This is a genomic window from Burkholderia sp. AU45388 (genome assembly GCF_030481585.1).
In the GTDB taxonomy this organism is placed as follows: Bacteria; Pseudomonadota; Gammaproteobacteria; order Burkholderiales; family Burkholderiaceae; genus Burkholderia; species Burkholderia sola.
This window is the reverse complement of record NZ_JAUJPV010000001.1, coordinates 739,567-794,939: the sequence shown is the minus strand read 5'-3', so window position 1 is coordinate 794,939 and position 55,373 is coordinate 739,567. Positions and strand designations below refer to the sequence as shown.

Here is a 55,373-nt window from a genome sequence, read left to right as displayed (position 1 = left end):
TCCTCGATGTGTTCGAAGAGATTGCCGTGCCCGGCGTCGAACAGGTCGCGCAGCGCGTGTTCGAGCGCCGCCTGTGCATCGGCGGACGAATCGGCCACGGGTGCGGAAACGGCCGGCAGACACGGTGGCGCGATGGGCAGGTCGGTGTCCTGCAGCGCGTCGTGGCGGCTCAAGAGCAGCGCGTGATGGATCACGTTTTCCAGTTCGCGGATATTGCCGGGCCAGCCGTGCGCCTCGAGCCGGCGCTCGGCGCGCGGATCGATGCGGCTCGGCCCGCCGCCGAGCCGGTCGCGGTACATGTCGAAGAAGTGATGCGCGAGCGGCAGGATGTCGCCCGGGCGGTCGCGCAGCGGCGGGACCGCGAGCTGCACGACGTTGAGCCGGTAGAACAGGTCGCCGCGAAAATGCCCGGCCGCGACGGCCTGCTGCAAGTCGACGTTGGTCGCCGCGACCACGCGCACGTCGACCGGAATGCCCGTGCGCGAACCGAGACGCACGACCTCGCGCTCCTGCAGCACGCGCAGCAGCTTGACTTGCATCGCAAGCGGCAGGTCGCCGATTTCGTCGAGAAACAGCGTGCCGCCGTGCGCGGCCTCGAACCAGCCCGGCTTCGCGCTGAATGCGCCGGTAAACGCGCCCTTCTCATGGCCGAACAGCTCGCTGTCGACGAGCGTTTCGGAGAGCGCGCCGCAGTTCACCGCGACGAACGGTCCGTCGCGGCGGGCGGCGAGCTCGTGAACGTGGCGTGCGATCAGCTCCTTGCCGGTGCCCGTCTCGCCGACGATCAGCACGTTCGCGTCGCTTGGCGCGACGCGGCGAACCTGTTCGAGCAGCGCGAGCGAACGCGGATCGGCGAACACCTGCGCATGCGCGCGGGACGGCGCGTGACGTTCGGGCTGCGTGAGCACGGGCGCCGCGGCCTGAAGCCCGGCCGGGTCGCGGGAAGCGGTGACGACACGAAGATTGAGCGGGCGCGGCGATGCGGAAAGGGAAGTCATGGCGATGAACCGTTGGATGGCCGGGCAATGCGGGCCGGCGGCTGCGTGATCAGCAAAGTGTTGAACGTTTCGTCGCGCGGGAAAAGCATCGATTTCTGATAACCAAAGCGCGATTGCTGCGGAACCCGCAATGGCGCGGAAGAGGGGCGGGGCAGTGATGTCGCGGCATCAAATTCAGCGCTATCGCGTGCGATGCGCTGCTGCCTGACCAGCAGCGCATCAGCAGACCCGCTGCCCCGGATTCATCGCGTGACGGAATATCGATGTGACGCGCGAACGGGAACGCTTGTCGTTGTCGCGCATTAGGCCGAGCGCCCTTTCCGGCGGGCGATGGCGAAAAGATTCGTGATGCAGAAGACTGTTCCGACACGCCCCCGCACCAATGGCACGCTCCTTGCTGACCCGAACCGGTATCGCCGCACCGCACGCGGCTCCACCACGGGAACGCATTGCATGAGCCACACCCTCAACGTCGTCGCGATATCGGGCAGCCTGCAGCGGCCGTCGCGCACGCTGGCGCTGACCGACGCGATCGTCACGGCGCTCGGCGCCGCGCTGCCGATCGATACGCGGCTGATCGAACTCGGCGAGATCGGCAGCCGGCTGGCCGGCGCACTCACGCGCGCACAGGTGCCGGCCGATCTCGATGCGCTGATCCGCGCGATCGAGACGGCAGACGCGCTCGTCGTCGCGAGCCCGGTGTATCGCGCGTCGTACACGGGCCTCTTCAAGCACCTGTTCGACCTCGTGCGCCACGACGCGCTCGTCGACGTGCCCGTGCTGCTCGCGGCCACCGGCGGCAGTGAGCGTCATGCGCTCGTGATCGATCATCAGCTGCGCCCGCTGTTCAGCTTCTTCCAGGCGCGCACGCTGCCGATCGGCGTGTATGCGTCCGAAAGCGATTTCGATCGGTACCGGATCGCGAACCCGGCGTTGCGCGAGCGCATCGCGCGCGCCGTGGAGCGTGCGGTGCCGCAACTGCGCCCGCACGCGCTTTCCGCCGCGGCCGCCTAAGCCGCTTTTTCATTTCCCCTTCGACCAGGACACCTTCATGAGCCTTCCCGACCCTTCCGCCGACGGCGTCAAATTCGCGTACTGGGTGCCGAACGTCAGCGGCGGCCTCGTCGTCAGCACGATCGAGCAACGCACCGACTGGAGCCTCGAATACAACCAGAAGCTCGCGCGCACGGCCGAGGCGGCCGGCTTCGACTACGCGCTGAGCCAGATTCGCTTCACGGCCGGCTATGGCGCCGAATACCAGCACGAGTCGGTGTCGTTCAGCCAGGCGCTGCTGCATGCGACGACGAAACTCAAGGTGCTCGCCGCGATCCTGCCGGGACCGTGGCATCCGGCCGTGGTCGCGAAGCAGCTCGCGACGATCGACCACATCTCGAACGGGCGCATCGCGATCAACGTCGTGAGCGGCTGGTTCAAGGGCGAATTCACCGCGATCGGCGAGCCGTGGCTCGAGCACGACGAACGCTATCGGCGCTCGAAGGAATTCATCCAGGCGCTCAAGGGCATCTGGACGCAGGACAACTTCACGTTCAAGGGCGACTTCTACCGCTTCAACGATTACACGCTGAGCCCGAAGCCGGTGCAGAAGCCGCATCCGGAAATCTTCCAGGGCGGCAGTTCGCGGGCGGCGCGCGACAACGCGGCGAGCGTGTCGGACTGGTATTTCACGAACGGCAACACGCCGGAGAACCTGAAGGCGCAGATCGACGACATCCGCGCGAAGGCGGCCGCGAACGACCATCGCGTGCGGATCGGCGTCAATGCGTTCGTGATCGCGCGCGACACCGAGGAAGAAGCGAAGGCCGTGCTCGACGACATCATCCGGCACGCGCACGTCGAGGCCGTGCACGCGTTCGGCGATGCGGTGAAGCAGGCCGGCAACGCGTCGCCCGAAGGCGAGGGCAATTGGGCGAAATCGACGTTCGAGGATCTCGTGCAGTACAACGACGGCTTCCGCACGAACCTGATCGGCACGCCGCAGCAGATCGCCGAGCGGATCGTCGCGCTGAAGGCGATCGGCGTCGACCTCGTGCTGGCCGGATTCCTGCATTTCATCGAGGAAGTCGAGTACTTCGGCAAGCGCGTGCTGCCGCTCGTGCGCGAACTCGAGGCGCAGCGGCAGGCCATTGCCGCGTGACGTCGACCCGCCGCCCGCGCGCGGCCCGCGATCGTGCGGGCCCGCGCGGCGGCACGACGCTTACGCGATGCCCGCCATTTTCGATGCGTCGATCATCATCTCCACGCCGAGGCCGCCGAGCACCGCGCCCATGGCCCAGCGCTGCGCGAGCAGCAGCGTCGGACGGCCGTGCAGGAACGTCGCGAGGCTACTCGAACAGATCGCCACCATCCCGTTGGCCGACGCGAACGCGGCAATCAGCAGCGAGCCGAGAAACAGCGACTGGCCGAACACGCTGCCTTGCCCGTAGTCGATGAACTGCGGCAGCAGCGACACGAACAACATCGCGAGCTTCGGGTTCAGCACGCTGGTCGTCGCGCCCATCGCGAGCAGCCGCAGCGGCTGCTCGTTCGGCAGCGTCTTCACCTCGAACGGCGAGCGGCCGCCCGGCCGCACCGCCTGCCAGGCGAGGTACAGCAGATAGGTCGCGCCGACCGCGCCCAGCACGCTGCCCGCGTAGGGCACGCTCATGAACAGCGTCGTGATGCCGAACGCCGCGGCGAACATGTAGAACAGGTAGCCGAGCATCACGCCGGCGAGCGAAACGAGCCCGGCCGCCCGCCCTTGCGCGATCGAGCGCGACATCACGTAGACCATGTTCGGCCCCGGCGTGACCGCGAGCATGCCGCCGATGACGAGAAACCCGTAGAGCGATCCGGACGTGTGCATGTTTTCCGCTTCCTGCGTCGAATGAGTGCTGACGGCGTTCATTGTCCGGCGCTGGAGGGGAACAGTAAAACGGGATAAACTGAATCGATTGATCAGTTTTTCTGAATAGAAATGAAGAAGCTCGACCTCGATGTGCTCGCGATGGTGGTGGCCGTCGCGGAATCCGGATCGTTCGCGCAGGGCGCGCAGATCGTGCACCGGTCGCCGTCGGCGGTGAGCATGCAGATCAAGACGCTGGAAGACGCGCTCGGCAAGCCGCTGTTCATTCGCGACACGCGCAACGTGACGGCGACCGACGACGGCAGGAGGCTGGCTGACTACGGCCGCCGGATGCTCGCGATGCGCGACGAGGCGTGGGCGTCGGTCGTGCGTCCTGAGATCCGCGGCCGCGTGACGATCGGCGTGCCCGACGATTACATCTCGTCGCTGCTGCCGCAGGTGCTCGGCAAGTTCGCCGCGATGCATCCGCGCGTGGAAGTGCGCGTGATCGGCCAGCCGAGCAACGCGCTCGTGCCGATGCTCAAGGACAACACGGTCGACCTCGCCTGCCTGACCCGCGTCAAGGGCGTGTCCGGCGAGCTGATCCGGCTCGAGCCGATCGTCTGGACGGGATCGCCGAAACGGAACGTGTGGGAGGAGCGGCCGCTGCCGGTTGCGCTGTTCTCGCACGGCAGCACGGCGCGCGATCATGCGATCAAGGCGCTGAACCGGCGGAAGATCCCGTACCGGATGTCATACGAAAGCCCGAGCTTTCTCGGGCTGCTCAGCATGGTCGAGGCCGGCCTCGCCATCGCGCCGCTCGCGCGCTGCTGCGTGCCCGATCACCTGCTGCAGTTGTCGGAGAGCCACGGGTTGCCGTCGCTCGGTGAACTCGAAGTCGTGCTCGCGCGCAGCGCGCAGTCGGCGCGGCCGCCGTGCGACTACCTCGCCGAGCAGATTCTCGGCCAATGGCGTGCGTGAAGCCCGCCTGCTCGCAGCGCGTCAGCACGACGCCAGCAGCCATTCGCGGAAGGCGACCAGCGATGGCAGCGTGTCGTTGCCCGGCGGGTAGACGAGGTAATAGCTGCGCTGGCTGGTAATCGCTTCGCCGATCGACACGAGCTCGCCGCGGCTCAATTCGTCCTCCACGAGCATCTTCGGCACCAGCCCGATTCCCATTCCCGCGCGCACGGCCTGGATCAGGTGCGACGTCAATTCGAAGCTCGGGCCGACGCGCATCTGGCGATGGTCGAGCCGATAGTGCGAGAACCACTCGGCCCAGGCCTGCTGATTGCTCGTCACGCCCAGCAGCGTCTGCTTCGCGGCCCAGGCCGGCCTGCGCGCGTCGGCCTTGCGGCCACGGCCGGTATTGGGCGGGGCGATCGCGACCAGGAACTCGTTGTACAGCCGATGCGCGTGCAGGCCCGGCCAGTCGCCCGCGCCGACGGTGATCGCCGCGTCGAGATCGTCGTTGAGGAAATCGATCGCGCCGATCCGTGAATGCAGGTGGACGGTCATGCCCGGATGCGCGGCGTAGAACCCGTGCAGGTGCGGCAGCAGCCATTTCGAGCCGAAGGTCGGCAGGGTCGCCAGCCGCAGCGAGCCGGCGCCCGCCTGATGCGACATCGCCTGCAGCGTCGCGCCGCGAATGCGCCCCAGCGCGCCGCTCAGCTCGGCGAAGTAACGACGGCCGACTTCGGTCAGCTTGACCGAGCGGCCCTCGCGCCGGAACAGCGGCACGCCGAGCTGATCCTCGAGCGTCTGCACCTGCCGGCTGATCGCACTCTGGCTCAGCGACAGCTCGTCGGCCGCGCGTGTGTAGCTTTCATGCCGCGCGGCGGCCTCGAATACGAGCAGCAGCGACATCGACGGGGTGAGGCGGCGGTAATTCATGAGTTTTATGCAAGTTTCGCCGGTCGAGAATTCGTTTGTTTCTGGTGGAATATCGAAAGATACTGGAAATCCCGGTTGCGCGGAAACTTGCCAAAAAATCATGTTTTGGCGCGCGAACCGGCCGGCTCCACCCCATTGCGTTTTTGCCCCATGTCGATCGTCCCGTTGCCTCGTCCAGCCAGCCCGTCCGCGAACGTTTATCGCGATTTTCTCGCCGCGCTGCAGGCGGCCGGCTTTGCCGGGGAAATCCATGCGGACCACGCGAACCGGACCGTGCAGGCCACCGACAACTCGATCTACCAGCGCCTGCCGCAGGCGGTGGTCTGCCCCGCGCATGCGGAAGACGTCCAGCTGCTGGCCCGGCTGCTCGCCGAGCCCGCGCATCGCGACGTCGCGGTCGCCGCGCGCGGCGGCGGCACCGGCACCAACGGGCAGTCGCTGACCGACGGCATCGTCGTCGACCTGTCGCGGAACATGAACCGGATCCTCGACATCGACGTCGCGCAGCGCCGGGTGCGTGTCGAGGCGGGCGTCGTCAAGGATCAGCTCAATGCGGCGCTGAAGCCGCACGGGCTGTTCTTCGCGCCGGAGCTGTCCACGTCGAACCGGGCGACCATCGGCGGGATGATCAACACCGATGCGAGCGGGCAGGGCAGCTGTACCTACGGCAAGACGCGCGACCACGTGCTCGAACTCGATGTCGTGCTGATGGGCGGCGAGCGGCTGCACAGCGACGCGCTCGACGATGAAGAACTGGAACGCCGCTGCGCGCGGCAGGACCGCGTCGGCAAGGTCTATCGCACCGCGCGGCGCATCAGCGACGACAAGGCCGCGCTGATCGACGCGAAGTTTCCGAAGCTCAACCGCTGCGTGACCGGCTACGACCTCGCGCACCTGCGCGAAGCGGACGGCCGCTTCAACCTGAACAGCGTGCTGTGCGGCGCGGAAGGCTCGCTCGGCTTCGTCGTCGAGGCGACGCTCAACGTGCTGCCGATCCCGACGTTTTCGGTGCTGGTCAACGTGCGTTACGCGGGCTTCATGGACGCGCTGCGCGACGCGCGCGCGCTGCTCGAACTCAAGCCGCTGTCGATCGAGACGGTCGACTCGAAGGTGCTGATGCTCGCGATGAAGGACTTCGTGTGGAGCAGCGTGGCCGAGTATTTCCCGCAGGACGACGCGCGTCCGACGCTCGGCATCAACCTGATCGAATTCAGCGGCGACGACGAACGCGACGTCGATGCGCGCGTGCGCGCGTTCGTCGAGCATCTGCGCACCGATACGAGCGTGGAGCGCCTCGGCCACACGCTTGCCGCCGGCGACGAGGCGGTGAAGCGCGTGTATGCGATGCGCAAGCGGGCGGTCGGGCTACTCGGCAACGTGCGGGGCGAGGCGCGTCCGCAGCCGTTCGTCGAGGACACCGCGGTGCCGCCCGAGAATCTCGCCGCGTACATCGCCGAATTCCGCGCACTGCTCGACGGCCACGGGCTGCAGTACGGGATGTTCGGCCACGTCGACGCGGGCGTGCTGCACGTGCGCCCGGCGCTCGACATGAAGGACCCGAAGCAGGCGGCGCTGGTGCGGCCCGTGTCGGACGCGGTGGCCGAACTCACGCGGCGGCATGGTGGCCTTTTATGGGGCGAGCACGGCAAGGGCGTGCGCTCCGAATATGCGCCGGCGTTTTTCGGCGAGCTGTATCCGTCGCTGCAGCAACTGAAGGCCGCGTTCGATCCGCACAACCAGTTCAACCCGGGCAAGATCGCGACGCCGCCAGACTCGACGCTGCGGCTGCTGAAGATCGACGAGGTGCCCACGCGCGGCGACCACGACCGTCAGATCGACGAGCGCGTGTGGCAAAGCTACGGCACCGCGATGCATTGCAACGGCAACGGTGCGTGCTACAACTTCGATCCGGACGACGCGATGTGCCCGTCGTGGAAGGCGACGCGCGAACGCCTGCAGTCGCCGAAGGGGCGCGCGTCGCTGCTGCGCGAATGGTTGCGTCTGCAAGGGCTGGCCGGCGTCGACGTCGTCGCGGCGGCGCGTGCGCGGCAACCGTTGCTGCGCGGGCTGGTCGAGCGCTGGCGCAACAGCCGCAACGCGCGTCGTGGCGGCGCGGATTTCTCGCACGAGGTGTACGACGCGATGGCCGGCTGCCTCGCATGCAAGTCCTGCGCCGGACAGTGCCCGGTCAAGGTGAACGTGCCCGAGTTCCGCTCGCGCTTTCTCGAGCTGTATCACCAGCGTTATATGCGGCCGCTGCGCGACTACCTGATCGGTTCGCTCGAATTCACGATGCCGTGGATGGCGCGCGTACCCGCGCTGTACAACGGGCTGATGGGTGCCCGCTGGGTGCGGACGCTGCTCGAGCGTCGGGTCGGCATGGTCGACAGCCCGCTGCTGAGCCGCTTCGATCTCGCGGCCGTGATCCGCGCGTGGCGCGTGAAGCCGGCCGACCCGCACGCGCTTGCCGCGCTGAGCGATGCGCGGCGCGCGCGCAGTGTCGTCATCGTGCAGGACACGTTCACGCGCTATTTCGATACCGAGCAGCTCGCGACGCTGATCGAGCTGGCGGCGCGGCTGGGCTTTCAGGTGTGGCTTGCGCCGCTTGCGCCCAACGGCAAGGCGCTGCACGTGCAGGGGTTTCTTCGCGCATTCGAACAGGCCGCGATCCGCAACGCGACGCAACTGGCCGCGCTGGCGCGCTCGGGTGTCGCGCTGGTCGGCCTCGATCCGGCGATGACGCTCACGTATCGGCAGGAATACCTGAAGGTGACGGGGCTCGCCGACGTGCCGAAAGTCGCGCTGCCGCAGGAATGGCTGCTGGATGCGCTGCCGGAAGCCGGAGCGGGCGGGCCGACGGTTTCGTATCGGTTGCTGCCGCACTGCACCGAGAAAACCAACGCGCCGGACAGCGGCAGGCAATGGGCGCAGGTGTTCGCGCGTCGCGGGCTGCGCTTGCAGGTTCAGGCGACCGGGTGCTGCGGGATGTCGGGCACGTACGGGCACGAGGCGCGCAATCTCGCGACGTCGAAGACGATCTATGCGCAGTCGTGGGCCGCGCACGTCGACGGGGCGCACGCGGAAGGCGAGGCGCTGGCGACCGGGTATTCGTGTCGCAGCCAGGTGAAGCGCCTGTCGGCGAAGCAGGTGCGCCATCCGTTGCAGGCGCTGCTCGATCACGTGCGGGCGGTGGGGTAAGAACAGGGCGGTGCAGAGCGCACGGCCGGCAACGGGGCGTCGATCGCGTGTCGGGCGGCCATCCCCGTGCCGCTGTCGACCTTCGCCGGCGCGGGTCAGGCGTCGGCTTTCGCCGCTTTCCGCGCGCGCGGTTTTTCGGCCGCGGGAAACACGCCGACACCGCGCGGCCGTTTCGGCTCGATCCGCATTTGCCGGATCACGCGCCGGAAGTCGATCTCGTGCGCGGCCAGCGTGCCGATCAGTTTCGCGATGACCGCGAGATGGGAAGGGACGGTGCCCTTGCTCGAATAGTTGGTAATCGAACTTTCGTTCATCCGGATCAGACGGGCGAACTCGCGCGCCGTCAACTGCGCCTTCTTCAACTCCTGTTGGAATTCCGCATACGCCATTGCACACATGATGCTTCGTCTCCGTGAATCTGAAATCGGCCCGCGCGGCGCCGGCGCCGACGAGTGGCGTTCCCGTCGTGCCGGCGCCGCGTCGGGTTACATCTTCACCTGGTCGAGGAAGGTCTTCTTGCCGCTCTTGTAGCCGTAGATCGAGATGATCCCGTGCGTCAGGTCGCCCTTCGCGTCGAACGTCGTCGTGCCGATCACGCCGTCGTACTTCGTCGCGGGCATCGCCGCGAGGATCTTCGCCGGGTCGGTGGAGTTCGCGCGCTTCATCGCGTCGACCGCGATGTAGACCGCGTCATACGCGAACGGCGCGTCGAACTTGATGCCCTGGTTGAAACGCTTCTGGTACTTCGCGAGGAAGTCCGCACCGCCCGGCATCTTCTCGAGCGCAGCGCCTGCCTGCGAGCACAGCACGTTGTCGGCCGCCGGGCCGGCCAGTTGGGCCAGCGAGTCGGTGCACACGCCGTCGCCGGACAGGATCCTCGCGCGCAGGCCGAGCTGCTTCGCCTGCTTCGCGAGCGGGCCGCCGGTGGCGTCCATGCCGCCGTACATGATCGCGTCGGGGTTCTCGCCCTTGATCTTCGTCAGGATCGCGCGGAAGTCGACCGCCTTGTCGTTGGTCGCGTCATGCGACAGCACCTTCAGGCCGAGCGCCTTCGCCTTCTTCTCGAACTCGTTCGCGAGGCCCTGGCCGTACGCGGTCGAATCGTCGATCACCGCGACGCTTTTCACGCCCTTCGACTGCGCATAGCTCGCGAGCGCCGGGCCCTGCTGCGCGTCGGTCGCGACCACGCGGTAGGTCGTCTTGAAGCCTTGCTGCGTGTAGGTCGGGTTGGTCGCCGACGGCGAGATCTGCACGATGCCCGCGTCGCTGTAGATCTTCGACGCCGGAATCGACGTGCCCGAGTTCAGATGGCCGATGACCGCGACGACCTTGTCGTCGACCAGCTTCTGCGCAACCTGCGTCGCCTGGCGCGGGTCGGCCGCGTCATCCTGCGCGTCGAGTTGCAGCGTGATCTTCTTGCCGCCGATCGTCAGGCCCTTCGCGTTGATTTCCTCGACCGCGAGGCGCGCGCCGTTTTCATTGTCCTTGCCGAGGTGCGAGATGCCACCCGTCGTCGGTTCGACGCTGCCGATCTTCACGACCCGGTCGGCCATTGCGCTCGACGCGGCCGCGAACGCGGCGGCAGCCAGTGCAACGGTGATCAGGGGTTTGCAGCGCATGCCGACAGTGCTTCGTTCCATCTGCCATCTCCGAATTGAATGTCTTTCTATTGGCGTCTCAGCCGGCCGGCTGGGGCCGGGGCGGTCGGACGATTTTTACTACCCGCCATGGGCGTCGCTTGCAGGGCGTCCGGATACAGGAAATCGTGCGCGGCGGCGGCCCGCGGATTGCGGTTCGCTGTCGTCGGCCTTACGGCCGCATCCATTATTCGGCCGGTCGACACGGCGAAGCCATGGACACTGACTGGCGGTCAATCCGGAAGTGTTTGGTCGATTTGTCTGCACAGTTTGGTCGATTGCGCATCGTGTATCCGGTTTCATGGCCGCGCTTCATCGAGCGTGATTGAGGTTGTTATGCAACTAACGGTCAAGTTCGGCAGCGCCAATGAAGGGGTGCCGATCGCACGGGCCGGATCGCGCATCCGGATCGGCAAAGACCGGCGGCGTTGCGGGACCGGCGTCGGTTCTGCTTTCGGATCGTCGCGTCGGCCACGCAATTCGCCGCCGTCTCGACCTACGACCGTCCGCGCAACGCGACGACGATCACCCCTGCAATCGCCAGCAGGCCGCCGCACGCCGTCGCGATGCCGGGCCGCTCGCCCGTCAGCATCACCGACAGCAGCGTCGCGACTGCCGGCGTCAGGTAGAGAAAGCTGGCCGCACGCGCCGCGCCGAAGTAGCCGAGCGCGAAGGTCCAGGTCGCGTACCCGAGCGCGGCCGGAAAGACGCCGAGCACCACGACGGCCAACGTCGTGTCGCGCGACCCGCCGCCGAGCGACACGAGCGCGCCGGGCAGCCACGGCGAGAGCAGCACCGCGCCGGCCAGCAGCGTGTACGCGGTGCACGGCAGCGCGCCGTACACGGGAATCAGCCGCCGCTGCAACACGAAATAGCTGGCCGAACACAGCGCCGCGCCGAGGATCAGCGTGCTCCCCGAGCCGAGGACGAGGCCGCCGGGCTGACCTCGTGCGATCACCGCGATGCCGGCCAGGCTGACCAGCGACCCGAGCCAGCCCCAGCGATTGAAGCGCTCGCGCAGAAACACGGCGGCCAGCAACGCGGTGAAGATCGGCAGCGTGTTCACGATGAAGCTCGCCGCGCCGGCCGACACGGTCTGTTCGCCGGTATTGAGCAGCGCATTGTAGAGCGCGATGCCGAGCAGGCCGCATGCGAGAAAGCGCCACGCGTCGGTTTTCGTCGGCAGCGGCGGTCGCCGCCATGCGAGCCACGCGATCACGAGCAACGCGGCGGTCGCGAAGCGTGCGGCCGCGAGCTGCAGCGGCGCGAGGCCGTGCAGGCCGATCCGGATGAACGGGAACGCGGACGCCCACGAGACGATCGTGAACGCGACCGCCGCTGCCGCGACGAGCGGTTGTCGCGCGCGGCGCGACGTCGATGACGAAAGTGTATTCATGCAGCCATGGTGCGGCGTCGCAAGATGCTAAGCTAGCGCACAGATCAACACCCGGATATGAAAATGGCTCACAGCTCGGGGGCGCAACAGGCCGACGGTCCGGCGCATGTGCGCCCGGTAGCCGCCGCGCCAATGCCGGCCCCGCGGCCGCCGCTCGCGAGCCTGGAGACGGTCTGCACGGTGGCGCGCGAGGGTTCGTTTCTCGCGGCCGCCGACGTCTCCGGCGTCACGCACGGCGCGATCAGCCGACGGGTGGCCGCCGTGGAAAACTGGCTCGGGATGGCGCTGTTCGAACGGCATGCGCGCGGCGTGCGCCTGACGCCGGACGGGCAGCGCTTCGTCGGCCGGATCGAGCAGGCGTTCGCGATCATCGACGGCGCGGCCGATCAGTGGCGCTCGCCGCGCACGCCGCGGCTGGTCCGGATGAGCGTGGTGCCCGCGTTCGCGCAGCTGTGGCTGCTGGAGCGGCAGCAGGCGCTGGAGAGCGAAGCGCCCGCGTTGCGCATCGAGCTCGGCATCGAACTGCGCAACGTGGATATCGCCGGCGGAGAAGCCGATCTGTCGATCCGGTACGGCCGCGGCAACTGGCGCCAGCTCGAAACCCGGCCGTTCATGCCGGAACGGCTGTATCCGGTCGCCCATCCGCGGCTCGCCGCGCAACTGGCCAGGATGCGCCGCGCAACGGGCGATGCCGCGCTGCTCGACCTGCCGTTGCTGCACGATTCCGACGTGACCGGCTGGCGCACGTGGTTCGATGCGCTCGGCATTCCGTTCAAGCCGCGTGCGCAGGATCGCCGGTTCGAGGATTACAACCTCGTGCTGGCGGCGGCCGAAGCGGGGCTGGGCGTGGCGCTTGCGCGAACGCCGCTTGCGGATGCATATCTGCAGCGCAGCGCGCTTGTGCGCGTGAGCCGTCACGAGGTCGATTCGCTGCTCAGCTATCACTTCGTGCATGCGAAGGGCGAGAATCGGCCGGAGGTCCTCGCGTTGATGGAGCGGATGGTGAAGGCGCTGGGGTAGCGCGCATCCGGCGGTTCGCGCAGGCGAGCCCGTCGGCACGCGGGTCATGCAGGCAACGGGCCGCCCGTCCCTTCGTCCGGCCTGAGCCGCCGAATCGTTACAATGCAGCCGCGGAATACGGCGAGATCGCCGAAGTGAGGCAGAATCGCGCCTTTGGCCCGCGGATGGGCCACTCTCCAACCATGACAGTACGGGTTCAAATTTGCAGAAAAGGGAACCGATGAACAGACCAGACAAATCGTCGAAAGCGCGTGCGGCGCTGGATCAGCTTTTTTCCGGCCTGGCGCCCACGGATGCGAAGCGCGAATCGCCGCGTCCGGGCAATCCGTTCGCAACGGACGACGAGGTGTCGAGCGCATCCGGCGGTCGCGGCGGGGTGGAAGTCACGCTGTCGACCCGCATCCAGCTGCGCGGTTATCCGAGCGCCGACGCGTTCATGAAGCGCATGGCGCAAGCGTGGGGCCTCGAGTGGGGCACCTACGACAGCGTCCGCGCGGTAGCGACGCTGCCTGCCGGATGGCGCTCGCGCCGGCTTCCGGAAGTCACGCAGATCGTCGACGAACGCGACGTGCTGCGCGCCGAGAGCAGTCTGCAGGGCGGCGAGATGTCGTATCTGAAGGTGCACCCGCGCTACTACATCGACGCGCGCAAGCGTTTCGGGTGGAGCAAGTCGTCGAAGGCGTCCGACGACCCGGATCTCGATGGCCCCGACTGGAACTGCTTCGTGATCGATCGGGAAAAGTCCGTCGAAGTGCACGAACTGACGACGTCGTCGTTGAAGGCCGACATGGACAACGCCCGCGCGACGCTGCTGAAATGGCTGGACGAGCACTATCCGAAACATCGCGACCCGTTTGCGTACTGGTCGGACTGCGAAGGGGCGTAGTACGCCGGTTTGCACGGCGGTTCGCTTGATGCATCGATCGGCCCGCCATGAGGACGAGCATTGAAACGAGCGCATGTGGTGTCGATTCTCTGGGCTGCGTTTGGCGCGGCAGTCGCGTCGACCGTCGTCGAGTTGCTGCTCTGGGCAATCGCCGGCGATGACGCCGTCCAGAATCTGTCCCGCGACGCGCGCCTCACGGCCGCGATCGTAATGGGGCGAAGCGTGCTCGGTGCGTCCGGCGGCTTCGATCCGCGGGTGATGGGCGTGGCGACGCTCGTGCATGCGATGCTTTCGCTCGTCTATGCGGCCGTGCTGGCACGGCTGGTCCGCAGTCTGTCGGGCGCGGCCGCGCTGTTCGCCGGCGGCGCGTTCGGGCTCCTGCTGTACGGCGTGAACCTGTACGGGTTCACGGCGATCTTTCCCTGGTTCATCCCCGTTCGCGGCGCGATCACGCTGGTTGCTCATCTGATCTTCGGGATCACGGCGGCGGCTGTCTATTACGTCGCCCGGCGCGACGCTGACCGCTAACACCCTGTACAGGCACGCACGCGATGCGCGCCTGCCATGACGATCGTCGTGCGGCGTGACGATCAGAACTTGTGGCGAATGCCGACGATCGCGAGTTCCTGCGTATCGGTGCCCGAGTTCACGCCGTACGAGCCGACCGACGCGGCCGCTTTCACGGTCGCCCCGCTCGCGTCGAGCGTGTTGCCGCTCGCCTTCTGATAGCCGAACAGCGCATACAGGTCGGTGCGCTTCGACAGCGCGTAATCCGCGCCGAGGTTGACCTGGTTGTAGTGCGCGGAAGCCGGGCCGGTCAGCGACGTGTAGTTGTAGCCGACACCCGCGCGCAGTGGCGGCGAGAACTGCCAGTTGAAGAACGCGGAGCCGTTGTTGAACTTCGCGTTCCGGTTGAACGCCGACAGCGTGTCCGCGCCGTATTGCGTGTTCGAATACGCGAGGCCGAAGGTCGCCGGCCCGGCCACGTACTGACCGGCCACGCGCACGATCTGGATCGTCTTCGCGCTCGAGAAGCCCTGGTTGATCACGGTGTTGAACGGCGTGTCGGAGCTGCTCGACCACGTGCGCACGCCGTTCGCGTAGAAGTAGCCGGCGCCGAGCGACAGCGGGCCGTTCGCGTAGCTCGCGCCAAAGCTGTACGTGCGGCCGCTGCCGGCCGCGCCCGCGACGCCGCCGAAGCCGTACAGCGCCGCGAACTGGAAGCCCGCAATCAGCGGGCTCGTGTACTTCACCGAGTTGCTCACGCGCAGGCTGTTGTCGTAGTTGTCGAGATCGCCCGGTGTCGCGAACACGCCGCCGAAGTAGTTGTCCTGCGTGAGGCCCTGTACGAGATCGACGACCGGATCGTACTGGCGGCCGAGCGTCACGGTGCCGTAGGTGCTGCTCGCGAGGCCGACGACGGCGTTGCGGCCGAATTCGCGCTGGCCCGTCAAGGAAACCAATAAATTGTCGGATCGTTATGTGGCGGCGCGGTGATGGATGCGTGCGCAACGAATCGACGGCCGCTGCGCGGCTCGCTTCTGCATCGTGGCCGGCGTGCCGTGCGCTTGCGGTATGCCGGTCAGCGGCGGCCGTCGCGCGATGCGAACAGGCGCGGCTGCGCGGCGTTCAATGCGTCGTGCGCTTCCGGCTGCCACGGAAAAATTCCGTTGCGGTCGGGCCACAGCAGCTGCACGCACGGGAAGTCGTCGTTGCCGTAGAACCAGCGGTTCCAGCCGAGATGGGCTTCGTAGTGTTCCTTCTCGACCGGCATCAACAGTGCGTTCGCGTTGCCGTAGACCGCGGCCGTGACTTCCCCCAGCGGCGGCGGCGTGCCGGCCGCAACTTTCCGGTACACATCCCACAGCACGTCATGGACGATGCGCGCAGGCAACGAGAACACGATGATTTCCGGAAAACCGTGGTTGGCCCACAACCCGGTCGTGAACGAGAAGCCCGGTTCGTCGCCTTCCGCGAATATCTCCGTGCGGAACCATCCGTGCTGGCGAATCTGATGTACGAAGCGCTGCTCGTCTTCCTCGAGCACCGAATCGGGCGCGTCGAGTGCGGTGGCGATATCCGGCCGTGTTGTCATGCGGGTTCCTTGATTCCGTGTCGGGCGGCAGGGAGCAGGGCGATGGCGTCCTGCCGGCGGGAAAGCGATCACCGTGCAACGCGCGTGCGATCGCCGTCCGCCATGTTGCCACGACGGTCCCGCTTACTGCGCGATGCTTTCCGCGTCCGCCGTTTCGCCGAGGAACCCGCCGCTCTGGTGCGCCCACAGCGCCGCGTAGATGCCGCCCGCCTGCAGCAACTGCTGGTGCGTGCCTTCCTCGACGATGCGCCCTTCGTCGAGCACGATCAGCCGGTCCATCGCGGCGATCGTCGACAGCCGGTGCGCGATCGCGATCACCGTCTTGCCGGTCATCAGGCTGTCGAGGCTGCGCTGGATCGCGACTTCGACCTCGGAATCGAGCGCGCTGGTCGCCTCATCCAGCACGAGGATCGGCGCGTCCTTGAGCATCACGCGGGCAATCGCGACGCGCTGCCGCTGACCGCCCGACAGCTTCACGCCGCGCTCGCCGACTTCGACGTCGTAGCCGCTGCGGCCGTGGCGGTCGCGCAGCCGGTCGATGAACTCGGCCGCTTCCGCGCGCACGGCCGCGTCCTGCATGTCGCGCTCGGTCGCGTCGGGTCGGCCATACAGCAGGTTCTCGCGCATCGTCCGGTGCAGCAGCGACGTATCCTGCGTCACCATCCCGATCGCGGCGCGCAGGCTGTCCTGCGTCACGTGCGCGATGTCCTGCCCGTCGATCCGGATCGCGCCGCCGCCCACGTCGTAGAAGCGCAGCAGCAAGTTCACGAGCGTCGACTTGCCGGCGCCCGAGCGGCCGATCAGGCCGATCCGCTCGCCCGGCCGGATCGTCAGGTTCAGCCCGTCGAATACCGCGCGATCGTTGTCCTCGTGCGCGAACTGCACGTTGTCGAACACGATTTCGCCGCGCTGCACCGCAAGCGGTTTCGCATCGGGCGCGTCGACCACGCTGCGCACCTTCGTCAGCGTGTTGATGCCGTCCTGGATCGTGCCGACGTTCTCGAACAGCTCGGTCATTTCCCACATGATCCAGTGCGAGTAGCTCGACAGGCGCAGCGCCATCGCGATCACGGCCGCGACGACGCCCGCGCTCGCCTCGCCGTGCATCCACAGATAGAGCGCGAGCCCCGCCGAGCCGACCAGCAGCAGCGTCGACAGCAGGTGGTTGACGATCTCGAACGCGCTGACGAGCCGCATCTGCGCGTCGCCGGTCGCCTTGAACGCTTCCATCGCGCGCCGCGCGTGGTCGGCTTCGCGCCGCGTATGCGAGAACAGCTTGACGGTCGTGATGTTCGAATACGCGTCGGTGATGCGGCCCGTCATCAGCGCGCGCGCGTCGGCCTGCCGGCTGCCGACGGCGCCCAGGCGTGGCACGAAATACGCACACGCCGCGCCGTAGCCGAGCGCCCACAGCACGAGCGGAATCATCAACCGCCAGTCGAAGCTGGCGGCGAGCGCGAGGATGCCGATCAGGTAGGCGGTGACGCCGATCACGACGTCGACCGACATGAACAGCGCGTCGCGCACCGCCAGCGCGGTCTGCATGATCTTGGTCGTCACGCGGCCCGCGAATTCGTTCGCGTAGAACGACAGGCTCTGGTCGAGCATCAGCCGGTGGAATACCCAGCGCAACCGCATCGGGAAGTTGATCGCGAGCACCTGGTGCTTGACCATCGTATGCAGCACGATCAGCAGCGCACTGCCGACGAGGATCGCCGCGAAACCGGCGAGCGTGCCGAAGTGGCGGCCGCCGAATCCGGCCGGCGTCGACGACGACAGCCAGTCGACCACGTGCCCCATCATCGCGAACAGCGCGGCTTCGTACGCGGCCAGCGCGGCCGACGTCAGCGCGATCATCAGGATCCAGCCGCGCGCGCCTTTCGTGCACGCCCAGACGAACGAGAAGAATCCCTTCGGCGGCGTGACGGGATCTTCGAGCGGGAAAGTCGGCAGGCGCCGTTCAAACCACGAATACATCGACTTGTTCTCCTTGTGCGGCCCGACGCGGCGGGCGGGCCGATGATGCCGGGCCGGACGCGATACGGTCATCGTGTGCCGGCCCATCCGTCCAGCCGCTGGACGTTGCGCCGCGGTGCGCTTGGGCCGGCGTGAAGTGTCGCATCGATTCGATCGGGCTGCAGGCCGGTTGTAAGTCGCGCTGGCCGGGCGAATGGCGCGGGGTTTGCGTAGCGGGCTTGCCGACAAGATCATCACGCCCTTAAAAAAACCTCTTGACTATCTATCTATGAGTAGATAAAGTTCGATCCATGGAAACGAAACCGACCGTCCGCGAACAGATTCTCGACCACGCGATCACGCTGATGATGCAGCGCGGTTACAACGGCTTCAGCTATCGAGACCTGTCCGACCTGGTGGGCGTGAAGACGTCGAGCATCCACTACTACTTCCCGTCGAAGGACGATCTCGTGCTGGAAGCGGTGGCGGGCTACAGCGACGAAGTCCTCGCGGCCGTGCGGGCGATCGATCCGGCGTTGCCGGCCGACGTGAAGCTGAGCCTGTACACGAAGATGTTCGGCCGCACGCTCGGCGACGGCAACCTGATCTGCCTGTGCGGGATGCTCGCGGCCGACATCGAAACGCTGCCGGAGAACGTGCGGCAGGCGGTGCAGGCGTTCTTCAAGGCCAACGAAAGCTGGCTTGCGGAATTGCTCGCGCAAGGCGCGAAGGAAGGCACGCTGCAGTTCAGCGGCGCGCCCGAAACCGCGGCGCGCACGTTGTACGCGGCGTTCCAGGGCAGCGTGCTCGCCAGCCGGTTGTTTCACACTCGAGCGCGTCTCGAGGACGTCGAGGCCGTCTGGAAAACACGGTCCTGACGGCCGGCGCAAGCAGTGAGGCGGTTCGCCGCCTTTTTATTGAATCTCCTCATCTATCATGTAGTAGATAGATGTTTTGGCGCAGACGGATCATCTGTCTGCATTTTTTGGGAACGTTTATCTATCTATGAGTAGATAAACCGATGCGGCGCCGATGTGGAAACCGCCGGCCCGCAGTCCCCGGTTCGAAGGTCGTTTCATTCATTTATTGAAAAGGAGTCTGTCATGTCGATCGAAAAAGTGCTGTACCGCGCCCATGCAAAAGCCACCGGCGGCCGCGACGGCCGTGCGACGGTGCCCGAAAGCGGCCTCGACCTGAAGCTGACCACGCCGCGCGAGCTCGGCGGCGCGGGCGGCGCGGGCGCGAACCCCGAGCAACTGTTCGCCGCCGGCTACAGCGCGTGTTTCATCGGCGCGATGAAGTTCGTCGCGGCACGCGACAAGATCGCGATCCCCGCGGACGCCGCGATCGACGGCAGCGTCGGCATCGGCGCGATCCCGAACGGCTTCGGCATCGAAGTCGAACTGAAGATCTCGTTGCCGGGCCTCGATCGCGACGTGGCTCAAACGCTGATCGACCGTGCGCACGTCGTCTGCCCGTACTCCAACGCGACGCGCGGCAACATCGACGTTACGCTCACGCTCGTCTGATCGGTCGCACTGCCAATCATTCATCGCCATTCGAAGATTCGACCAAGGAGTCGCACCATGAAGATCGTCAAGCCGCTGCTGATCGCCGCCGCCGTTGCAGCCGCACTGTCCACCGCACCTGCCGCGTTTGCCGCGGGCGCCGACGTCGTTGGCCCCGATGCGAAGACGAGCGCATTCCTCGCCGCGCTGAACGGCCAGAAGGGCCCGGGCCTCGAAACGCTGAGCCCCGCCAAAGCGCGCCAGGTGCTGGTCGACGCGCAGAACGGCGTGAAGGTCGATCTGTCCGGCATCGACGTGTCGAACCGCACGATCGAACAGGACGGCCTGTCGGTGCCGGTCACGATCGTGCGCCCGCAAGGCGTGACGGGCACGCCGCCGGTATTCGTGTTCATCCACGGCGGCGGCTGGGTGCTCGGCGATTTCCCGACGCACGAGCGCCTCGTGCGCGATCTCGTCGTGCAGTCGGGCGCCGTCGCGGTGTTCGTGAACTACACGCCGTCGCCGGAAGCGCGTTACCCGGTCGCGATCAACCAGGCGTATGCGGCGACGAAGTGGGTCGCCGCGCACGGCGCGGAGATCGGCGTCGACGGCAGCCGCCTCGCGGTGGTCGGCAACAGCGTCGGCGGGAACATGTCGGCTGTCGTCGCGCTGATGGCGAAGGACAAGGGCGGTCCCGCGATCCGCTTCCAGGGGCTGATGTGGCCGGTCACGGACCACAACTTCAACACGGGTTCGTACAACGCGTATCAGCAAGGCCATTTCCTGACGCGGCCGATGATGAAGTGGTTCTGGGACGCCTATACGAAGAACGAAGCGCAACGCAACGAGATCTACGCATCGCCGCTGCGCGCGAGCGTCGCGGAGTTGAAGGGGCTGCCGCCCGCGCTGATCCAGGTCGCGCAGTTCGACGTGCTGCGTGACGAAGGCGAAGCGTACGGACGCAAGCTCGACGCGGCCGGCGTGGACGCGACGACCACGCGCTATGACGGTACGATCCATGATTTCGGGCTGCTGAACGCGCTGGCCGACGATGCGCCGACGAAGGCCGCGACGAAGGCGATGGCCAACGAAATCGCGACGCGGCTGAAGTAACGCGATAGGCAGTCGTTCGACCCGGAACGACAGGACGGCGGGCATCTGCCCGCCGTTTTCGCATGCGGGCATTTCGTTCATGTCCCGGCAGCGTGCCGCGCAAAACGGTTGAAACGGTTGAACGGCCCTCGCGCCGTCGCACGATCGCGCCCGCGCCGGCGGCATTGTTGGTACGATCGGCCGTATCGTTCACGCCGGCGTCGCAAACAGCCGGCTCATCGGCCGCGCGGTTGCACGGTCGCGCGGCCACGTTCGGGAGAAGCGGTTCATGTTGCAGGCGTTCGCGGTCTTGCTGATCTTCCAGTGTCTCGGGGAAGGCGTGTCCTATCTGTTCGGCCTGCCGGTGCCGGGCCCCGTGATCGGCATGCTGCTGCTGTTCGGCTTCGTGATGCTGCGTCCGCAGGCGGCCGATGCGATCGAGCCGACCGCACTCGACCTGCTGCGTCACCTGTCGCTGCTGTTCGTGCCGGCCGGCGTCGGCATCATGGTGTCGGCCGACCGCGTGCGCGGCGACGCGGTCGCGGTCGTCGTCGCGCTGGCCGTCAGCACCACGCTCGCGATCGCGGTGACGGCGCTCGTCACGAGCGCGCTGCTGCGGCGCCAGCGCCGCGCGGGCGGCACCGCGGAGGGCGCGCAATGACGGCCTTCCCGAAGCTCGGCGCGATCTGGGTCTATCTCGCCGCGAGCCCGCTGCTCGGCCTGACCATCACGCTGGTCGCGTATCTGTTCGCGCAAGCTGTCTATGCACGGGCGCGTTTCAATCCGCTCGCGAATCCGGTGCTGATCGCGGTCGCGATGATCGTCGTGCTGCTGACGCTCACGCATACGCCGTATCCGACGTATTTCGAGGGCGCGCAGTTCGTCCACTTCCTGCTCGGCCCCGCGACGGTCGCGCTCGCGCTGCCGCTGTACCGCCAGTGGTCGAAGCTGCGGCGCAGCGCGCTGCCGCTGCTCGCCGGCCTGCTCGCGGGTTCGCTGACCGCGATCGGGTCGGCGGTCGGCATCGCCGTGCTGTTCGGCGCGTCGCACCAGACGATCGCATCGCTCGCGCCGAAATCGGCGACGACGCCGATCGCGATGGCCGTCGCCGCCGAGATCGGCGGCATTCCGTCGCTCACCGCCGTGCTCGTGATTTCGACCGGGGTCTTCGGCGCGGTGTGCGCGCGCGGCATCCTCAATCTGTTGCGGGTCGACGAGGCGGCCGTGCGCGGTTTCGCGCTCGGCGTCGCGTCGCACGGGATCGGCACCGCGCGCGCGTTCCAGGTGAGCGAGGAAGCCGGCGCGTTCGCCGGGCTCGGGATGGGGTTGAACGGCGTGCTGACGGCGTTCGTCGTGCCGGTCCTGCTGCCGGTGCTGTCGCGCTGGATCTGAGCGCCGGCCCGCGCGCCCCGGGTAGCGGTTTCCCTGATGGCGCGCACGGCAGGCCGAAACGACCGCGCCCCCGGCGCACATGTATCGTTGACGTTATCAGGACAATTCAGGAACGCACACGGACATTTGCGCGCCGATCGGCTAACGTTGCATCGGCGCCGTTGTCGCAAGCCGTCGCGTGCACGCCGGTGTCCGACCCACACTCAACAATCGACAAGGAGATCGGCCATGAAGCAGTCTCGCGTGGTTTCGGTGGCAGTAGCAGTAGCGGCGTCGTTCGGTCTGTTGTTGACCGCCGCGCCGGCGGCATACGCGCAGGACGCGGCGTCGTCCGCGCCGACGCAGAAGCCGCTCGACAAGGCGCAGAAGAAGGCGGCGCGCAAGGCGGCCCGCGCGCGGCACGCGTCGGACCTGAAGGCGATCGGCACCGGCAGCGGCTACCGGTTGACCAACGACCAGAGCAACTATCCGCAGAACGCCGTGCAGAAGGCGCCCGCGACGAAGGCGGCGCCGGCCGCGCCGGCGTCGGGCCAGTAACGGTCTAACGTGTGGCAGAGGACGAACGGCGCCGGTCGACCCGGCGCCGTTCGTATCCGCGCAACGGCGGGACAGCGGGCCCGTGGGCCCGGGAAGCCGCCGCGTTACGACGCGAGCTTGCTCGCGAGTTCCGCCACGTGCTTGCCCTGGTAGCGCGCGATGTCGAGCTCGTTCGCGCTCGGCTGGCGGCTGCCGTCCGCACCCGCGAGCGTGGTCGCGCCGTACGGCGTGCCGCCGGTGATTTCGTTCATGTTGACGAGCCCGCTGCACGCATACGGCACGCCCACGATCACCATCCCGTGATGCAGCAGCGTCGTGTGGAACGACGTGATCGTCGTTTCCTGGCCGCCGTGCTGCGTGCCGGTCGACGCGAACACGCTGCCGATCTTGCCGACGAGCGCGCCTTTCATCCACAGGCCGCCGGTCTGGTCGAGGAACGTGCGCATCTGGCCCGCCATGTTGCCGAAGCGGGTCGGCGTGCCGAAGATGATCGCATCGTAGTCGGCGAGTTCGTCCACCGTGGCGACCGGCGCGGCCTGGTCGACCTTCACGCCGATCGCGCGGGCCTGGTCGACGGGGATCGTTTCCGGCACGCGCTTGAGCGTGACCTCGACACCGGGCACCGATTTCGCGCCCTCCACGATATGCTGCGCCATCGTTTCGACGTGCCCGTAGGACGAGTAGTAAAGAACCAGAACCTTGGCCATGTTGAGAATCTCCGATTAAAAGGGCCCCGCTCGGCGGGGCCCGGTTTCCCGAACGGGCGTCACGCCCATTCGGCCGTCACTTCGACCGGACGCAGATCGAACACCAGCACCTCGGCATCCTTGCCGGCGGCGATCGTCAGCGCGTGTTCGCCGCGGATGCGTGCGCCGTCGCCTTCGCCGAGCGTCACGCCGTTGACCGTCACGCTGCCGCGCGCCACGTGCACATAGGCAAAGCGGTTCGGATCAAGTTCCAGCGTCGCGCTTTCGTCGCCGTCGAACAGGCCCGCGTAAATCCGGGTGTCCTGCCGGATCTTCAGCGAACCGGCATCGCCGTTCGGCGACACGACGAGGGCGAGCTTGCCGCGCTTGTCTTCGGCCGCGACGTTCGTCTGCTGATAACGCGGCTCGGCACCCTTTTCGGCCGGCCCGACCCAGATCTGCAGGAAGTGGACCGGCGTATCCGGCGAGTGGTTGAACTCGCTGTGGCGCACGCCCGTACCCGCGCTCATCAGCTGCACGTCGCCCGGCACGATCACCGAACCGGTGCCCATCGAGTCCTTGTGTTCCAGCGCGCCGTCGAGCACGTACGACAGGATTTCCATGTCGCGGTGCGGGTGCGTGCCGAAGCCGCGGCCCGGGGCGACGCGGTCGTCGTTGATCACGAGCAGGTCGGAGAAGCCGACTTGCTTCGGATCGTAGTAATTCGCGAACGAAAACGTATGACGGGAGCTGAGCCAGCCATGCTCCGCACGGCCACGTTGGTTTGCTGCACGGATATCGATCATGATTTTTTGTCCTTGAAGTCGCCGGGCCTCGGAAGTGGGCTCGGCCGTTCGTTGAGATGAATCTTAGGTCAATCGATTTGACAAATAAATCGCTGTAGAGATAATGACTGTCGCTTTGGAGTGGACAATATGGAACTCAACGACCTGAGGATCTTCGTCGCGACCGTCGACGCAGGCAGTTTCACGGCGGCGGCCGATCAACTGATGCTGTCCAAGCAGTTCGTCAGCCGGCGCACGATGGCGCTGGAGGCATCGCTCGGCGTGCGGCTGCTGCACCGCAATACCCGCAATCTCGCGGTGACCGAATCGGGGCAGGAGTTTTATGCGCGCGCACAGCGGATCCTCGCGGAGATCGCCGACGCAGAACAGGCGATGTCGGTGCGCAGCACCGAGCTGCATGGTTCGCTGAAGATCAGCGCGCCGCTGTCGTTCGGGATCACGCACGTGTCGCCGCTGATCGCCGAATTCCTGTCCGCGCACCCCGCCGTGCGGCTGAACCTCGACCTGACCGATCGGCGCGTCGACCTGATCGGCGAGGGCTTCGACCTTGTGCTGCGGATCGGCTCGCTCGAGGATTCGACGCTGATCGCGCGTCCGCTCGGCGCGTGGCGGATGATCGCGTGCGCGAGCCCCGCCTACCTGAAGCGGCACGGCACGCCGCAGACGCCGGCCGATCTCGCCGGCCATACGTGCCTGCTGTACGGGCGCGAGCGGCGGATTGGCTGGGAATTCCGCGTCGACGGCGCGGCGCGCACGTTCGACGTGCAGGGGCCGCTCGTCGCGAACAACGGCGAAGTGGTGCGTGACGCGGCGATCGCGGGGCTCGGCATCGCGCTGCTGCCGCACTTCATCGTCGGCGCGGCGCTCGACAGCGGTGCGCTCGTGCCGGTGCTCGACGCGTACGTGCCGCCGCCGATCACGCTCAACGCGGTGTTTCCGCAGCACCGGGAAGGCTTCGTCACGCTGCGCACGTTCATCGGGTTTCTCGCGGAACGGCTCGGGGAGCCGGCGGGCCGGGTGCGGTAGCCGGCTGTTTGCGGTGAATGAGGCGATTAATCTCCGCATAATTTGCGGAAATTGTTGAGTCATGCGGAGAACGGGCGGATAATCTCCGCATGATGAGCGGAGATTGCATCTTTATCTGGGAATCGGCCGACTGGCCGGCATGGCGCTTCGACCTTCCGGCCCTCGCCGCGCCGCTCGCCGACGTCAGCCGTGCGCAAGGCATGCTGGTCGGCCGGCTGGCGGATGTCGGCCTGACGTTGCGCGACGAGGCGAGCCTGGCCGCGCTGACGGAGGACGTCGTCAAGACCAGCGCGATCGAGGGCGAGAGCCTGAATGTCGCATCGGTACGGTCGTCGATCGCGCGCCGGCTCGGGGTCGACATCGGCGCGCTCGCGCCGGTCGATCGCCACGTCGAAGGCGTCGTCGACATGGTGCTGGATGCGACGACCCATTCGGGCGCACCGGTCACCGAAGCGCGGCTGTTCGGGTGGCATGCCGCGCTGTTCCCGACCGGCTATTCGGGGCTGTCGCGGATCACGGTCGGCGGATGGCGCACGGATGCGAGCGGGCCGATGCAGGTGGTCTCCGGGCCGATCGGCCGGCAGCGCGTGCACTTCGAGGCGCCGCCGGCCCCCCGCCTGACCCACGAGATCGGGCGCTTTCTCGCGTGGCTCAATGCGCCGCCGGCCGAGCCGTTGCTGATCCGGGCCGGCCTCGCCCATCTGTGGTTCGTCACGCTCCACCCATTCGACGACGGCAACGGTCGTATCGCGCGCGCGCTCGGGGATCTGGTTCTGGCGCGCGCCGATCGAAGCCCGCAGCGTTTCTACAGCCTGTCCGCGCAGATCCAGCGCGAGCGCAACGCGTATTACGACGTGCTGGAGCGCACGCAGCGCGGCTCGCTCGACGTCACCGAGTGGCTCGCGTGGTTTCTGAACACGCTGGGCCGGGCCATCGATCATGCGCACACGACGCTCGATGCGGTGCTGATCAAGGCGCGCTTCTGGCAGCGATGCGCGGGCGTCGCGATGAACGCACGCCAGGTCAAGGTCATGAATCGCCTGCTCGACGGCTTCGAAGGGAAGCTGACGACCACCAAGTGGGCCGCCCTCGCGAAATGCTCGCAAGACACGGCGCTGCGCGACATCACGGAGCTCGTCGAACGGGGCATGCTGCGGCGCTCGGCGTCCGGCGGCCGGAGCACGAGTTACGAACTGGTGCCGTTCGACGGCTGACGTCATCGCCGGCTCGGCTCGTCCTGCGCGCGAAAAGCGTCGTGTGCATGGCCGATGCAGCGGGCGCGATTGCCACGCGCGTGTGGCAGGGCGGCGCGCAGTGCATCGGGTTCTCGTCGATGGAAGACGACGGGCCGATCGGGTTTGACGGCGCTCGCGCGATCGTGTTCATCGGGACCATTGGTCGCAGCGACGAACGCTGCGTGACGTGACGGTATCGTGCGCTGTGGCGCGGCCGCCGAGATGGTTGCGATGACATCGAACGTCGATTGATCGGCGTCGCGCAATCGGGTTACGCTTCGGCGGGCGGCGCCATGCGTCGCATGCCAGGCCGGGCGTTTTTGCCTCGAATGTCGCGTGCAGGTAGCTTCTACGGGTGCGCGACCCAGCGACGATCAAGCCGATGACAACGAAAACCCAGAACCGATCGAATGCGCGCGAGCACGCCGCACGTTGCACGAGTGGCAAGCGGAGTACGTACCTGTCATCCGTCACGGCGGCCGTGCTGCTGATGTGGGTGCCGCCCGTCGCGCATGCGGCCGGCTTCGACTGCGCGAAGGCCGCGTCGCCGCCCGAGAAAACGATCTGTGCGGACACCGCGCTGTCGAAGCTCGACGGCGATCTGTCGGCGGCGTGGAAGCGGGCGCTCGCGAAGGGCGGCGATACGGCCGCGCTGAAGGCGGCGCAATTGAAGTGGCTCAGGCAGCGCGACCAGTGCGGCAGCGATGCGTCGTGCCTGGGCGACCGCTACCGCGAACGGCTCGCGAGCCTGAACGGCGCGCCGCTGGCCGCCGATCGCTGGCAGCAGACGTGGTATCTCGACAGCGACAACCCGTCGTTCGGCGGTGTGCTGAGGTTCACCGGCACGGTGCCGCGCCTGCATTTCGAGTTGGGCGCCAACAATGGCGCGAATGATGGCGGGCTCGACGGAGACATCGTGCTGCACGGCGATAGCGGCACCTACCGCAAGGACAAGTGCCGGCTCGATTTCGACCGGAAGGGCGGACGCATCCACGTCACGCAGCAGGGTGCCGATTTCGATTGCGGCGCAGGTATGGGCGTCATGTACGAAGGCGACTACGTGACCGCCGCGCAGTTCCAGGCCAAACCGCCGGCCGATCTGCTGAGCCTCCGGGTCGTCACCGACGCGCAGCAGAACGCGGTCGCGCACAAGCTGCTCGGCGCCGACTATCAGACGCTCGTCGACATGGTCAACTCCAGCGCCGACGAAAAGGATCTCGACGGCCTCAACGCACACGTGACGTCGTACTGGGTGCGCGGCATCGCGACGACGAACGCCGCGATCGTGATGCGTCGCGGCACCGATCTGTGGATCGGGCTACTCGTGTTCGATGCGAAGAACAACGTCCGGATGCGTTACTACTCGAACGTGCCCGCGTGGAGGAAAACGGTGCCGAAGACGATCAACGCGTGGCACGACAATCTCGACAAGACGCTGCCGATCGACGTGATGCAGTAAGCAGGTGCTGCCCCGCTATGTCTTGCTGTTGCGCGCTGGGCGCGCCGGCGCCGCCGCCGATTCCCGTATGCGCAACTCCGGCTGGACCGCATGGCCGGGCCCCGTGGCGCCGTTCTCGAGCGCGTCGAGCAACGCATGCGCGGCCTGACGCCCGATCGCGTCGGTGTCGACCCACATCGTCGTCAGCGGCGGCTGGATCTCGCGCGCAAGCGCGACGTCGTCGAAGCCGGTGATCGACAGCTGCGCGGGCACGTCGATGCCGAGCGCCTGCGCCTCGAGCAACGCGCCGAGCGCGAGCGCGTCGTTGCCGCAGATCACGGCGGTCGGCCGCGTCGCCGCGTCGCCGTCGGCGATCGCACGCAGGCTCGCCCGCCCGAACGCGATCGTGGCCGCGCCTTCGTGCTGATGCACGGGGCGCACCGCGAGCCCGTGCGCGGCAAGCGTGTCGTGAATGCCGCGCAGGCGGGCCTGCACGCGGTCGTTGTCCGTCGACGGCTGCATGATGATCGCGAAATCGCGATGACCGAGGTCGAGCAGGTGCGTGGTGAGCCGTGCGAACGCCGCGCGGTTGTCGAAGCCGATGCAGCAGTGCGGGCTGTCGTCGCGGTACGCATACGTGACGACGTACGGCACGCGATGCATCGCAAGGAGTTCGAACAGTTCCGGCGGATACGCTTCGCCGACCAGCGACACGGCTTCCACGCCGCGCGACAGCATCGCGCGCACCTGCGCGAGCGCCTGCGCGGGATCGTAGTTCGAGCAGCCGAGGAACAACGTGATGCCGTGTTCGGCCATGACCGTCTGCATGCCGGCGACCTGTGATGCAAACACCTGATCGTCGAGGGTCGGGATGATCGCGCCGGTGATATGGGTGCGCGTGGACGCCAGCGCGCGGCCGGCCGCATTCGGGATCCAGTTCAGTGCGCGCGCCGCGTCGCGTACGCGTTGCTGCACGTCGGCCGACACCTTGCCCGGATCGTTGTAGACGCGCGAGACGGTCGCGGTCGACACGCCGGCCAGTTTCGCGACGTCGCCGAGCACCGAGCGGCCGCTGCCGCGGCGGGTCCGCGGGGTGCTCATCGGCCGTCTCCGGGCAGGGCGGCCATGCCGCTGCCGTGTGCCGTCAAAAGCGTCATTGTTTACCCTCGATTGGTGATGCCCCGCTTGCATTCTCCCCCAAGCCTGCGAGAATGTAAGCGCTATCTTTTTGCTGCTTCCCTATTATGTCAGACACTTGCGCGATCCGTATGGTGAAATTTTCCGAGATGATGACCATTCCGGTTATTTTTTCGACCGCAAATGTAAGCGGTTACATCAAGCAGTGAGCGGCCTTATGTCACCGCGTATCGCCGTCGTCGGCAGCGTCAACATCGATCTCGTCACGCGTGCGCCGCGCCTGCCGGTGCCGGGCGAAACGCTGCTCGGCACGACGTTCGAGACCGTTCACGGCGGCAAGGGCGCGAACCAGGCGGTGGCGGCCGCGCGCCTGGGCGCGTCGGTCGCGATGATCGGCTGCGTCGGCGACGACGCGTTCGGTGCGCGCCTGCACGCGGCGCTCGCGGCGGAGCGCATCGACGTGACGCACCTGCACCGGATCGGCGGCACGGCGACCGGGGTCGCGACGATCACGGTCGACGACGCCGGTGCGAACAGCATCGTCGTCGTGCCGGGCGCGAATGCATGCGTCGATGCCGACCGGATCGACGCGGCGTGCGACGCGATCGCCGGGGCCGCGCTGCTCGTGTGCCAGCTCGAAGTGCCGGTCGCCACCGTGGCGCGCGCGATTGCCTGTGCCAGCGCGCACCGCACGCCGGTGCTGCTCAATCCCGCACCCGCGCAACCGCTCTTCGATGCGTTGCTGGCGCGGGTCGACTATCTCGTCGTCAACGAAACCGAGGCCGAGTCGCTGACCGGCATCGCCGTCGGCGACGACGCGTCGGCCGTGCGCGCCGCCGATGCGCTGTGCGCGAAGGGCGCCGGCAACGTGCTGGTCACGCTCGGCGCGCGCGGCGTCTGCTGGCGCGGCAGCGCGGGGAGCGGCCGCCATCGGGCGATCGCGGTGGCGGCCGTCGATACGACGGCGGCCGGCGATACGTTCGTCGGCGGGTTTGCAGCCGCGCGGGCCGGCGGCGCGTCGATGGACGACGCAATCGATTTCGGCCAGCGTGCGGCCGCGATCAGCGTCACGCGCCACGGCGCGCAGACGTCGATCCCGACGCGCGACGAGGTCGGACGGTCGGACACCTGAATTCCGCATGCGACGGAACGGCCGAACCCGGCCCCTATCAGTGACATGGAGACAATCGACATGAACGACAACCAACCTGTTCCGCACGCGCCGCCCCGGATTCGGCGCGGTCAACGCATCGCGCTCGCGCTGTTGATGGCGAGCGGGATCGTCAACTATCTCGATCGCGGCACGCTGGCCGTCGCGAGTTCGGCGATCCGCGGCGATCTCGGCTTGTCGCTCGCGCAGATGGGGCTGCTGCTGTCGGCCTTCTCATGGAGCTATGCGCTGTGCCAGTTTCCGGTCGGCGGGCTGGTCGACCGCATCGGCCCGCGCCGGCTGCTCGGCATCGGGCTGATCGTCTGGTCGTTCGCGCAGGCGTCGGGCGGCCTCGTGTCCACGTTCGGCTGGTTCATCGTCGCACGCATCGTGCTCGGCATCGGCGAGGCGCCGCAATTCCCGTCGGCCGCGCGCGTGGTGAGCAACTGGTTTCCGCTGCGTGCGCGCGGCACGCCGACCGGCATTTTCAATGCCGCGTCGCCGCTCGGTACCGCGCTTGCGCCGCTGCTGCTGTCGGTTCTCGTGGCGTCGTTCAACTGGCGCTGGGCGTTCGTCGTGACCGGGGCGCTCGGCCTCGTCGTCGCCGTCGTGTGGTTCGCGCTGTATCGCGATCCGGTGCGCGCGCAACTATCCGCTGCCGAACGCAATTATCTCGATGCCGATGCGCAAAGCGTCGCCGCGGCGCCGAAGCTGACCTTCGCCGAATGGCGCAGCCTGTTCTCGCACGGCACGACGTGGGGGATGTTGATCGGCTTCTTCGGCTCCGTGTACCTGAACTGGGTGTATCTCACCTGGCTGCCGGGCTACCTGACGATGGAGCGGCACATGAGCCTGATCCGCACCGGGTTCGCCGCCTCGGTGCCGTTCCTGTGCGGATTCGTCGGTTCGCTGGTCGCCGGCTGGCTGTCGGATTTCGTCACGCGCCGCAGCCGGTCGCCGGTCGTGAGCCGTCGCAACGCGGTGGTGGCCGCGATGCTCGGGATGGTCGCGTTCACGATTCCGGCCGCGCTCGTGCAGAGCAATACGGTTGCGCTCGCATGCATTTCGGTCGTGATCTTTCTCGCCAACGCGGCGTCGGCGTGCTCGTGGGCGCTCGCGACGGCGGCCGCACCGCCGAGCCGCATCGCGTCGCTCGGCGCGATCCAGAATTTCGGCGGCTTCATCGGCGGCGCGCTCGCCCCGATCCTGACCGGCATCATTGCGCAGAAGTGGTCGTTCGTGCCCGCGCTGCTCACGGCGGCGGCGATCGCGTTCGCCGGGGCGATGGCCTATCTGCTGCTCGTGCGCAAGCCGATTCCCGAACAGGCCGCGAACGCCGCGCCCGGACCGTTGCCGGCGTGATCGTGCAGCCTGCATTCGCATTCACTGAAGGAAGGAGAAACCGATGCAACATCCGCAGCAATCGAACGTGACCATCGAGGGGATCGTGCCGGTGATGCTGACGCCGTTCGACGACGCCAGCGCGATCGACTACGCCGGGCTCGAGCGGCTCATCGAATGGTATCTGGCGCACGGCTCGGATGCGTTGTTCGCGGTCGCGCAATCGAGCGAGATGCAGTTCCTGAGCCTGGCCGAACGTGCGGCGCTTGCGCGTTTCGTGGTCGAGCGCGTGGCGGGGCGCGTGCCGGTCGTCGCGTCGGGCCATATCAGCGACGATCTCGACGCGCAGGCTGTCGAACTGTGCGCGGCGGCCGAATCGGGCGCGCAGGGCGTCGTGCTCGTGACCAACCGGCTCGATCCGCAACGCCAGGGCAGCGCCGCGTTGCTCGACCATCTGCACCGGCTGCTCGCGCGGCTGCCATCGGATCTTCCGCTCGGCCTGTACGAATGTCCGGCGCCTTACCGACGGCTTCTGTCGGATGACGAACTGCGTGCGTGTATCGACACGGGCCGCTTCGTGATGCTAAAGGACGTGAGCTGCGATCTCGAGACGGTGAAGCGGCGCGTCGCGCTTGCCGAGGGGTCGCCGCTGAAGATCCTGAACGCGAACGCCGCGATCGCGTGGGACGCAATGAAGGCCGGGTCCGCCGGCTTCAACGGCGTGTTCACGAACTTCCATCCCGATCTCTACCGCTGGCTGCGCACGCAAGGCGAGTCGAATCCGGCGCTCGCCGACGAACTGTCGACGTTCCTCGTCGTCTCGGCGGTATCGGAGGCGCTGGGCTACCCGGCGCTCGCGAAGCTGTATCACCAGCGGATCGGCACGTTCGGGTCGATCAAATGCCGCGCGATCGACTACGACGTGCGCGAACGCTTCTGGGCGCTCGACGCGGTGCTCGACAAGATCGTGGCCGGCACCGAACATTTCCGTCGGCGGATCGCCGCGTTATAACGGGGGACGCGCGCCGCGCCGGATCGCCGAGCAGATGCTGGTAATCGACGGCCTGAGGGAGTTCAGCCGAAAAAAAATGACCATCCCGACGGGCCCGCGCGAGGCGCTGGAAGTCCTGACTCGGCGGCTATGACTTCGTGCACGATCAACTGGTGGAGGGTCGGGGTTGAAGATGCTATGCGCGATCGATGAATACACCCGCGAATGCTTGGCGATCGAGGTTGGCGCCAGCCTGCGGCCGCAGGACGTGAGCTTGACGCTATCGCGACTCATGCGGCTGTACGGCAAGCCCGCGTTCGTTCGGCCGGACTACGGCGCAGAATTTACCGCTGCCAAGGTCATGCGTTGGCTTCGAGACGCTGCAATCGGTCCGGCCTTCATTGCGCCTGGCAGTCCCTGCAAAACGGATTCGTCGAAAGCTTCAACGGCGAACTGCGAGACGAATTGCTAAACCGCGAATGGTTCCGCAGCCGCGCCGAGGCCAAGGTGCTCATCGAACGCTGGCGTCATTTCTATAACCGGCGCCGGCCCCACGGCGCTCACCACTACCAACCTCCGGCCACGGTCCGTCGAGTCTGGCTGGATTCCGATAATATCGACGCGAGGCTCACTGCCTGATTGGTCACAGAATTCCGCCGCGGGTCAGTCAAAAAGATAACGATTATTGTCCGCACTACACTGCACCGAGTCCCTGTCGACGGTCAGTATCCACCATGCCTGCTACCGCCCTGCAATTCGCGCTTCTCGCCAAGCATCAGGAAATCGCGTCTCTGCGCCACTTGGCCGAGCAGATCGAATTGGTTGACCTGCTCGGCCGCCTGATCCATGCGCTGCAGCGCGAGCGAGGCGCCACCAGCATCTATCTGGCGTCGAGCGGCAAGCGCTTTGTCGCCGAACGCGCGGCTTCGCGCGGCGAATCGGCGCCGCTCGTCGCGCAGTTGCGCGAACGCCTGGATCTGGAGTTGACGCCCGCGCGCGGCTCGACGTCGCGCCTGCTGTCGCTGATCGCCTGGGTGCTGCTCGACCTGGAATCGCTGGATGTGCTGCGCGAACAGATCGACCATCTTGCGCTGTCGGCGCCGGATTCCGTCCAGGCGTTCAGTACCGTGATCGGCGGCCTGGTGGAACTGATTTTCCAGTTTGCCGACAGTGGGGCGGATCCGTCGGTGTCGCGCATGCTGATTGCCCTCGTCCACGTCGTCGAGGGCAAGGAGGAAGCGGGGCAGGAACGCGCCGTCGGCGCGCACATGTTCGCGGCGGGCACGTTTTCGGCGGACCAGCAGCAGCGCCTGCTGTATCTGATAGCGGCACAGGAGCGCAGTCTCGAAGTCTTCGCGAGCTTCGCAAGCACGGCGCAAAGCGCATGGTGGGAGACCCGCATGACGGAGCCGCACATGGCGGCGCTCGAGAAGCTGCGCCGCGTACTGTGCACGGCGCACGCCGGCGATGCGCTCGATGCCGTCCTGAGCGAAGCATGGTTCGACGCCGCGAGTGCCCGCATCGATGATCTCTGGCACCTTCAGATTGCGCTGACGCTGCAGGTGCAGGAAATGTGCAACGCGCGAATCGACGACGCGCACCGAACGCTGCGCGACTCCGAGCGCCTGATGGCGCAGTTGCGGAACAATCCGCCCCCGCATACCCAGGCGCTCGCCCAGTTCTTCGCCGGCGGTCCGTTGTCGGCGCGCGCGGCGGTTCACGAACTGCCGGGACGCCTCTCGGGCTCCGACCTGGGGACGCTTGCCAGCCTGAAATCCCTGCTGGAGTCGCAATCGGCGCGACTGGCCGGCGCGGAGGTCGAGCTCGACGCGGCACGTCGCGCGCTCTACGAACGAAAGCTCGTGCAGCGCGCGAAAAATACGTTGATGACGCGCTTCGGCCTGCGGGAGGACGAAGCGTATCGGATGCTGCAGAAGGCGTCGATGGACGGCAATCGGCCGCTTGCCGATATCGCGGAAGACGCGCTGACGTCGCCCGAGCGATTCGTCGACGAGCACGCGCAGCCTTCCGCGCGACGCCGTACGCAGCGAAGCGCGCAGGAACCACCGCACGACGGCGGCACGACCTGACCGGAACGCACCGCGCTTCACGCACCGCGGCGGCGCCCGAAGCGCATGCACGAAGTGCAGTTTGCACCGCGCGAGTGCGATTTGCTGCGATCGGCTACGGCCTTCTCTGCCGGCATTTCGCGTCCGGCCGGCCTGCATCGCGATATTCCCGTCACTGGTATAAAAATTGCGAACCTCTCGCTCGTCGGGCTAATGGCGGCCTGACGATCACGCCATGTCGAACCGTGGCGGCCGATCACGTGGATAACAGCGTCCGCGCCAGGCACTCGCATGTCGAGCGAGTGCCTGGCGCGTTTTTTTTGCCCGTCCAACTTTACGAGCGCATACCATGGCCTACCTCACGCCCAACGAATTCGTCACCAGGATGGTCGACGCCGGTGAATCGAAGCTGTCGATGTCGACCCGCGATACGCTGATTCGCGCGTACATGGCGGGCGCGATCCTCGCGCTCGCAGCCGCCTTCGCGGTCAGCATCACGATCAACACCGGCAACGCACTGGCCGGTTCGCTGCTGTTTCCGGTGGGATTCTGCATGCTGTACCTGCTCGGCTTCGATCTGCTCACCGGCGTCTTCACGCTCGCGCCGCTCGCGGTGATCGATCGCCGGCCCGGCGCGACCTGGGGTGGCGTGTTCCGCAACTGGACGCTGGTGTTCTTCGGCAATTTCGCGGGCGCGCTGACGGTCGCGCTGTTCATGGCGATCATCTTCACATTCGGCTTTTCGGAAGCGCCGAACGCAATCGGACAGAAGATCGGCGGCATCGGCGAAGCACGCACGCTCGGTTATGCGGCGCACGGCGCCGCCGGCATGCTCACGCTGTTCGTGCGCGGCGTGATGTGCAACTGGATGGTGTCGACCGGCGTGGTCGCCGCGATGATGTCGACGTCCGTACCCGGCAAGGTGATCGCGATGTGGATGCCGATCCTCGTGTTCTTCTACATGGGCTTCGAGCACTCGGTCGTGAACATGTTCCTGTTCCCGTCCGGCCTGATGCTCGGCGCCCATTTCACGATCGTCGACTATCTGCTGTGGAACGAGATCCCGACGGTACTCGGCAACCTGGTCGGCGGGCTGGTGTTCGTCGGCGCGGCGCTGTACAGCACGCACTACAAGACCGCGCCGAAACGCGCGCCCGCTTCGCCGGTGGGTGTCGTCGCGCGTAAGGCCTGATCGCGCTGCGCAAGCCGCAACCGAACGCCGGCGAGGCGCTGAAACGCGCACCGGGTGTTGGCGTTCGAAGTTTCTGCTAACAGTGACCACAGATACTGCTCATGGGAAAACTCGTGAAAGCGCCGGCTGCAAAGTCCGAGAGCCACGTTCTGTTCGTGTCCGCACGCGTTGCGCCGGTGCAGCAGTGATAGGGGCGCTGCGAAGATTCGGCTAATACGCCTTCGAGAGCTTGCGATCCAAGCACGAGAGCGTGGCATGCCGGCGTAAGCGCTTACCTTGCTCATGCCCGGATCGCGTTCGCGTGGTTGCTCGCGAAGCCGTATGTCACGAGCGTCATCATCGGCGCCAAACGGGTCGAACAGCTGGACGACAATCTCGGCGCGGCGGACGTCGTGCCGACCGGCGACGAGCTTGCGCGTCTGGATGCCGTGAGTGCGTTGCCGCCGAGCTATCCCGGCTGGATGATCGCTGGTCAGGAGGCGGGCGGCCGCAGCCTTTTACGGGCGCCGCGTCGATCCAGCAGCGGTGATGTCGGGCCGCGCGCGCTCGCGATTCGATACGCGGCAGCGCGAAGCGTCAAAGCGATGCGCCGCCGCACATGACGATCTGCTGCCCGGTGATCGCGCTTGCGTCCGCGCTCAGCAGGAACGCGGTCAGCGCGGCGACTTCGTCGGGTGTGATGAATCGCCCGATCGGCGGCAGCTTCGGCGGTGTGGCCGCACGCGCCGGATCGCGCAGGAACGGCGTGTCGGTCGCGCCCGGCGCGACGACATTCACGGTAATGCCGTGCGGCGCGAGTTCCGCGGCCCATGATCGCGCGAGACCGACGAGCGCGGATTTGGTCGCTGCATACTGGCTGCGCGTGGCCGCGCCGTTCGCGGTGCGGCTGCCCAGCAGCACGATGCGTCCGCCGACCGGCATCCGCGGCACCAGGCGATCGGCGAGAAACGTCGCGGCTTCGACGTGCAGCCGCCACATCGCCGCGCCGTCGTCGTGCGACAGCTGACCGAGCGGCGCGGTACGCATGAAGCCGGCCGCATGCACGAGCGCGTCGGCCGCGCCCAGCGCGTCGCACACGGGCGCGAGCGCCGCAAAGTCGGTGACGTCGACCGGCACGATCGTCAGCGAATCGTGCGCCGTTTCGACGTGCGACCGGCACAGTCCGGTGACACGCCAGCCGTCGGCGAGAAGACGCGCGACGATCGCGCGGCCGATCCCCGACGACGCACCGGTGACGACGGCATGACGTGAACCCGAACCCGATTGCTCCCGTTGCGCCACGATTTCTCCCTGTTACGTGTGAACCTGCGGTGAACCGCCGGATGCGGTCGTCGCGTTCGTGCTGACTGCATGAACCGTGATCCGCGCCTGCGCATGAAACGGTTCGAGCTGCTCGTGCAGCGCGCCGTCATCCGTCACGAGCGTCCAGTCGCGTTCGAGCGGCGTCCAGTGCTGCTGGCTCGCGCGCCCGAGCTTGTCGGCGGTCACGAGCACGAACACCTCGGCGGCCTGCCGCATCACGCATTCCTTCAGATACGACTGCTCGCTGCTCGCCTCGCACAATCCCAGCTCGGCGACCACGCCGTCGGCGCCGAGAAATGCCTTGTCGACGCTGAGCCGGCTCAGCGCGATCTGCGCGAGCGGCCCGAGCGTGCTCATGCTGGACGACCGCACGTCGCCGCCGATCACCGTCACGGGCACGCCCGACGACACGAGCGGGCTCACGACCAGCAGGTTGTTGGTGACCACGTGTATGTCGGTCCGGCCGGCGAGAAGACGCGCGAGTGCCGCCGTCGTGGTGCCGCCGTCGAGAAACACGGTGTCGCCGTCCTCGACGAACGAACTCGCCGCGTGCGCGATCGCTTCCTTCTGTTCCTGCGAACTGACGCGCCGCTCCTCGAGCGACGGTTCCGGCTCATGGCCGCCGACCGCGGCGGCGCCGCCGTACGTGCGCAGGATGCGGCGGTCGCTCGCCAGCGCTCGCAGGTCGCGGCGCACCGTCGCCTCGGACATCCCGAAGTGCTCGCACAACGTCGCAACGTCCGTCATGCCGCCGAGCACGGCCTGCAGCATCGCCTCCCGGCGCCTGGTCACTTTCATGTGCGTGATTTCCTGGTCTGATCGCATCGGCGCGCGATCGCGCGCATCTCGATCGACAAGTTTATCGAATTGCCGCACTGACCGGCCAGTTGTCGCGGCGAGCGTCATCGGCCGCGAACCCACGCTTCGTCGACGCGCACGTACTTGATCTTCTGGCGGAACCACGTGAACGCGATGTGCAATGCGCCGTCCCGCGACTGCACGATCGACGGATACGAGTATTCGCGGTTGCGCTGGTCCGCCGAGTTGTTCGTCATGCAGTACCCGTCGCCGATTTCGAGGTTGCGGCGGCGCCGCCACGTCCTGCCGCCGTCCTCCGAGATGGCCAGCGACATCGGCGCGCGCGGCGCGCCCCAGAACGCGGTGCCGCGCACGGATGCCTTCTGGTCGCGCAGCTCGCCGCTGTCCTCCGAATCCTCGATGTCGTCGTACAGCGACGCACGGCGCGCCTTGCTGTGCGACGCGTCGCTTTCGTTGAACACGAGCGCGAGGTGGCCGTTCTGCAGCACCGTGAACTGGATCGACGAATTGTTGTTCGGCACGTCGGTGCGCTCGGGCGCGCTCCACGTGCGGCCGTCCGCCGAGCGGCTCGCGTAGACGAAGTCGGCCCAGCGGCTGCGGTAGAGCGCCAGTAGCGTCCCGTCGTGCAGCACGTGAACGTTCATGTGCACGCACCCGACGCTGTCCGGCACCTCGTGCAGCGTCCACGTGCGACCCTGGTCGTCGGACACCATGACCGCGCTGACGTCGTCGTTGCCGACCCAGCGCTCGCCGGGTTCCGTGCGGCACAGGAAGATCGGGCAGATCCACGTGCCGCTGTCGAGGGCGACGATCGGCTGGCGCACGAACGTCCCCGGCCGGTCGAACAGCGTTTCGACGGGGCCCCACGTGACGCCGCCGTCCGTCGACACGCGGCGGCGCACGATCGCGGTGTTCTGATGGCCGGACAGCTGTGCGGTGTAGATCAGCCACAGGCGGCCGTCGGGTGCGGTGAACAACACCGGGTTCTGTTCGGAGCGGGTCGGGTCGTCCGACAGCTTGCGCGGCGCCGACCATTCGTTCGTTCCGGCCGCAAGCCGCGACAGGTAGATCGACACGTCGGGAATGCCTTCCTGCGTACCGCCGAACCATACGCACAGCAGGTCGCCGTTGTCGAGGCAGTGCAGGTTGGCCGCATGGTTCTGCACGCACGCGGTGGGCAGAAACGCCTCTTGACGCTCCGCGTCGGCATAGGCCGTGCGAACGCAATGATCCGACGCGGCGCGCGCCGCTTCAACGAAATTCGTGCTCATGAAATCTCTCTGGATGGGCGACGTCAGTGCGATTCGCGATGCGCGAGCCGCTTGTCGTGGAGGTCGGCGCCCTCGCCATGGAACAGCAGCTTGCCGAGCACCAGCACGATGGCCGGCGTCACGAGTGCGACGTACATGTTGTCGATGCCGAACGGGTTGCCGAGCAAGTACCAAAGCGTGGTGGCGATCGTGGCGACGATCAGGGCCCACACGGCGCCGCGCTTGCCGCTGAAGAACGGGAGGTAGATCCCGATCAGCGCGACGATCGACACGGACAACCGCAGCGCGCGGCTGAAGAACGACAGCGCGAGAATCTGCGGGACGAACAACACGAAGATCAGCGGCAGGAAGCCGACGACCAGCGAGATCCAGCGCGTCATTCTGAGTTCGACGTCGGGCGTCGGATTGAAGCGCGGCACATAGAAATCCTTCACGATCAGCGACGCGATGGCCAGCGCGACGGTACACACGCTGACGAAGATCGATGCAACGAGCGACGTCGTGACGACGCCGGCCAGGATCGGGTTCATGTGCTGCAGGAACACCGGCAGCGCGTACAGGCTCTTGACGCCGGGATACAGATACTTGGCCGCCACGCCGATGAAGCCCAGCGCGAGCGCGATGGGCACGCACAGGAACGCGGCGATCAGCGACGACGCACGCGCGCCCTCGGGGCTGCGAGTGGCCGAAATCGCCTGGATGATGAACTGCGTCGAGAAGATCGCACCGGCCGTGCCGATGATCCATGCGCCGATCGTGCCGCCCGACAACGCGCCGGTCCACGTGAAGTAGTGTGCGGGCATGCTCCGTGCCATCGGCGCGATGCCGCCCGACAGCTTCCACGCGACGCCGACCAGAATGGCGATACCGAGCAGCTTCACGGCGCTGTGCACGACCGTCAGGTATGCGACGCTCTTGAGGCCGCCCCATACGAAATAGATGGTGCTGACGATCGCGGTGATGACGGCGGCCGTCGGCAGGTTGATGCGCATCACCGTCGAGATCGCCGCCGCGCCGCTCACGTAGTTGCCGACGTTCACGACGAACAGCGCGTAGATCATGATCGCGGAGACCGCGAGCTTCGCGCCGTGCCCGTAGCGCTGCGCGATGAACCCGGAGATGGTGAATTCACCGGATGCATACAGGCGCTTTGCCATGAAGAGACCGAAGAGGAGAAAGCCGATGGCGGCCGCGAGCACCGACCACGATGCGGCGATGCCGGCCGAGAATGCCTCCTGCGACGTGCCGACGGTCGATTTCGCGCCGATGAATTCCGACATCAGCAGGATCGCGACCACCAGCGCGGGCATCGAACGCCCCGCCACCATGAATTGTTCGGAATTGCGGCTGCGCAGCCTGATGCTGACCACGCTCGTAATGACGATGTAGGCGATCACCATCCCGATGATGGTGGCGGTATCCCAATAACTGAAGGTGGCCATCGCTTGTCTCCACGTTACCTTCGGTTGATGTGCGTTCGATGCGTCGGGCAATCCGGCCTGTGCCGGCCGGTATCGCTCGACGGTGCTGCGTGTCGTTGCGTGCGGACCGCTTACGCGACGCGGGCGACCGGCGACGGCTCGTTGCGCCGCGTCGCGAGATCCACGGCCTGGCGGAACGCTTCGAGCAGGCTGCGTTCGTCGGCGATGCCCTTGCCCGCGATGTCGAACGCGGTGCCGTGGTCGACGGACGTGCGGATCACGGGCAGGCCGACCGTCACGTTCACGCCGGCTTCGAGGCCCATCACCTTGACCGGCCCGTGTCCCTGGTCGTGATACATCGCGACGACCACGTCGAAGTCGCCGCGGCCCGCGCGGAAGAACAGCGTATCGGCCGGCAGCGGACCCTCCACGTCCCAGCCGCGCGCCTGCAGGACTTCGATCGCCGGTACGATCTTCTCTTCCTCTTCGCCGTAGCCGAACAGGCCGTTCTCGCCGGCATGCGGGTTGATCCCGCACACGCCGATGCGCGGATTCGCGATGCCGGCGCGCACCAGCGTGTCGTGTGCGCGTTCGATCGTGCGTTGCACGAGGCCCGGCTCGATCTTGCGAATCGCGTCGAGCAGGCCGATGTGCGTCGTCACGTGGATCACGCGAAGATTGGGTGCGACCAGCATCATCGACACTTCGTCGATGCCGGTCAGATGCGCGAGCATTTCCGTGTGGCCGGGGAAGATATGGCCGCCGGCATGCAGCGCTTCCTTGTTCAGCGGCGCGGTGCAGATCGCGTCGAGCTCGCCTTTCGAGGTCAGCTCGACGGTGCGCGCGATGTATTGATACGCGGCGTCCCCCGCGATCGCCGACAGCTTTCCATACGGCAGGTCGGCTGGAATCAGCGCGAGGTCGATGCAATCGACGACGCCCACACGGAACGCGCCTTCGGACGGACGGCCGACCGCGCGCACCTGGAGGTCGATGCCGGCTCTGCGGCCTGCATCGCGCAGGCGCGCGGCGTCGCCGACGACCACGGGCCGGCACTGCTCGTACACGGATGCATGCGCGAGGCTTTTCATGATGATTTCCGGTCCGACGCCGGCCGCGTCGCCCATGGTGATGCCGATGATGGGACGGTTGTCCATGGCGATTCCCTTCACAAATTGGTTTGAGCCGTATCGGCCGGGTTGCCTGTGTTCGCAAGCCGGCGCCAGGCGTGATAAATCGATTCGGGTCGGCCGAAGCCGCCCGCCTTGGTCACGACGGGCAGTGCGCTATCGTGCAGCCGGCATTCGAGCAGCGGCATGCCGTCTTCGATTTCGTCGACCACGCGCAGCGCGCTCGCGCCGGCCGCGGTGAGCAATGCGCGCGCCGTTTCGCCGCCGGTCGCGAAGATTGCGCCGGCGTGGCGCACGGCAGGCGCGAGCAGCGCGGCGAGCCGCGTGCAGAACAGCAGCCCGTCGTCGACGTCGCCGCGTTGCGCCTGGCTCAACGAGACGACAACATGGCGGCCGCGACGCAGCGCGTCGCTTACCACGGTCGTGACGTCGCCTTGCGAGTCATCCAGCGCCGACACGGCGACTTCGAGTGCAACGAGATTGGGCCCCGCGTTCGACTTGAGGCAGTCCAGTTGCGCGTGCGAAATGCTCGACATGCTGCCGACGACCGTCAGCACGGGCCGTTGCGGAGGCGGATGGCCGATCGCCGTGCCGCTCGTCCTGCGCGGCAGATCCAGGGCTTCGATGACGGCGGGCGCCAGCCCGGCCGAGCCGACCCAGAACACATCGTCGAGCGCCGCGGACGCGCGGGCGATGCGCTGCAGGTCGCCGTCGGATTCCGCGTCGCACACGACGGCTTGCACGCGGTCGGATTGCAGGTTGCGCAGATGCGCGGCGAGTGCATCTGTGTTGCCGCGCACCGTGCCGATTGCCGCGCAGGCGACACGCAGATCCTCGGCAGACAGCAATGCAACGAGGTCGGCCTTGCCCGTGATGTGTTCGTTGCGCCAGTATTCGCTCGCTTCCACGGGCACGCCGCGTACCCATTGGCGGCCGTCCATGGTCGTGCGTCCCGAGGCCGGGTAGGCTGGGCACACGATCGCCATGCCGACGCGTGAGGCCAGCGCGGCGACTTCCGCCGCGAAGTTGCCGCGCAGCGTCGAGTCCATCTTCTTGTAGACCCGCGTGCCGGTGCCCGACAGCGACGCGACGGCATCGACGGTGCGCCGGGCGGCCACGTCCTTCGGCGCGCGGCGCGAGTCCACGTCGATCGACAGGATGTCGACGCCGTGCGACGGCGCCGCCGCGTGCGTGGCGTCGAGCACGACCATTGCCGTCAGGCCGTGACGCAACCCGGCGACCGCGCAGTCGGCCGCGCCCGACATGTCGTCGGCGACGATCAGGAGCCGTGCCGCGGGCTGTGCGGGTGCGTTCACGGCAGCAGGCGCCGGTAGATGGACTTCATGTCGTCGAGCGTCAGCGCCTTCGGATTGTTGCCGAGCAGGCGCTTGACCTTCGACGCGGCGACCGCGAGCGCATCGAGATGCTCGTCGGACACGCCGAACTTGCGCAGATCCTGAGGAATGTCGACGGCGGCGGTCCATTCCTCCATCTTGTCGATCAGCTTGCGGGCCGCGACCGTGTCCGTGTCGGCGTTCGATGCGAGATCGAGTGCGCGCGCGACGTTCGACAAGCGGCCTTCGATCGCGTCGAGATTGAACGCCATCACGTGCGGCAGCAGCATCGCGTTCGCGACGCCATGCGTGACGTTGAACATTCCGCCGAGCGGGTACGCGAGCGCGTGCACGGCCGCGGTGCCGGCCGCGGTGAGCGCGAGGCCGCCATACATCGACCCGAGCATCATCGCTTCGCGCGCCTTCAGCGACTGGCCGTTTTCATAGGCTTCGACGATGTTCGCGCCGATCAGCCGCATCGACTCCATCGCGTACATGTCGCTGATCGGGTTCGCCTTCGTCGAGATGTACGATTCGAGCGCGTGCACGAACGCATCCATGCCGGTCGCGGCCGTGATCGGCTTCGGCAGGCCGAGCGTCAGCTCCGCATCGAGAATGACGATTTGCGGCAGCAGGTGACGGCTGACGATCCCGACCTTCAACGATTCGTCCGGCAGCGTCACGATCGCGTTCGGCGTGACCTCGGAGCCGGTACCGGCTGTCGTCGGCACCAGGATCATCGGCACGCCGGGGCGCTTGATCAGGTCGATGCCGAGCCAGTTCCGCAGCGGCTCGTCGTTGGTCAGACGGACTGCGAACAGTTTCGCCGCATCGAGCACGCTGCCGCCGCCGATCGACAGGATCGCCTGCGGCGCGAACGGCTCGATCTGCTCGTTGAACACGGTCTCGACGTTGCCGATCGTCGGCTCCGGCTCGACGCCGCGAATGACGCGCACGTCGACGTCCTTCGCGTTGAGCGATTCGATCACGCGATCGACGATGCCGAGCGCTTCCATCGACGGTTGCGTGATCAGCGCGATACGCTCGACCGGCGTATCGAGCAGCGCGAGCTTGTCGGGAAGCGTCGCGAGGCTGCCGGCGCCGTGAACGATGTGCTTGACTGTCTGGAAGTGGTGAGTCGTCATGCAGGGACCTGTTTCAGTGGCCGCGCGCGGTGTCGCGGTAGACGGAGAGCGCTTGCGCGAGGCGCTCGCGGGCGTGGTCGTCGAGCGGCTGCGCGGGCGCGCGCGCGGGGCCGGCCGGCATCCCGAGCATCTGCGCGGCGGTTTTCAGCACGACGGGCATCGTGCCCAGTGCGAACGCGTCGCGCAGCGCGCGCAGCGATTCCTGCGCGGCGCGCGCGCCGGCGATATCGCCGGCGTGGAACTTGTTCCAGATCGACATCACGACATCCGGGACGGCGTTGGTCGTCGCGGCGACCGCGCCGTCGCCGCCGGCGATCAGCGTCCAGAGGATCATCGAATCGGTGCCGGTGAAGACCGAGAAGTCGTCGCGCCGCAGGTTGATCAGTTGCAGCAAGCGGTCGAAATCGCCGCCGCTGTCCTTGATGCCGCGGATGTTCGGAATCTCCGCAAGACGGCGCACCGTATCGACGGTCAGCGTGATGCCGGCTTTCGCCGGAATCGTGTACAGCATGACCGGCAGCGGCGTCGCGTCGGCGATCTTCTTGTAGTGCGCGTAGAGCTCCGGCTGCGTCGCACCGTTGAAATACGGCGTGATTACCGACACCGCGCCGACGCCGGTATCGGCCATCTTCCGGTTCAGGTCGATCACGTCACGCGTTGCATACGCGCCGGTGCCCGCGATGACCGGGACGCGCGAACGCGCCTGGCTGACCGCGATCCGCGCGATGCGCAGCTTCTCTTCTTCATTCAGCGCGATGAATTCGCCATTGGTGCCGAGCACGAAGAGCCCGTGCACGCCGGCCTCGATCAGCCGCTCGACCAGCGCACGCAGACCGTCTTCATCGACGTTCTCGTCCGCCGTCATCGGCGTGATCAGCGCGGGAACGATTCCCCTGAACGAAATTGACATGCAGGCTCCATCGCGGAAGGGACGGCGGACGGAATCGCCGTCTCGTGGGTTGTGTCTCGTGTCGATAGCGGCTCAGCGCGCGCGCTTGCGGTCGCGACCGCGCCACTCCGTACTCCAGCCGACGCAACTCGTATGACGAAACGGGGTGGGCGGTACGTTCGCCGGCTCAAATGCTCGATTCGATCAATTGGATTGCTCGGTGTGTGCATTTTAGCCGATATCATGATCGAAACAGTCAATGAAAACCCTGATATGACTAATTCAATCATTTTTGGTCGCCGCGGCGCCCCGAAATGCGCGAACGCTTCAGTTTCGGCCGCCGGTGCTATCTAATGCGCGCAAGCGGCCGGTGCGGCGGTGGCCCGGCGGACGGCCCGCATGACGGCGGGTTACGGTGGGGGGAGTGTCGACGTGCCAGTGCGCAGCCGGTTACGCAAATACTGCTTGCCCGAACCGGCTTAAGCTGCCTCCATGTTCGCGCAGATTTCTGAGCAGAAATCCAGGAAGGCCTCGACCGCTGCAGGCGCCAGCCGGCGCGAGGGGCGGGTGACGTACAACGGGTAAGTTTCGCCTGGCCACTCCGGGAACAACTCGATCAACACCCCGTCGGCGATCAGATGCGCGACATTGAGGGCGAGCACCTGAGCAATGCCGGCGCCGTTCACACAGGCTTGGACCATGAAATCCACATCGGTCGTAGTCAAATGGCCGCGGGTATCCACCGGCAGTACTTCCCGACCGCGATGGAATTCCCATGAGAACGGTTTGCCACGACGCGGATCGATGTATTGGATGCACTCGTGATCGAGGAGCTTTTCCGGTCGCTTGGGCCGGCCACGCCGCGCCAGATATTCCGGCGACGCCACCGTCAGTACGCGCGTCTGTAGCAGCAGTCGTGACGTCATGGTTGACGGCGGCTGCGGCCCGAACCGCACTGCGACATCGATGCCCTCGGTCACCAAATCGCCCACGTCCGGTTGCTGCACGATCGTCAGCTCGAGACTCGGATGGCGTTCGCGCAGGAGGGGGAGTTTCGGCGCCAGGACATAGCGGGCAAAGATCGGGTTCAAGCCGACCCGCAATGCTCCGCGCACCGAGATGGCGGCACCGGAAACATAGCTGGCCGCCTCCTCGATGCCCTCGAGGTGCGGCACAGCGCGTTCATACAGGCTCTTGCCCTCGCTCGTGAGGTGCAGCGTGCGCGTCGTGCGGTTCAGCAAACGCACGCCAAGCCTTTCCTCCAGCCGGTCTATCGATCGGCTCACGCCAGAGGCCGACAGCCCCAACACTTCGCCTGCGCGGCTGAAACTGCCGGCCTCGACTACCGCGGCCAGCACACTCATTCCCGACAGCAATCGTCCGTCGAAATTCATCACGCCTCCATCTTTGAGTTTTAGCAAAGATAATGTGAATGAATCTACCTTTATCAAAGATGGCGCGCAACCTATCGTGTGAACCGTGACGTTACGAACCGCGGTTTTCCTTGGGGCGACACCCACCGAGCGGACCTCGTGGCGACCGGTCCACCGCAACTTCCAAGGAGCATTCCATGACGACGCAGCGCACTCTTTTCAAAGGCGGCACCATCCTGACGCTGGATGCCAAGGTTCCCAATCTCGCCGTGGGCGACGTCCTGGTCCAGGACGGTCGCATCGCCGCAGTCGGCGCTGCCTTGCAGGCGGACGACGCCCAGGTCATCGACGCGGCGGGTCATATCGTCATGCCGGGCCTGGTCGATGCCCATCATCACATGTGGCTCGGCGTGATGCGCCGCATGATGCCGAACGTGGACGATCTGTTCGCCTACATCGATGTGGTCGCCGAGCAGCTGGGCGCCCACTATCGCCCGCGGGACATGTACCTGAGCACGAAGCTCACGGCCGCCGCCTCGCTGGATGCCGGCATCACCACGATCATCGATGCCAGCCACAATTCGCGCAGCCCGGAGCACACCGACGCCGCGCTCGATGCCCTCGAAACGACCGGCATCCGTGCATTGCACATGGTCGGCGCGGCGATGGACAAGAAAGCCTCCGCCGCGCACTTGCCGGGCGACCTGCAGCGGCTCGCGCACAATTGGAACAACGCAGGCAGCCTCGTGCGCGTGGGCTTGTTCGGCCAGCTCAATCTCGACTGGTGGAAGGTCGCACGCGAGCTGGATATGCGCATCCTGACCGAGTTCATCGGTGATCTGGCGAAGCTTGGCCCGGAATTCGCCAAGCCGGGCGTGCTGGGCACGCACAACATCTTCAATCACTGCACGCGCGTGCCGCAGGAGACATGGAAGCTGTTGGCCGATGCAGGCGTGAACGTTACGGTCAACCCGCGCTCGGACGCGCTGTTCGGCTTCGACGACGAAACCTTCGCCTATCAGCAGGCCGTGGACCACGGCCTGACCCCGGCGCTAGGAATCGACCTCGATACGGCGTTCGGCAGCGACATGTTCGGAGAGATGCACGCGCTGTTCGGACAACAGCGTTCGGCCATGCGCTACCGGCGTTTCCGCGGCGAAGCCGCCGCGCCCGCTCCGATCTCCGTCGAAGCGGTGCTGAAGGCCGCAACGGTCAATGGCGCTCGCGCGGCCGGGCTCGAAGACCAGATCGGCACCCTGACGCCGGGCAAGCAGGCCGACATCATCATGGTCCGTACCAACGGGGTGGCCGTTTTCCCGGTGACCAACGCAATCGGGACGGTTGTGCAGGCTGTCGAGCGGGCTGACGTGGACACCGTGATGGTGGCCGGCCAACTGCGCAAGCGTGCAGGCCAACTGATCGGCGTCGACCTGGCCAAGCTCAACGCAGATGTCACGGCCTCGCGCGACTACCTGATCGAAGCCAGCGGCTATCGCACGGATCTCTTCACCACGGCCTGACGACGGAGGGGCCCGGCGCGCCGGGCCGTTCTGCCGCATTTTCATGCGCATCTCACTGGAGGCTTTCATGCAAGCTTTCGCCAACAAGCAGGCGGTGCAGGCCGACACCGCGCCTGTACTCCTGTCGCGCCCGGCAACGGGCATCATCGCCGCGCTGTTTTGCGGCTACCTGGCAGTCGGCCTGCCATTGCCGGTGATTCCGCTGTTCGTTCACGGCCACCTTGGCTTCAACAACGTGGTTGTGGGCCTGGTGATCGGCATTCAGTTTCTCGCGACCGTGCTCACTCGCGGCTACTCCGGACGGGTGGTCGACCATCAAGGCGGCAAGCGCTCCGCGCTACAAGGCGCTGTCATTTCCGCGTTGGCGGGGGGCTTGTATCTGGTGGCGTCCGTGCCCGGCTTGTCGTCCACCACTAGCCTGGGCATCGTGGTGGCCGGCCGTCTCATGGCCGGCTTCGGTGAAAGCCAGTTCGTCACGGGTTGCGTGTCCTGGGCGATCGCGTCGGTTGGGCCTCAGCGCGCCGGCATGTCGATGTCCTGGACCGGCATCGCGATGTTCGCCGCCCTGTCCATCGGTGCACCCGTGGGCATGGCGCTGTATCAAAGGCATGGCTTGGCGGCCGCGATGATCGCCTGCATCGTGGCGCCGGTTCTTGCCGCGCTGATCACATTGCGCTCAACCGCGTATCTGTCCCCCGGCGGTGTGCGACTGCCGTTCTATCGCGTGGTCAATCGCATCTGGCGGGAAGGGCTTGGACTGATGTTGCAGGGTGTAGGACTGTCCGGTCTCACGGCGTTCGCCTCGTTGTACTTCGCGGCACGCCACTGGGGCAATGCAGGGCTGGTGATGACGGCATTCGGCATCGGCTTCATCTTTGTTCGAGTCGTGCTGGGGCATCTGCCTGACCGCATGGGCGGCTATCGCGTCGCGGCGTGGTCGCTGGCGGGCGAAGCCATCGGACAGGCGATGTTGTGGCTTGGACCGAATGAATGGACCGCGCTTGCCGGCGCGCTGGTGACGGGCCTCGGGTGTGCGCTGGTCTTCCCGGCCTTGGGTGTCGAAGCGCTCAAGCGCGTACCGCCGGCCAACCGTGGCAGCGCGATGGGCGCCTTCGTGGCCTTTCTCGACATCGCCTACGGCATTTCAGGGCCAGCCGCCGGCCTGATTGCCGGGCAATTCGGTTATGCCGCCGTCTATTTGTTCGGCGCTGCCTGCGCGCTGCTGGGCGTCCTGCTCGTGGCCGCTGCTCGCGGCCAGCAAACTTGAACTTCAATCAGCGCCGCATGGGCAGCGCCCAGCGGCTCATTTCGGGAGAAACAACATGTCTCGCGTCTTCATTTCCGGTTCGTCCACTGGCCTCGGCCTGATGGCCGCCGAACTGCTGGTACAACAAGGGCACGCGGTCGTGCTGCACGCGCGCAATGCCAACCGCGCAGAAGACACACGGCGCGCATTGCCCCAAGCGGAGGCGGTCGTTGTCGGTGATGTGGAAACGATTGCTGGCGCCAAAAACGTCGCGGAGCAGGTCAACGCCTTGGGTCACTTCGACGCCGTAATCCATAACGCCGCGGTCGGTTACCGTGAAGGGCATCGCGTCACGAGCGACGGCCTGCCGCATGTCTTCGCGATCAACACGCTGTCAGCCTACATACTCACTGCGCTGATCGAACCTCCGCGGCGTCTCGTTTATTTGAGTTCAGGCATGCATCACCATGCGCAGGCCAATCTCGACGATATTCTTTGGCGCAAGCGTCGTTGGAACGGCTCAGAGGCCTATGCCGAGAGCAAGCTGCACGACGCGATGCTGGCGTTCGCCATTGCGCGCCGCTGGCCGGAAGTCCGCGTCAACAGTTTGGAGCCCGGCTGGGTTCCCACGAAGATGGGCGGGCCGGGCGCGCCGGACGACATGGATCAGGCGCATCGAACGCAGGTCTGGCTTGCCGCTGGTGACGATCCTCGAGCAAATGTGACCGGCGAATATTTCTATCATATGAAACGCATGGCAGCGAATCCTCAAGCGCGCGATGCTGCGTTGCAGGACCCACTCCTGCGCATATGCGAAGAGCTGTCGGGCATCGCGCTTCCGCGATGATGAGCGACCGACCGATGCTCGCGTGCATCGGTCGCTCATGGCATCGTCGACGTGCCAGCCATGCCTTATGTCCTGGCCGGACGTGAACCGCGATGGCGGTGCGACTTGTGACCGGCCGATGCGGAAACCTTACTCCTGCAGAAGTCCGCAAAGGCCCGAAATGCGGCTGAAGGAAGACGCTGCCGTGGATAGTACAGGGCGTGCCCCTCGAATGGCGGCGTCCACTTCTCCAAAACCCGAACCAAGCTGCCGTTGCCGAGAAATGATTCAGCCTCGCGTGCCTCGACGAAGGCCAGACCCGCACCACCGGCCGCAGCCTTGGCGGCGAGTTGCGTGGTGCCGATCGTCAATCTTCCCGTCGTTTTTATCCACGTTTCCCCGGAGCCTTTGGCAAGCTCCCAGCGCATCAGCGATCCACTCGGCAGGCGCGCCTGTATACATGCGTGGTTAACCAGATCTCCAGGCGTTTTCGGCGTGCCGTATTTCTTGAGATAGTCCGGGGAACCAACGATTACCAACGCCTCGTCAATCTCGAGGGGCAGAGCGATCATGTCTTCCGGCACGAGCGAAGCAAGACGTAATCCGGCATCGAATCCCTCACCGACAATATCCACCAGGCGTCCCTCGGTAACGAGGTCGATCCGCACGTCCGGGTATTGCTCCATGAACTCAAGAACGAAGGGCAGTATTCGGTCGGCTGCCCACGTCGAGGCATTGAGACGAATCAAGCCGGCAGGATGATCACGCAACTGGTGGACGCCTTCCACCGCCTCGGTAATTTCCTTCAATGCCGGCCGCACCTTCGCAAGAAAGGTCTCGCCTGCCTCGGTCAAAGACTGTTCGCCGTCTTCGAGGGCGCGTCGGACGATGCGATTCGGCGGCAGTTCGACGTGAACGTTTTTGGCCCGATGGATGTCGTTCGTGCCATCCTGCCGCATTTCCGCGCGAATGGTGCGGGCACCATTATCAATGTCAGTTCGGGCGCTGGCGCTATCGGGTTCCCGATGGCCTCGATCTATAGCGCGTCGAAGTTCGCCCTGGAAGGATGGTCGGAAGGTCTGTCCTATGAACTCTCTGCTCTCGGGATCAAGGTGAAGCTCGTTGAGCCGGGCGGTGCGCCTCAGACTAACTTCATGAGCCGCATGGGCGCGGAAGCTGCCGGTGTGCAGGCAATCGACGCCTATGAGCCGTTCCTCCAGCACGTGGGGCAACTTTACGGAGGCATGGCCAGCACCGCGCAGCCGGACGCCGTCGAGAAGGTTGTCGGCGCAATCTACGCAGCCGCTACCGATGGCTCCGATCGACTCCGCTCTGCGCCGACCGAGGACATCCATCCGTTGCTGAACGCTCGCCGCAGTAGCTCGGAAGACGACTATCGTGCGCTCACGCTGAGTCTGTTCGCCCCAAGGCTCGAGGAAGACTAACCAATGTCGAACCTTCAACGCACCTGGTTGATCACCGGTGTCGGCAGCGGCCTCGGCCGAGCGCTGGCGGAACAGTTGCTTGCGCGCGGAGACCAGGCGGCCGGCACGCTCCGCACGCCTGGCGCACTGGCTGATCTGAAAGCCAACTATGGCGACCGTCTTTGGCCGGCGCAGCTGGATGCTACGGACACCATCGCCATCAGGGAAGTGACTGCCCACGCCTTCGCAGATCTCGGCCGGATCGATGTCGTCGTGAACAATGCCGGCTATGGCGTCCTTGGCGCCGCCGAGGAATTAACCGACGAGCAAATCGATCGTCTGATCGCAACCAACCTTGTTGGCTCGATGCAGGTTGCCCGCGCCGTCGCTTTTTTCGGGTGACGGAGCGTTCGGTGGCGTGCCGAGGCACGGCGTACAGCGCACCGGCTCGTGGCCGGAATCCACGTCGCGGATCACGCATTGCATGGAGCCGTGGGCCGGTGCGAAATGGGCGAAGAACGGGGCGCATGTTCGAGACCGGATGCGAGTCAGTAGACCGAAGCGTTGCGCGGCGATCGTTCCTGCCATCCAAGAGGCTCGATAATACGTTCGTTTCCTGTGATTTATCGCCACCATGCCAAACCCATTCCCGTCGACCCCGCGCAATACCATCCTGCTCATCGGCGCCTCCGGCCTGCTCGGCCGCGCGATTGCGACCTGCCTGGCTCGCGAACCGTCGCTGACGCTGCTGGCCACCATCCGGAACCCGCAAACCGCCGGCGCGAAACTTCTCGCGCTGCCGCCGGAAAACGTCGCCGAGCTCGACGTCCTCGACCAGCCGTCCCTCGAACGCGTCTTTGAAACTCACCGACCGGCGGCGGTGATTCTCTGCGCGGCCGAACGCCGCCCCGACGTCTGCGAACGCGACCCGGCCGCGGCCCGCGGCATCAACGTTGCCGCGCCGGCCCGCGTCGGCGCGCTTGCCGCGCGATACGGCGCATGGACGCTCGGCATTTCGACCGATTACGTATTCGACGGCAAGGCCGCCCCCTACGGCGAGGACGCCACCCCGAATCCGCTGAACATCTACGGCCGCACCAAACTGGAAGGCGAGGCTGCGCTCCTGGCCGCGTCGCCGCTGTCGTGCGTGCTGCGCCTGCCGCTGCTCTTCGGCCCGATCGCCGACTGGAGCGAATCGGCCGTCACGACCCTCGTGCCGGCCGTCGTCGCGTCGGCGCGGCCGGGCGCGGACGCGGTCGGCATGGACGCATGGGCGATCCGTTACCCGACCTACACGCCGGACGTCGCGCAAGTCATCCGCGACCTGACGCTGCGTCATCTCGCGGGTGAATCCGTCACGGGCATTCGCCATTGGTCGGGCGAGGAGCCGATGACGAAGTACGACATCGCGCAGCGCATCGCGGCCGCGCTCGGCATCGACGCGTCGCTCGCGCCGATCACCCGGCCGACCGACACGACGCCGCGCCCGTACGACTGTCATCTGGATGCGGCGCGCGTGCGCGCGCTCGGGATCGATCACGCGACGCCGTTCGATACCGCGTTGCGGGCCGTGCTGCGCGATGCGCCGCAGGCGCGGTAGCCCGCCGACATCCATTCGCGAATCCGCCGCGGGTCGTGCAGCGGCTCAATCCCTCTCCGGGAGTCACGCGTGCTGCCGCCCGATCTTCATTGACCGAACGCGGCCCCCGCGCCGCTGACGATGGTGGGCCGCTCGACCCCGATGCAGAGGCCGTATTGCGCGTCGCCATCCCATTCGGCCACGCGCAGCACCCGCGAGCCGCCATTCCTCAGACATGTTTCGCGGTCGAGCGGGCGTGCGATCGAATTCAAAATTTGTCTAGTCATCCGTGAGATTCGATCACTCGAATTGCACCAAACATGTGCCGGGATTCCCCGCAACGATGCACGCTAGACCCTTGAAATTAGGGGATTTCCCGCGTTTCCCCGGTTTTTATTGACCACGACTTGCTACGCCGTTTTTGTTCTTGCATGCTTGTATAGACAAATTCCTGAGGCGGCTTGCTGCACCGAAGGGATGGCGAACCTCAACGCAAGGAGAAATCTCGTGAACGGCAAGCGCATCAAGTGGGCAATCAGGACGATCGGCGTCATCGCGGCTGCGGCGGCAACGCTCGCGGCGCCGGTCCAGGCCAAGGAATGGAAGACGGTGACGGTCGCGCTCGAAGGCGGCTACGCGCCGTGGAACCTCACGCTGCCGGGCGGCAAGCTGGGCGGTTTCGAACCGGAGCTGCTCGCCAACGTGTGCGAGCGGATCAAGGTGCAGTGCAACATGGTCGCGCAGGATTGGGACGGAATGATCCCCGGCCTGCAGGCCGGCAAGTTCGACGTCCTGATGGATGCGATTTCCATCACGCCCGATCGCGAAAAGATCCTGCTGTTCTCGCGTCCGTATGCGGCGACGCCGGCGACGTTCGCCGTCACCGATACGAAGATCCTGCCGAAGGCCGCGCCCGGCGCACCGATCGTCAAGCTCACGGGTGACGCCAACGCGGACAAGCCCACCGTCGACATGCTGCGCAAGCAGCTGAAGGGCAAGACGATCGGTATCCAGTCGGGCACCGTCTACACGAAATTCATCAACGACAGCTTCAAGGACATCGCGTCGATTCGCGTGTACAAGACGTCGCCCGAACGCGATCTCGATCTGGTCGCGGGGCGCATCGATGCGTCGTTCGACGACGTCACGTACTACGCGGCGAACAACGCGAAGAAGGACAACGCATCGATCGTGCTCGCGGGGCCGAAGCTCGGCGGCCCGATCTGGGGGCCGGGCGAGGGGCTCGCGTTTCGCAAGCAGGATGCCGACCTGAAGACGAAGTTCGATACGGCGATCGCCGCGGCGCTCGCGGACGGCACCGTGAAGAAGCTCGCCGACAAGTGGTTCAAGACCGACGTCACGCCGTAAGCGCGCGTTCGGCCGCCGCCGCGTAAGGTCGTCGAACGACGCGCGGCGGCACGCATCCAGCGGATTCATTCAACGCATGCAGGGAGGCACGCATGGAGATTCTTGAAATGCTCGGCTTCGGTACCGAAGGCTGGGGCGGTGTGCTGCTTCTCGCCGCATTGATGACGGTCGCGCTGACGCTCGCGGCGCTCGCGGTCGGCGCCGTGATCGGCGCGGCGATCGCGGCCGCGAAGCTGTCGCGCTACCGCAGCCTGCGCCTGCTCGGCGATCTGTATACGACGGTATTTCGCGGCGTGCCTGAACTGCTCGTCATCTATCTGTTCTACTTCGGCGGCTCGACGCTCGTGACGGCCGTCGGCCAGTGGTTCGGCGCGGAAGGCTTCATCGGCGTGCCGCCGTTCGTGATCGGTGCGCTCGCGGTCGGGATGATCTCGGGCGCCTATCAGGCAGAGGTCTATCGCGCGGCTGTGCTCGCGGTGTCGACAGGCGAGCTCGAAGCGGCTCGCTCGATCGGCATGCCGCGCAGCATGGTGCTGCGGCGCATCCTGGTGCCGCAGGTGCTGCGCTTCGCGCTGCCCGGTATCGGCAACGTGTGGCAACTGAGCCTGAAGGATTCCGCACTGATCTCGGTTACCGGTCTCGCCGAGTTGCTCCGCACGAGCCAGATCGCCGCCAATTCGACGCACCAGTACTTCGTGTTCTTCGTCGCGGGCGGTGCGCTGTATCTGCTGATGACGGGCTTGTCGAACCGCGTGTTCAACCGGGCGGAAGCGATCGTCGGCCGGTCGTTCCGCCGCAATTTCGCGCGCAACTGACGGAGAACGGGCATGTCCATCGATTTCGCTTTTCTCGTCGATACGCTGCGCCAGCTGCTCGCGGCCGTACCGACCACGCTCGGCCTGTTCTTCGCATCGCTGGTGCTCGGCGGCCTGCTGTCGCTCGTGATCGTCACGATGCGCGTGTCGCCGCGCTGGCTGCCGAACCGCTTCGCGCGTGCGTATATCCTCGTATTCCGCGGCTCGCCGCTGCTGATCCAGATGTTCCTCGTGTATTACGGGCTCGGCCAGTTCGGCGTGATCCGCGAGAGCTTCATGTGGCCGCTGCTGCGCGAACCGTACGTCTGCGCGGTGCTGTCGCTTGCGCTGTGCACCGCCGGCTACACGGCCGAAATCCTGCGCGGCGGGTTGATGGCCGTACCGGTCGGG

At 66.5% G+C, this 55,373-nt stretch carries 54 protein-coding genes and 2 pseudogenes (2 of these 56 only partly in view); 33 read left to right on the top strand and 23 right to left on the bottom strand.

Features of this window, described 5'->3' with window-relative positions:
* Positions 1 to 998 carry the 5' portion of a sigma-54-dependent Fis family transcriptional regulator gene (locus tag QZM72_RS03670; RefSeq protein WP_301737196.1) on the bottom strand. The gene continues 130 nt to the left of window position 1, outside the view, so the window shows 998 of its 1,128 coding nt (coding positions 1-998); its start codon is at positions 996 to 998; its stop codon lies beyond the left edge, outside the window.
* A gap of 453 nt (positions 999 to 1,451) precedes the next feature.
* Between QZM72_RS03670 and msuE the strand changes: the two genes are divergently transcribed.
* Positions 1,452 to 2,012 (top strand): FMN reductase, encoded by a 561-nt coding sequence (msuE, locus tag QZM72_RS03665; protein ID WP_301737195.1) that lies wholly within the window; start codon positions 1,452 to 1,454, stop codon positions 2,010 to 2,012.
* Positions 2,013 to 2,049: 37 nt separating this feature from the next.
* Positions 2,050 to 3,153, top strand: coding sequence for a dimethylsulfone monooxygenase SfnG (sfnG, locus tag QZM72_RS03660; protein WP_301737194.1), 1,104 nt, complete (start codon positions 2,050 to 2,052; stop codon positions 3,151 to 3,153).
* 60 nt (positions 3,154 to 3,213) lie between these two features.
* On the opposite strand, the gene QZM72_RS03655 is transcribed toward sfnG, so the two are convergent.
* A complete protein-coding gene (locus tag QZM72_RS03655; protein ID WP_089471745.1) occupies positions 3,214 to 3,861 on the bottom strand; it encodes a LysE family translocator in 648 nt (215 codons plus the stop codon).
* A 111-nt stretch (positions 3,862 to 3,972) separates the two neighbouring features.
* Between QZM72_RS03655 and QZM72_RS03650 the strand changes: the two genes are divergently transcribed.
* Positions 3,973 to 4,821: a LysR substrate-binding domain-containing protein gene (locus QZM72_RS03650; RefSeq protein WP_089471631.1), complete on the top strand. Its 849-nt coding sequence runs from the start codon at positions 3,973 to 3,975 to the stop codon at positions 4,819 to 4,821.
* A gap of 21 nt (positions 4,822 to 4,842) precedes the next feature.
* On the opposite strand, the gene QZM72_RS03645 is transcribed toward QZM72_RS03650, so the two are convergent.
* Entirely contained in the window at positions 4,843 to 5,733 is an 891-nt protein-coding gene (locus QZM72_RS03645) for a LysR substrate-binding domain-containing protein (protein ID WP_089471630.1), read from the bottom strand.
* A gap of 150 nt (positions 5,734 to 5,883) precedes the next feature.
* Here QZM72_RS03645 and QZM72_RS03640 point away from each other — a divergent pair, with 150 nt between their 5' ends.
* Complete coding sequence (locus QZM72_RS03640; RefSeq protein ID WP_301737193.1) at positions 5,884 to 8,931, top strand: FAD-binding and (Fe-S)-binding domain-containing protein; 3,048 nt, start codon at positions 5,884 to 5,886, stop codon at positions 8,929 to 8,931.
* 95 nt (positions 8,932 to 9,026) lie between these two features.
* Here the strand turns inward: QZM72_RS03640 and QZM72_RS03635 are convergent, their stop codons facing one another.
* The 3 genes from QZM72_RS03635 to QZM72_RS03625 all read right to left on the bottom strand — a co-directional run bounded on the left by QZM72_RS03635 (position 9,027) and on the right by QZM72_RS03625 (position 11,964).
* Positions 9,027 to 9,329, bottom strand: coding sequence for a hypothetical protein (locus tag QZM72_RS03635; protein WP_050015635.1), 303 nt, complete (start codon positions 9,327 to 9,329; stop codon positions 9,027 to 9,029).
* An 87-nt stretch (positions 9,330 to 9,416) separates the two neighbouring features.
* Positions 9,417 to 10,571: a branched-chain amino acid ABC transporter substrate-binding protein gene (locus QZM72_RS03630; RefSeq protein ID WP_301737192.1), complete on the bottom strand. Its 1,155-nt coding sequence runs from the start codon at positions 10,569 to 10,571 to the stop codon at positions 9,417 to 9,419.
* A gap of 493 nt (positions 10,572 to 11,064) precedes the next feature.
* A complete protein-coding gene (locus QZM72_RS03625) occupies positions 11,065 to 11,964 on the bottom strand; it encodes a DMT family transporter (RefSeq protein WP_301737191.1) in 900 nt (299 codons plus the stop codon).
* A 57-nt stretch (positions 11,965 to 12,021) separates the two neighbouring features.
* Here QZM72_RS03625 and QZM72_RS03620 point away from each other — a divergent pair, with 57 nt between their 5' ends.
* From QZM72_RS03620 to QZM72_RS03610, 3 genes are all read left to right on the top strand, one after another.
* Entirely contained in the window at positions 12,022 to 12,984 is a 963-nt protein-coding gene (locus QZM72_RS03620; protein ID WP_301737190.1) for a LysR substrate-binding domain-containing protein, read from the top strand.
* A gap of 220 nt (positions 12,985 to 13,204) precedes the next feature.
* The gene (locus tag QZM72_RS03615) at positions 13,205 to 13,870 is read left to right on the top strand and encodes a nitroreductase (protein ID WP_089471624.1); all 666 of its coding nucleotides are present in this window, start codon (positions 13,205 to 13,207) and stop codon (positions 13,868 to 13,870) included.
* Positions 13,871 to 13,930: 60 nt separating this feature from the next.
* Complete coding sequence (locus QZM72_RS03610; protein ID WP_301737189.1) at positions 13,931 to 14,398, top strand: sodium:proline symporter; 468 nt, start codon at positions 13,931 to 13,933, stop codon at positions 14,396 to 14,398.
* 62 nt (positions 14,399 to 14,460) lie between these two features.
* Here QZM72_RS03610 and QZM72_RS03605 read toward each other — a convergent pair.
* From QZM72_RS03605 to QZM72_RS03595, 3 genes and pseudogenes are all read right to left on the bottom strand, one after another.
* Positions 14,461 to 15,318 (bottom strand): annotated as a pseudogene (locus tag QZM72_RS03605) (porin); the annotation flags it as partial.
* 134 nt (positions 15,319 to 15,452) lie between these two features.
* Complete coding sequence (locus QZM72_RS03600; protein ID WP_301737188.1) at positions 15,453 to 15,965, bottom strand: DUF4262 domain-containing protein; 513 nt, start codon at positions 15,963 to 15,965, stop codon at positions 15,453 to 15,455.
* Positions 15,966 to 16,088: 123 nt separating this feature from the next.
* A complete protein-coding gene (locus QZM72_RS03595; protein WP_089471744.1) occupies positions 16,089 to 17,942 on the bottom strand; it encodes an ABC transporter ATP-binding protein in 1,854 nt (617 codons plus the stop codon).
* Between the two features lie 290 nt (positions 17,943 to 18,232).
* Here QZM72_RS03595 and QZM72_RS03590 point away from each other — a divergent pair, with 290 nt between their 5' ends.
* The 6 genes from QZM72_RS03590 to QZM72_RS03565 all read left to right on the top strand — a co-directional run bounded on the left by QZM72_RS03590 (position 18,233) and on the right by QZM72_RS03565 (position 22,450).
* A complete protein-coding gene (locus QZM72_RS03590; RefSeq protein ID WP_089471621.1) occupies positions 18,233 to 18,799 on the top strand; it encodes a TetR/AcrR family transcriptional regulator in 567 nt (188 codons plus the stop codon).
* 225 nt (positions 18,800 to 19,024) lie between these two features.
* Positions 19,025 to 19,450 carry an organic hydroperoxide resistance protein gene (locus QZM72_RS03585; protein WP_089471620.1) on the top strand — a complete coding sequence of 142 codons (426 nt, stop codon included), beginning with the start codon at positions 19,025 to 19,027 and terminating at the stop codon, positions 19,448 to 19,450.
* 57 nt (positions 19,451 to 19,507) lie between these two features.
* A complete protein-coding gene (locus tag QZM72_RS03580) occupies positions 19,508 to 20,542 on the top strand; it encodes an alpha/beta hydrolase (protein ID WP_301737187.1) in 1,035 nt (344 codons plus the stop codon).
* Between the two features lie 268 nt (positions 20,543 to 20,810).
* Positions 20,811 to 21,182, top strand: coding sequence for a CidA/LrgA family protein (locus QZM72_RS03575; protein ID WP_301737186.1), 372 nt, complete (start codon positions 20,811 to 20,813; stop codon positions 21,180 to 21,182).
* The gene (locus QZM72_RS03570; RefSeq protein ID WP_301737185.1) at positions 21,179 to 21,913 is read left to right on the top strand and encodes an LrgB family protein; all 735 of its coding nucleotides are present in this window, start codon (positions 21,179 to 21,181) and stop codon (positions 21,911 to 21,913) included. Before QZM72_RS03575 ends, QZM72_RS03570 begins: the two co-directional genes overlap by 4 nt.
* A 228-nt stretch (positions 21,914 to 22,141) precedes the next feature.
* Entirely contained in the window at positions 22,142 to 22,450 is a 309-nt protein-coding gene (locus QZM72_RS03565) for a hypothetical protein (protein ID WP_089471616.1), read from the top strand.
* Positions 22,451 to 22,554: 104 nt separating this feature from the next.
* On the opposite strand, the gene wrbA is transcribed toward QZM72_RS03565, so the two are convergent.
* Positions 22,555 to 23,157 (bottom strand): NAD(P)H:quinone oxidoreductase, encoded by a 603-nt coding sequence (wrbA, locus tag QZM72_RS03560; protein WP_012337108.1) that lies wholly within the window; start codon positions 23,155 to 23,157, stop codon positions 22,555 to 22,557.
* Positions 23,158 to 23,216: 59 nt separating this feature from the next.
* The gene (locus tag QZM72_RS03555) at positions 23,217 to 23,942 is read right to left on the bottom strand and encodes a pirin family protein (RefSeq protein ID WP_089471614.1); all 726 of its coding nucleotides are present in this window, start codon (positions 23,940 to 23,942) and stop codon (positions 23,217 to 23,219) included.
* A gap of 129 nt (positions 23,943 to 24,071) precedes the next feature.
* On the opposite strand from QZM72_RS03555, the gene QZM72_RS03550 reads away from it, so the two are divergent.
* The 4 genes from QZM72_RS03550 (at position 24,072) to QZM72_RS03535 (ending at position 27,662) form a co-directional block, all read left to right on the top strand.
* Positions 24,072 to 24,968, top strand: a complete 897-nt coding sequence (locus QZM72_RS03550; RefSeq protein ID WP_301737184.1) for a LysR family transcriptional regulator — start codon at positions 24,072 to 24,074, stop codon at positions 24,966 to 24,968.
* An 89-nt stretch (positions 24,969 to 25,057) separates the two neighbouring features.
* On the top strand, positions 25,058 to 26,182 hold the full coding sequence (locus QZM72_RS03545) for a Fic family protein (RefSeq protein WP_301737183.1): 1,125 nt from the start codon (positions 25,058 to 25,060) through the stop codon (positions 26,180 to 26,182).
* A 47-nt stretch (positions 26,183 to 26,229) separates the two neighbouring features.
* Positions 26,230 to 26,394 carry a hypothetical protein gene (locus QZM72_RS03540; protein ID WP_301737182.1) on the top strand — a complete coding sequence of 55 codons (165 nt, stop codon included), beginning with the start codon at positions 26,230 to 26,232 and terminating at the stop codon, positions 26,392 to 26,394.
* A 299-nt stretch (positions 26,395 to 26,693) separates the two neighbouring features.
* Positions 26,694 to 27,662 carry a lysozyme inhibitor LprI family protein gene (locus QZM72_RS03535; protein WP_301737243.1) on the top strand — a complete coding sequence of 323 codons (969 nt, stop codon included), beginning with the start codon at positions 26,694 to 26,696 and terminating at the stop codon, positions 27,660 to 27,662.
* 15 nt (positions 27,663 to 27,677) lie between these two features.
* Here the strand turns inward: QZM72_RS03535 and QZM72_RS03530 are convergent, their stop codons facing one another.
* A complete protein-coding gene (locus QZM72_RS03530) occupies positions 27,678 to 28,742 on the bottom strand; it encodes a LacI family DNA-binding transcriptional regulator (RefSeq protein ID WP_301737181.1) in 1,065 nt (354 codons plus the stop codon).
* Between the two features lie 253 nt (positions 28,743 to 28,995).
* On the opposite strand from QZM72_RS03530, the gene rbsK reads away from it, so the two are divergent.
* The 7 genes and pseudogenes from rbsK (at position 28,996) to QZM72_RS03495 (ending at position 36,123) form a co-directional block, all read left to right on the top strand.
* Positions 28,996 to 29,910: a ribokinase gene (rbsK, locus tag QZM72_RS03525; protein WP_301737180.1), complete on the top strand. Its 915-nt coding sequence runs from the start codon at positions 28,996 to 28,998 to the stop codon at positions 29,908 to 29,910.
* Positions 29,911 to 29,970: 60 nt separating this feature from the next.
* Positions 29,971 to 31,290 carry an MFS transporter gene (locus tag QZM72_RS03520; RefSeq protein WP_089471609.1) on the top strand — a complete coding sequence of 440 codons (1,320 nt, stop codon included), beginning with the start codon at positions 29,971 to 29,973 and terminating at the stop codon, positions 31,288 to 31,290.
* Positions 31,291 to 31,333: 43 nt separating this feature from the next.
* Positions 31,334 to 32,281, top strand: coding sequence for a dihydrodipicolinate synthase family protein (locus QZM72_RS03515; RefSeq protein WP_301737179.1), 948 nt, complete (start codon positions 31,334 to 31,336; stop codon positions 32,279 to 32,281).
* A 16-nt stretch (positions 32,282 to 32,297) separates the two neighbouring features.
* A pseudogene (locus tag QZM72_RS03510) lies at positions 32,298 to 32,899 on the top strand (integrase core domain-containing protein); the annotation flags it as partial.
* Positions 32,900 to 32,994: 95 nt separating this feature from the next.
* Complete coding sequence (locus QZM72_RS03505; RefSeq protein WP_301737178.1) at positions 32,995 to 34,350, top strand: nitrate regulatory protein; 1,356 nt, start codon at positions 32,995 to 32,997, stop codon at positions 34,348 to 34,350.
* 328 nt (positions 34,351 to 34,678) lie between these two features.
* A complete protein-coding gene (locus QZM72_RS03500; protein ID WP_034204814.1) occupies positions 34,679 to 35,521 on the top strand; it encodes a formate/nitrite transporter family protein in 843 nt (280 codons plus the stop codon).
* 305 nt (positions 35,522 to 35,826) lie between these two features.
* Entirely contained in the window at positions 35,827 to 36,123 is a 297-nt protein-coding gene (locus tag QZM72_RS03495) for a hypothetical protein (RefSeq protein ID WP_367620017.1), read from the top strand.
* Here QZM72_RS03495 and QZM72_RS03490 read toward each other — a convergent pair.
* The 9 genes from QZM72_RS03490 to QZM72_RS03450 all read right to left on the bottom strand — a co-directional run bounded on the left by QZM72_RS03490 (position 36,098) and on the right by QZM72_RS03450 (position 46,226).
* On the bottom strand, positions 36,098 to 36,802 hold the full coding sequence (locus tag QZM72_RS03490; protein ID WP_301737177.1) for an SDR family NAD(P)-dependent oxidoreductase: 705 nt from the start codon (positions 36,800 to 36,802) through the stop codon (positions 36,098 to 36,100). The two genes, QZM72_RS03495 and QZM72_RS03490, sit on opposite strands and share 26 nt — an antisense overlap.
* A gap of 12 nt (positions 36,803 to 36,814) precedes the next feature.
* Complete coding sequence (locus QZM72_RS03485) at positions 36,815 to 37,621, bottom strand: DeoR/GlpR family DNA-binding transcription regulator (protein WP_089471605.1); 807 nt, start codon at positions 37,619 to 37,621, stop codon at positions 36,815 to 36,817.
* Between the two features lie 104 nt (positions 37,622 to 37,725).
* On the bottom strand, positions 37,726 to 38,913 hold the full coding sequence (locus QZM72_RS03480) for an exo-alpha-sialidase (RefSeq protein ID WP_301737176.1): 1,188 nt from the start codon (positions 38,911 to 38,913) through the stop codon (positions 37,726 to 37,728).
* A 23-nt stretch (positions 38,914 to 38,936) separates the two neighbouring features.
* Positions 38,937 to 40,355 carry a sodium:solute symporter family protein gene (locus QZM72_RS03475; RefSeq protein WP_301737175.1) on the bottom strand — a complete coding sequence of 473 codons (1,419 nt, stop codon included), beginning with the start codon at positions 40,353 to 40,355 and terminating at the stop codon, positions 38,937 to 38,939.
* Positions 40,356 to 40,465: 110 nt separating this feature from the next.
* The gene (pdxA, locus tag QZM72_RS03470) at positions 40,466 to 41,491 is read right to left on the bottom strand and encodes a 4-hydroxythreonine-4-phosphate dehydrogenase PdxA (RefSeq protein ID WP_301737174.1); all 1,026 of its coding nucleotides are present in this window, start codon (positions 41,489 to 41,491) and stop codon (positions 40,466 to 40,468) included.
* Between the two features lie 11 nt (positions 41,492 to 41,502).
* Positions 41,503 to 42,780, bottom strand: a complete 1,278-nt coding sequence (locus QZM72_RS03465) for a four-carbon acid sugar kinase family protein (protein ID WP_301737173.1) — start codon at positions 42,778 to 42,780, stop codon at positions 41,503 to 41,505.
* On the bottom strand, positions 42,777 to 43,943 hold the full coding sequence (locus QZM72_RS03460) for an iron-containing alcohol dehydrogenase (RefSeq protein ID WP_301737172.1): 1,167 nt from the start codon (positions 43,941 to 43,943) through the stop codon (positions 42,777 to 42,779). The genes QZM72_RS03465 and QZM72_RS03460 overlap by 4 nt, the downstream gene beginning before the upstream one ends.
* 13 nt (positions 43,944 to 43,956) lie before the next feature.
* Positions 43,957 to 44,853, bottom strand: a complete 897-nt coding sequence (gene dapA / locus QZM72_RS03455) for a 4-hydroxy-tetrahydrodipicolinate synthase (protein WP_301737171.1) — start codon at positions 44,851 to 44,853, stop codon at positions 43,957 to 43,959.
* A 458-nt stretch (positions 44,854 to 45,311) separates the two neighbouring features.
* Positions 45,312 to 46,226: a LysR family transcriptional regulator gene (locus QZM72_RS03450; RefSeq protein WP_301737170.1), complete on the bottom strand. Its 915-nt coding sequence runs from the start codon at positions 46,224 to 46,226 to the stop codon at positions 45,312 to 45,314.
* 176 nt (positions 46,227 to 46,402) lie between these two features.
* On the opposite strand from QZM72_RS03450, the gene QZM72_RS03445 reads away from it, so the two are divergent.
* The 3 genes from QZM72_RS03445 (at position 46,403) to QZM72_RS03435 (ending at position 49,818) form a co-directional block, all read left to right on the top strand.
* Positions 46,403 to 47,725, top strand: coding sequence for an amidohydrolase family protein (locus QZM72_RS03445; protein WP_301737169.1), 1,323 nt, complete (start codon positions 46,403 to 46,405; stop codon positions 47,723 to 47,725).
* 67 nt (positions 47,726 to 47,792) lie between these two features.
* A complete protein-coding gene (locus QZM72_RS03440) occupies positions 47,793 to 48,992 on the top strand; it encodes an arabinose transporter (RefSeq protein ID WP_179233577.1) in 1,200 nt (399 codons plus the stop codon).
* 55 nt (positions 48,993 to 49,047) lie between these two features.
* On the top strand, positions 49,048 to 49,818 hold the full coding sequence (locus tag QZM72_RS03435) for an SDR family NAD(P)-dependent oxidoreductase (protein WP_301737168.1): 771 nt from the start codon (positions 49,048 to 49,050) through the stop codon (positions 49,816 to 49,818).
* Positions 49,819 to 49,883: 65 nt separating this feature from the next.
* Here QZM72_RS03435 and QZM72_RS03430 read toward each other — a convergent pair whose 3' ends face one another.
* Positions 49,884 to 50,606 carry a LysR substrate-binding domain-containing protein gene (locus QZM72_RS03430; protein WP_301737167.1) on the bottom strand — a complete coding sequence of 241 codons (723 nt, stop codon included), beginning with the start codon at positions 50,604 to 50,606 and terminating at the stop codon, positions 49,884 to 49,886.
* On the opposite strand from QZM72_RS03430, the gene QZM72_RS03425 reads away from it, so the two are divergent.
* The 3 genes from QZM72_RS03425 to QZM72_RS03415 all read left to right on the top strand — a co-directional run bounded on the left by QZM72_RS03425 (position 50,556) and on the right by QZM72_RS03415 (position 52,821).
* Positions 50,556 to 51,242: an SDR family NAD(P)-dependent oxidoreductase gene (locus QZM72_RS03425; protein WP_089471594.1), complete on the top strand. Its 687-nt coding sequence runs from the start codon at positions 50,556 to 50,558 to the stop codon at positions 51,240 to 51,242. The two genes, QZM72_RS03430 and QZM72_RS03425, sit on opposite strands and share 51 nt — an antisense overlap.
* 3 nt (positions 51,243 to 51,245) lie before the next feature.
* Positions 51,246 to 51,623, top strand: a complete 378-nt coding sequence (locus tag QZM72_RS03420; protein WP_301737166.1) for an SDR family NAD(P)-dependent oxidoreductase — start codon at positions 51,246 to 51,248, stop codon at positions 51,621 to 51,623.
* A gap of 232 nt (positions 51,624 to 51,855) precedes the next feature.
* A complete protein-coding gene (locus QZM72_RS03415; RefSeq protein ID WP_301737165.1) occupies positions 51,856 to 52,821 on the top strand; it encodes an SDR family oxidoreductase in 966 nt (321 codons plus the stop codon).
* 86 nt (positions 52,822 to 52,907) lie between these two features.
* Here the strand turns inward: QZM72_RS03415 and QZM72_RS03410 are convergent, their stop codons facing one another.
* The gene (locus QZM72_RS03410; protein WP_301737164.1) at positions 52,908 to 53,087 is read right to left on the bottom strand and encodes a hypothetical protein; all 180 of its coding nucleotides are present in this window, start codon (positions 53,085 to 53,087) and stop codon (positions 52,908 to 52,910) included.
* 220 nt (positions 53,088 to 53,307) lie between these two features.
* On the opposite strand from QZM72_RS03410, the gene QZM72_RS03405 reads away from it, so the two are divergent.
* From QZM72_RS03405 to QZM72_RS03395, 3 genes are all read left to right on the top strand, one after another.
* Complete coding sequence (locus tag QZM72_RS03405) at positions 53,308 to 54,168, top strand: transporter substrate-binding domain-containing protein (RefSeq protein WP_089471741.1); 861 nt, start codon at positions 53,308 to 53,310, stop codon at positions 54,166 to 54,168.
* A 92-nt stretch (positions 54,169 to 54,260) separates the two neighbouring features.
* A complete protein-coding gene (locus QZM72_RS03400; RefSeq protein WP_301737163.1) occupies positions 54,261 to 54,983 on the top strand; it encodes an ABC transporter permease in 723 nt (240 codons plus the stop codon).
* Positions 54,984 to 54,995: 12 nt separating this feature from the next.
* Positions 54,996 to 55,373, top strand: partial view of an ABC transporter permease gene (locus QZM72_RS03395; RefSeq protein ID WP_089471589.1) — the 5' portion only. Its footprint extends 369 nt past the window's final position; the window shows 378 of its 747 coding nt (coding positions 1-378); the start codon lies at positions 54,996 to 54,998; the stop codon falls past the right edge of the window.

Excerpts from the sequence above, each read along its gene's own strand:
- QZM72_RS03565 (WP_089471616.1), top strand. The coding sequence starts at position 22,142 with ATGAAGCAGTCTCGCGTGGTTTCGGTGGCAGTAGCAGTAGCGGCGTCG.
- QZM72_RS03415 (WP_301737165.1), top strand. The coding sequence starts at position 51,856 with ATGCCAAACCCATTCCCGTCGACCCCGCGCAATACCATCCTGCTCATC.
- QZM72_RS03425 (WP_089471594.1), top strand. The coding sequence starts at position 50,556 with ATGATCACGCAACTGGTGGACGCCTTCCACCGCCTCGGTAATTTCCTT.
- QZM72_RS03505 (WP_301737178.1), top strand. The coding sequence starts at position 32,995 with ATGCCTGCTACCGCCCTGCAATTCGCGCTTCTCGCCAAGCATCAGGAA.
- QZM72_RS03410 (WP_301737164.1), bottom strand. The coding sequence starts at position 53,087 with ATGACTAGACAAATTTTGAATTCGATCGCACGCCCGCTCGACCGCGAA.
- pdxA (WP_301737174.1), bottom strand. The coding sequence starts at position 41,491 with ATGGACAACCGTCCCATCATCGGCATCACCATGGGCGACGCGGCCGGC.
- dapA (WP_301737171.1), bottom strand. The coding sequence starts at position 44,853 with ATGTCAATTTCGTTCAGGGGAATCGTTCCCGCGCTGATCACGCCGATG.
- QZM72_RS03535 (WP_301737243.1), top strand. The coding sequence starts at position 26,694 with ATGTGGGTGCCGCCCGTCGCGCATGCGGCCGGCTTCGACTGCGCGAAG.
- QZM72_RS03575 (WP_301737186.1), top strand. The coding sequence starts at position 20,811 with ATGTTGCAGGCGTTCGCGGTCTTGCTGATCTTCCAGTGTCTCGGGGAA.
- QZM72_RS03620 (WP_301737190.1), top strand. The coding sequence starts at position 12,022 with ATGAAAATGGCTCACAGCTCGGGGGCGCAACAGGCCGACGGTCCGGCG.
- QZM72_RS03555 (WP_089471614.1), bottom strand. The coding sequence starts at position 23,942 with ATGATCGATATCCGTGCAGCAAACCAACGTGGCCGTGCGGAGCATGGC.
- QZM72_RS03440 (WP_179233577.1), top strand. The coding sequence starts at position 47,793 with ATGCAAGCTTTCGCCAACAAGCAGGCGGTGCAGGCCGACACCGCGCCT.
- QZM72_RS03400 (WP_301737163.1), top strand. The coding sequence starts at position 54,261 with ATGGAGATTCTTGAAATGCTCGGCTTCGGTACCGAAGGCTGGGGCGGT.
- QZM72_RS03420 (WP_301737166.1), top strand. The coding sequence starts at position 51,246 with ATGTCGAACCTTCAACGCACCTGGTTGATCACCGGTGTCGGCAGCGGC.
- QZM72_RS03480 (WP_301737176.1), bottom strand. The coding sequence starts at position 38,913 with ATGAGCACGAATTTCGTTGAAGCGGCGCGCGCCGCGTCGGATCATTGC.
- QZM72_RS03460 (WP_301737172.1), bottom strand. The coding sequence starts at position 43,943 with ATGACGACTCACCACTTCCAGACAGTCAAGCACATCGTTCACGGCGCC.
- sfnG (WP_301737194.1), top strand. The coding sequence starts at position 2,050 with ATGAGCCTTCCCGACCCTTCCGCCGACGGCGTCAAATTCGCGTACTGG.
- rbsK (WP_301737180.1), top strand. The coding sequence starts at position 28,996 with ATGTCACCGCGTATCGCCGTCGTCGGCAGCGTCAACATCGATCTCGTC.
- QZM72_RS03625 (WP_301737191.1), bottom strand. The coding sequence starts at position 11,964 with ATGAATACACTTTCGTCATCGACGTCGCGCCGCGCGCGACAACCGCTC.
- QZM72_RS03515 (WP_301737179.1), top strand. The coding sequence starts at position 31,334 with ATGCAACATCCGCAGCAATCGAACGTGACCATCGAGGGGATCGTGCCG.
- QZM72_RS03650 (WP_089471631.1), top strand. The coding sequence starts at position 3,973 with ATGAAGAAGCTCGACCTCGATGTGCTCGCGATGGTGGTGGCCGTCGCG.
- QZM72_RS03435 (WP_301737168.1), top strand. The coding sequence starts at position 49,048 with ATGTCTCGCGTCTTCATTTCCGGTTCGTCCACTGGCCTCGGCCTGATG.
- QZM72_RS03540 (WP_301737182.1), top strand. The coding sequence starts at position 26,230 with ATGGCCGATGCAGCGGGCGCGATTGCCACGCGCGTGTGGCAGGGCGGC.
- QZM72_RS03615 (WP_089471624.1), top strand. The coding sequence starts at position 13,205 with ATGAACAGACCAGACAAATCGTCGAAAGCGCGTGCGGCGCTGGATCAG.
- QZM72_RS03530 (WP_301737181.1), bottom strand. The coding sequence starts at position 28,742 with ATGAGCACCCCGCGGACCCGCCGCGGCAGCGGCCGCTCGGTGCTCGGC.
- QZM72_RS03635 (WP_050015635.1), bottom strand. The coding sequence starts at position 9,329 with ATGTGTGCAATGGCGTATGCGGAATTCCAACAGGAGTTGAAGAAGGCG.
- QZM72_RS03485 (WP_089471605.1), bottom strand. The coding sequence starts at position 37,621 with ATGAAAGTGACCAGGCGCCGGGAGGCGATGCTGCAGGCCGTGCTCGGC.
- QZM72_RS03570 (WP_301737185.1), top strand. The coding sequence starts at position 21,179 with ATGACGGCCTTCCCGAAGCTCGGCGCGATCTGGGTCTATCTCGCCGCG.
- QZM72_RS03595 (WP_089471744.1), bottom strand. The coding sequence starts at position 17,942 with ATGTATTCGTGGTTTGAACGGCGCCTGCCGACTTTCCCGCTCGAAGAT.
- QZM72_RS03645 (WP_089471630.1), bottom strand. The coding sequence starts at position 5,733 with ATGAATTACCGCCGCCTCACCCCGTCGATGTCGCTGCTGCTCGTATTC.
- QZM72_RS03655 (WP_089471745.1), bottom strand. The coding sequence starts at position 3,861 with ATGCACACGTCCGGATCGCTCTACGGGTTTCTCGTCATCGGCGGCATG.
- QZM72_RS03585 (WP_089471620.1), top strand. The coding sequence starts at position 19,025 with ATGTCGATCGAAAAAGTGCTGTACCGCGCCCATGCAAAAGCCACCGGC.
- wrbA (WP_012337108.1), bottom strand. The coding sequence starts at position 23,157 with ATGGCCAAGGTTCTGGTTCTTTACTACTCGTCCTACGGGCACGTCGAA.
- msuE (WP_301737195.1), top strand. The coding sequence starts at position 1,452 with ATGAGCCACACCCTCAACGTCGTCGCGATATCGGGCAGCCTGCAGCGG.
- QZM72_RS03640 (WP_301737193.1), top strand. The coding sequence starts at position 5,884 with ATGTCGATCGTCCCGTTGCCTCGTCCAGCCAGCCCGTCCGCGAACGTT.
- QZM72_RS03550 (WP_301737184.1), top strand. The coding sequence starts at position 24,072 with ATGGAACTCAACGACCTGAGGATCTTCGTCGCGACCGTCGACGCAGGC.
- QZM72_RS03500 (WP_034204814.1), top strand. The coding sequence starts at position 34,679 with ATGGCCTACCTCACGCCCAACGAATTCGTCACCAGGATGGTCGACGCC.
- QZM72_RS03520 (WP_089471609.1), top strand. The coding sequence starts at position 29,971 with ATGAACGACAACCAACCTGTTCCGCACGCGCCGCCCCGGATTCGGCGC.
- QZM72_RS03545 (WP_301737183.1), top strand. The coding sequence starts at position 25,058 with ATGATGAGCGGAGATTGCATCTTTATCTGGGAATCGGCCGACTGGCCG.
- QZM72_RS03590 (WP_089471621.1), top strand. The coding sequence starts at position 18,233 with ATGGAAACGAAACCGACCGTCCGCGAACAGATTCTCGACCACGCGATC.
- QZM72_RS03600 (WP_301737188.1), bottom strand. The coding sequence starts at position 15,965 with ATGACAACACGGCCGGATATCGCCACCGCACTCGACGCGCCCGATTCG.
- QZM72_RS03450 (WP_301737170.1), bottom strand. The coding sequence starts at position 46,226 with ATGAATTTCGACGGACGATTGCTGTCGGGAATGAGTGTGCTGGCCGCG.
- QZM72_RS03475 (WP_301737175.1), bottom strand. The coding sequence starts at position 40,355 with ATGGCCACCTTCAGTTATTGGGATACCGCCACCATCATCGGGATGGTG.
- QZM72_RS03580 (WP_301737187.1), top strand. The coding sequence starts at position 19,508 with ATGAAGATCGTCAAGCCGCTGCTGATCGCCGCCGCCGTTGCAGCCGCA.
- QZM72_RS03445 (WP_301737169.1), top strand. The coding sequence starts at position 46,403 with ATGACGACGCAGCGCACTCTTTTCAAAGGCGGCACCATCCTGACGCTG.
- QZM72_RS03630 (WP_301737192.1), bottom strand. The coding sequence starts at position 10,571 with ATGGAACGAAGCACTGTCGGCATGCGCTGCAAACCCCTGATCACCGTT.